Origin of the sequence: Winogradskyella sp. (assembly GCF_028289625.1) — a bacterium.
Taxonomy (GTDB): Bacteria; Bacteroidota; Bacteroidia; order Flavobacteriales; family Flavobacteriaceae; genus Winogradskyella.
In genome coordinates this window covers 57672-115342 of sequence record NZ_JANQOM010000039.1, presented here as the reverse complement: position 1 = coordinate 115342, position 57671 = coordinate 57672, and the positions used below count along the sequence as shown (strand labels likewise).

The 57671-nt window shown below is 36.0% G+C and carries 51 protein-coding genes (2 of these 51 cut by a window edge); 19 read left to right on the top strand and 32 right to left on the bottom strand.

The window, feature by feature from the left end; translation table 11 throughout:
* A protein-coding gene (locus Q0992_RS08585) for a helix-turn-helix domain-containing protein (RefSeq protein ID WP_299522484.1) crosses the window boundary here: on the top strand, nucleotides 1-9 show its 3' portion. It extends 1467 nt beyond the left edge of the window; only the last 9 of its 1476 coding nucleotides appear in the window; its start codon lies off the left edge, out of view; it ends in the stop codon at nucleotides 7-9.
* Nucleotides 10-99: 90 nt separating this feature from the next.
* Here the strand turns inward: Q0992_RS08585 and acs are convergent, their stop codons facing one another.
* The 10 genes from acs to Q0992_RS08535 all read right to left on the bottom strand — a co-directional run bounded on the left by acs (nucleotide 100) and on the right by Q0992_RS08535 (nucleotide 12987).
* Nucleotides 100-2007, bottom strand: a complete 1908-nt coding sequence (acs, locus tag Q0992_RS08580) for an acetate--CoA ligase (protein WP_299522481.1) — start codon at nucleotides 2005-2007, stop codon at nucleotides 100-102.
* On the bottom strand, nucleotides 2000-3913 hold the full coding sequence (locus Q0992_RS08575; protein ID WP_299522478.1) for an acetate--CoA ligase: 1914 nt from the start codon (nucleotides 3911-3913) through the stop codon (nucleotides 2000-2002). Before Q0992_RS08575 ends, acs begins: the two co-directional genes overlap by 8 nt.
* A complete protein-coding gene (locus Q0992_RS08570; protein WP_299522475.1) occupies nucleotides 3910-4137 on the bottom strand; it encodes a hypothetical protein in 228 nt (75 codons plus the stop codon). The genes Q0992_RS08575 and Q0992_RS08570 overlap by 4 nt, the downstream gene beginning before the upstream one ends.
* 64 nt (nucleotides 4138-4201) lie before the next feature.
* Complete coding sequence (locus tag Q0992_RS08565) at nucleotides 4202-4567, bottom strand: response regulator transcription factor (protein WP_299522472.1); 366 nt, start codon at nucleotides 4565-4567, stop codon at nucleotides 4202-4204.
* Between the two features lie 20 nt (nucleotides 4568-4587).
* Complete coding sequence (locus Q0992_RS08560) at nucleotides 4588-7278, bottom strand: sensor histidine kinase (RefSeq protein WP_299522469.1); 2691 nt, start codon at nucleotides 7276-7278, stop codon at nucleotides 4588-4590.
* 258 nt (nucleotides 7279-7536) lie between these two features.
* On the bottom strand, nucleotides 7537-9312 hold the full coding sequence (locus Q0992_RS08555; protein ID WP_299522466.1) for a sodium:solute symporter family protein: 1776 nt from the start codon (nucleotides 9310-9312) through the stop codon (nucleotides 7537-7539).
* A 31-nt stretch (nucleotides 9313-9343) separates the two neighbouring features.
* Nucleotides 9344-9604, bottom strand: a complete 261-nt coding sequence (locus Q0992_RS08550; protein ID WP_299522463.1) for a DUF4212 domain-containing protein — start codon at nucleotides 9602-9604, stop codon at nucleotides 9344-9346.
* A 12-nt stretch (nucleotides 9605-9616) separates the two neighbouring features.
* The gene (locus Q0992_RS08545) at nucleotides 9617-10900 is read right to left on the bottom strand and encodes a hypothetical protein (RefSeq protein WP_299522460.1); all 1284 of its coding nucleotides are present in this window, start codon (nucleotides 10898-10900) and stop codon (nucleotides 9617-9619) included.
* Between the two features lie 185 nt (nucleotides 10901-11085).
* The gene (locus tag Q0992_RS08540; RefSeq protein WP_299522457.1) at nucleotides 11086-11505 is read right to left on the bottom strand and encodes a helix-turn-helix domain-containing protein; all 420 of its coding nucleotides are present in this window, start codon (nucleotides 11503-11505) and stop codon (nucleotides 11086-11088) included.
* 105 nt (nucleotides 11506-11610) lie between these two features.
* Nucleotides 11611-12987, bottom strand: a complete 1377-nt coding sequence (locus tag Q0992_RS08535) for a sodium:alanine symporter family protein (protein ID WP_299522454.1) — start codon at nucleotides 12985-12987, stop codon at nucleotides 11611-11613.
* A gap of 211 nt (nucleotides 12988-13198) precedes the next feature.
* Here Q0992_RS08535 and Q0992_RS08530 point away from each other — a divergent pair, with 211 nt between their 5' ends.
* Together Q0992_RS08530 and Q0992_RS08525 are read left to right on the top strand one after the other, a co-directional pair.
* Complete coding sequence (locus Q0992_RS08530) at nucleotides 13199-13567, top strand: DUF2200 domain-containing protein (RefSeq protein ID WP_299522451.1); 369 nt, start codon at nucleotides 13199-13201, stop codon at nucleotides 13565-13567.
* A 26-nt stretch (nucleotides 13568-13593) separates the two neighbouring features.
* Nucleotides 13594-13944 carry a GIY-YIG nuclease family protein gene (locus tag Q0992_RS08525; RefSeq protein WP_299522448.1) on the top strand — a complete coding sequence of 117 codons (351 nt, stop codon included), beginning with the start codon at nucleotides 13594-13596 and terminating at the stop codon, nucleotides 13942-13944.
* Here Q0992_RS08525 and bshA read toward each other — a convergent pair.
* From bshA to Q0992_RS08470, 11 genes are all read right to left on the bottom strand, one after another.
* Nucleotides 13937-15076 (bottom strand): N-acetyl-alpha-D-glucosaminyl L-malate synthase BshA, encoded by a 1140-nt coding sequence (gene bshA, locus Q0992_RS08520; RefSeq protein ID WP_299522446.1) that lies wholly within the window; start codon nucleotides 15074-15076, stop codon nucleotides 13937-13939. The genes Q0992_RS08525 and bshA overlap by 8 nt on opposite strands.
* 98 nt (nucleotides 15077-15174) lie before the next feature.
* Complete coding sequence (locus Q0992_RS08515) at nucleotides 15175-18132, bottom strand: glycoside hydrolase family 3 N-terminal domain-containing protein (protein ID WP_299522443.1); 2958 nt, start codon at nucleotides 18130-18132, stop codon at nucleotides 15175-15177.
* Nucleotides 18133-18248: 116 nt separating this feature from the next.
* Nucleotides 18249-19472, bottom strand: coding sequence for a phosphoserine phosphatase SerB (gene serB / locus Q0992_RS08510; protein WP_299522440.1), 1224 nt, complete (start codon nucleotides 19470-19472; stop codon nucleotides 18249-18251).
* A gap of 139 nt (nucleotides 19473-19611) precedes the next feature.
* Complete coding sequence (locus tag Q0992_RS08505; protein WP_299522437.1) at nucleotides 19612-20097, bottom strand: ABC transporter ATPase; 486 nt, start codon at nucleotides 20095-20097, stop codon at nucleotides 19612-19614.
* A gap of 36 nt (nucleotides 20098-20133) precedes the next feature.
* On the bottom strand, nucleotides 20134-21633 hold the full coding sequence (locus tag Q0992_RS08500) for a PH domain-containing protein (protein ID WP_299522435.1): 1500 nt from the start codon (nucleotides 21631-21633) through the stop codon (nucleotides 20134-20136).
* The gene (locus Q0992_RS08495) at nucleotides 21620-22141 is read right to left on the bottom strand and encodes a PH domain-containing protein (RefSeq protein WP_299522432.1); all 522 of its coding nucleotides are present in this window, start codon (nucleotides 22139-22141) and stop codon (nucleotides 21620-21622) included. Before Q0992_RS08495 ends, Q0992_RS08500 begins: the two co-directional genes overlap by 14 nt.
* A 13-nt stretch (nucleotides 22142-22154) precedes the next feature.
* Nucleotides 22155-22937, bottom strand: coding sequence for a (Fe-S)-binding protein (locus tag Q0992_RS08490; RefSeq protein ID WP_299522429.1), 783 nt, complete (start codon nucleotides 22935-22937; stop codon nucleotides 22155-22157).
* Between the two features lie 24 nt (nucleotides 22938-22961).
* Nucleotides 22962-23177, bottom strand: a complete 216-nt coding sequence (locus Q0992_RS08485; protein WP_299522426.1) for a hypothetical protein — start codon at nucleotides 23175-23177, stop codon at nucleotides 22962-22964.
* Nucleotides 23178-23183: 6 nt separating this feature from the next.
* Nucleotides 23184-24497: a (Fe-S)-binding protein gene (locus tag Q0992_RS08480; RefSeq protein ID WP_299522423.1), complete on the bottom strand. Its 1314-nt coding sequence runs from the start codon at nucleotides 24495-24497 to the stop codon at nucleotides 23184-23186.
* A gap of 9 nt (nucleotides 24498-24506) precedes the next feature.
* The gene (locus tag Q0992_RS08475; RefSeq protein WP_299522420.1) at nucleotides 24507-25451 is read right to left on the bottom strand and encodes an MlaD family protein; all 945 of its coding nucleotides are present in this window, start codon (nucleotides 25449-25451) and stop codon (nucleotides 24507-24509) included.
* A 71-nt stretch (nucleotides 25452-25522) separates the two neighbouring features.
* Nucleotides 25523-26623, bottom strand: a complete 1101-nt coding sequence (locus Q0992_RS08470; protein WP_299522417.1) for an N-acetylmuramoyl-L-alanine amidase — start codon at nucleotides 26621-26623, stop codon at nucleotides 25523-25525.
* A 110-nt stretch (nucleotides 26624-26733) separates the two neighbouring features.
* Between Q0992_RS08470 and Q0992_RS08465 the strand changes: the two genes are divergently transcribed.
* Together Q0992_RS08465 and Q0992_RS08460 are read left to right on the top strand one after the other, a co-directional pair.
* Complete coding sequence (locus Q0992_RS08465) at nucleotides 26734-29529, top strand: putative LPS assembly protein LptD (RefSeq protein WP_299522414.1); 2796 nt, start codon at nucleotides 26734-26736, stop codon at nucleotides 29527-29529.
* A 227-nt stretch (nucleotides 29530-29756) separates the two neighbouring features.
* Nucleotides 29757-30137 carry a Rid family detoxifying hydrolase gene (locus Q0992_RS08460; protein ID WP_299522411.1) on the top strand — a complete coding sequence of 127 codons (381 nt, stop codon included), beginning with the start codon at nucleotides 29757-29759 and terminating at the stop codon, nucleotides 30135-30137.
* A 12-nt stretch (nucleotides 30138-30149) separates the two neighbouring features.
* Here the strand turns inward: Q0992_RS08460 and Q0992_RS08455 are convergent, their stop codons facing one another.
* The 5 genes from Q0992_RS08455 to Q0992_RS08435 form a co-directional block, all read right to left on the bottom strand.
* Complete coding sequence (locus Q0992_RS08455) at nucleotides 30150-30314, bottom strand: hypothetical protein (protein ID WP_299522407.1); 165 nt, start codon at nucleotides 30312-30314, stop codon at nucleotides 30150-30152.
* Nucleotides 30315-30516: 202 nt separating this feature from the next.
* On the bottom strand, nucleotides 30517-31734 hold the full coding sequence (locus Q0992_RS08450) for a GTP-binding protein (protein WP_299522404.1): 1218 nt from the start codon (nucleotides 31732-31734) through the stop codon (nucleotides 30517-30519).
* A 67-nt stretch (nucleotides 31735-31801) separates the two neighbouring features.
* The gene (locus Q0992_RS08445; protein ID WP_299522402.1) at nucleotides 31802-32479 is read right to left on the bottom strand and encodes a DUF1826 domain-containing protein; all 678 of its coding nucleotides are present in this window, start codon (nucleotides 32477-32479) and stop codon (nucleotides 31802-31804) included.
* A 104-nt stretch (nucleotides 32480-32583) separates the two neighbouring features.
* Nucleotides 32584-35007 (bottom strand): ATP-binding protein, encoded by a 2424-nt coding sequence (locus tag Q0992_RS08440; RefSeq protein WP_299522399.1) that lies wholly within the window; start codon nucleotides 35005-35007, stop codon nucleotides 32584-32586.
* Between the two features lie 187 nt (nucleotides 35008-35194).
* Nucleotides 35195-35548, bottom strand: a complete 354-nt coding sequence (locus tag Q0992_RS08435; RefSeq protein WP_299522396.1) for a 4Fe-4S dicluster domain-containing protein — start codon at nucleotides 35546-35548, stop codon at nucleotides 35195-35197.
* A gap of 75 nt (nucleotides 35549-35623) precedes the next feature.
* On the opposite strand from Q0992_RS08435, the gene Q0992_RS08430 reads away from it, so the two are divergent.
* From Q0992_RS08430 to Q0992_RS08390, 9 genes are all read left to right on the top strand, one after another.
* Nucleotides 35624-36682: an acyl-CoA reductase gene (locus tag Q0992_RS08430; RefSeq protein WP_299522542.1), complete on the top strand. Its 1059-nt coding sequence runs from the start codon at nucleotides 35624-35626 to the stop codon at nucleotides 36680-36682.
* 115 nt (nucleotides 36683-36797) lie between these two features.
* Nucleotides 36798-37859, top strand: coding sequence for a 3-phosphoserine/phosphohydroxythreonine transaminase (gene serC, locus Q0992_RS08425; protein ID WP_299522393.1), 1062 nt, complete (start codon nucleotides 36798-36800; stop codon nucleotides 37857-37859).
* A gap of 94 nt (nucleotides 37860-37953) precedes the next feature.
* A complete protein-coding gene (locus tag Q0992_RS08420; RefSeq protein ID WP_299522390.1) occupies nucleotides 37954-38904 on the top strand; it encodes a D-2-hydroxyacid dehydrogenase in 951 nt (316 codons plus the stop codon).
* A gap of 106 nt (nucleotides 38905-39010) precedes the next feature.
* Nucleotides 39011-39658: a DUF937 domain-containing protein gene (locus Q0992_RS08415; protein ID WP_299522387.1), complete on the top strand. Its 648-nt coding sequence runs from the start codon at nucleotides 39011-39013 to the stop codon at nucleotides 39656-39658.
* Nucleotides 39659-39853: 195 nt separating this feature from the next.
* Complete coding sequence (locus tag Q0992_RS08410) at nucleotides 39854-40294, top strand: DUF6146 family protein (RefSeq protein ID WP_299522385.1); 441 nt, start codon at nucleotides 39854-39856, stop codon at nucleotides 40292-40294.
* Between the two features lie 28 nt (nucleotides 40295-40322).
* Nucleotides 40323-40817 (top strand): DUF6787 family protein, encoded by a 495-nt coding sequence (locus Q0992_RS08405; RefSeq protein ID WP_299522382.1) that lies wholly within the window; start codon nucleotides 40323-40325, stop codon nucleotides 40815-40817.
* 53 nt (nucleotides 40818-40870) lie between these two features.
* Nucleotides 40871-41215 (top strand): hypothetical protein, encoded by a 345-nt coding sequence (locus Q0992_RS08400; protein ID WP_299522379.1) that lies wholly within the window; start codon nucleotides 40871-40873, stop codon nucleotides 41213-41215.
* 53 nt (nucleotides 41216-41268) lie between these two features.
* The gene (locus tag Q0992_RS08395; RefSeq protein WP_299522376.1) at nucleotides 41269-43683 is read left to right on the top strand and encodes a TonB-dependent receptor; all 2415 of its coding nucleotides are present in this window, start codon (nucleotides 41269-41271) and stop codon (nucleotides 43681-43683) included.
* 54 nt (nucleotides 43684-43737) lie between these two features.
* On the top strand, nucleotides 43738-44316 hold the full coding sequence (locus tag Q0992_RS08390) for a hypothetical protein (protein ID WP_299522373.1): 579 nt from the start codon (nucleotides 43738-43740) through the stop codon (nucleotides 44314-44316).
* A 48-nt stretch (nucleotides 44317-44364) separates the two neighbouring features.
* Here the strand turns inward: Q0992_RS08390 and Q0992_RS08385 are convergent, their stop codons facing one another.
* Nucleotides 44365-44631, bottom strand: coding sequence for a hypothetical protein (locus Q0992_RS08385; RefSeq protein ID WP_299522370.1), 267 nt, complete (start codon nucleotides 44629-44631; stop codon nucleotides 44365-44367).
* 220 nt (nucleotides 44632-44851) lie between these two features.
* Here Q0992_RS08385 and Q0992_RS08380 point away from each other — a divergent pair, with 220 nt between their 5' ends.
* Entirely contained in the window at nucleotides 44852-47365 is a 2514-nt protein-coding gene (locus tag Q0992_RS08380) for a DUF5916 domain-containing protein (protein ID WP_299522367.1), read from the top strand.
* 107 nt (nucleotides 47366-47472) lie between these two features.
* Nucleotides 47473-48135: an ABC transporter ATP-binding protein gene (locus Q0992_RS08375; RefSeq protein ID WP_299522364.1), complete on the top strand. Its 663-nt coding sequence runs from the start codon at nucleotides 47473-47475 to the stop codon at nucleotides 48133-48135.
* Between the two features lie 58 nt (nucleotides 48136-48193).
* On the opposite strand, the gene Q0992_RS08370 is transcribed toward Q0992_RS08375, so the two are convergent.
* The 4 genes from Q0992_RS08370 to Q0992_RS08355 all read right to left on the bottom strand — a co-directional run bounded on the left by Q0992_RS08370 (nucleotide 48194) and on the right by Q0992_RS08355 (nucleotide 53438).
* Nucleotides 48194-48877 (bottom strand): HupE/UreJ family protein, encoded by a 684-nt coding sequence (locus tag Q0992_RS08370; RefSeq protein WP_299522361.1) that lies wholly within the window; start codon nucleotides 48875-48877, stop codon nucleotides 48194-48196.
* On the bottom strand, nucleotides 48877-50208 hold the full coding sequence (locus Q0992_RS08365) for a DUF4198 domain-containing protein (protein ID WP_299522358.1): 1332 nt from the start codon (nucleotides 50206-50208) through the stop codon (nucleotides 48877-48879). The genes Q0992_RS08370 and Q0992_RS08365 overlap by 1 nt, the downstream gene beginning before the upstream one ends.
* 216 nt (nucleotides 50209-50424) lie before the next feature.
* Nucleotides 50425-51480 carry a LuxR C-terminal-related transcriptional regulator gene (locus Q0992_RS08360; RefSeq protein WP_299522356.1) on the bottom strand — a complete coding sequence of 352 codons (1056 nt, stop codon included), beginning with the start codon at nucleotides 51478-51480 and terminating at the stop codon, nucleotides 50425-50427.
* Nucleotides 51481-51737: 257 nt separating this feature from the next.
* Nucleotides 51738-53438 (bottom strand): alpha/beta hydrolase-fold protein, encoded by a 1701-nt coding sequence (locus tag Q0992_RS08355; protein ID WP_299522354.1) that lies wholly within the window; start codon nucleotides 53436-53438, stop codon nucleotides 51738-51740.
* 302 nt (nucleotides 53439-53740) lie between these two features.
* Between Q0992_RS08355 and Q0992_RS08350 the strand changes: the two genes are divergently transcribed.
* From Q0992_RS08350 to Q0992_RS08340, 3 genes are all read left to right on the top strand, one after another.
* Complete coding sequence (locus Q0992_RS08350; protein WP_299522352.1) at nucleotides 53741-54532, top strand: alpha/beta hydrolase-fold protein; 792 nt, start codon at nucleotides 53741-53743, stop codon at nucleotides 54530-54532.
* A complete protein-coding gene (locus Q0992_RS08345) occupies nucleotides 54522-55934 on the top strand; it encodes a M17 family metallopeptidase (RefSeq protein WP_299522350.1) in 1413 nt (470 codons plus the stop codon). The genes Q0992_RS08350 and Q0992_RS08345 overlap by 11 nt, the downstream gene beginning before the upstream one ends.
* Nucleotides 55935-56063: 129 nt before the next feature.
* Nucleotides 56064-57263 (top strand): ATP-grasp domain-containing protein, encoded by a 1200-nt coding sequence (locus Q0992_RS08340; protein WP_299522346.1) that lies wholly within the window; start codon nucleotides 56064-56066, stop codon nucleotides 57261-57263.
* Nucleotides 57264-57320: 57 nt separating this feature from the next.
* On the opposite strand, the gene Q0992_RS08335 is transcribed toward Q0992_RS08340, so the two are convergent.
* On the bottom strand, nucleotides 57321-57671 hold the final stretch of the coding sequence (locus Q0992_RS08335; RefSeq protein WP_299522343.1) for a hypothetical protein. 852 nt of this gene lie beyond the right edge of the window; the window shows 351 of its 1203 coding nt (coding positions 853-1203); the start codon falls outside the window, past its right edge; the stop codon is at nucleotides 57321-57323.

Here is a 57671-nt window from a genome sequence, read left to right as displayed (position 1 = left end):
TATAGCTGAAAGTCTATCTCAGTATTACAAAAAATATCCCAAATTCCAAGCACACAATTTATTTTGGAATTTGGGATTCATAGATTAGTATCTATATTTTTAAAGGACGTTATCCATAATCTCCTCAACCACTTCAGGGTTCAACAATGTACTGGTATCACCAAGATTACTGGTATCCTTTGAAGCTATCTTTCTTAAGATACGTCTCATAATCTTACCTGATCGTGTTTTAGGCAAACCGGTAGTAAATTGAATTTTATCCAGTTTTGCAATTGGACCGATACGATCGGTAATTAACTGGTTAATCTCCTTGCGTACATTATCGTGTTGTCTTGTTTCTCCCGTATCCTTTAAGGTGATATAACCATATAATGCATTGCCTTTAACATCATGTGGGAATCCAACGATGGCTGACTCTGCCACAGCATTATGTTCATTAATGGCATCCTCAATGGGAGCAGTTCCCAAATTATGGCCAGAGACAATGATAACATCGTCCACACGACCTGTAATCCTGTAATAGCCTACTTCATCCCTTAAGGCGCCATCACCTGTAAAGTATTTATTTTCGAAAGCTGAAAAATAAGTGTCCTTATAGCGTTGGTGATTGCCCCAAATGGTTCTTGCCATCGATGGCCATGGAAACTTTATACATAATCTACCGTCTACCTGATTACCTTTTATTTCTTTGGCATTTTCATCCATCAAAGCTGGTTGTATACCAATAAATGGCAAGGTGGCATAGGTCGGTTTTGTTGGTGTTGAAAATGGAATTGGTGTAATCATTATACCGCCAGTTTCAGTCTGCCACCAAGTATCCACGATAGGACTTTTCTTCTTACCAATATTATCATTGTACCAATGCCAAGCTTCCTCATTAATGGGTTCTCCAACAGAACCTAACACTTTCAGCGATGATAAATCGTGCTTTTCAACAAGCTCGGTACCATGCTTGGCCAAGGCCCTAATAGCTGTTGGTGCTGTGTAAAATTGATTGATCTTATGTTTTTCTACAATTTCCCAGAATCGTCCAAAATCTGGATAGCTTGGGACTCCCTCGAACATTACTGTAGTGGCTCCATTACACAATGGCCCATAAACGATATAGCTATGACCAGTAATCCAACCTATATCTGCCGTACACCAGTACACATCTTCTTCGCGATACTGAAACACATTTTTAAAGGTGTATGCTGTATATACCATATAACCACCAGTGGTATGTAGCATACCTTTTGGCATGCCCGTAGATCCAGAGGTATATAATATGAATAAGGGATCTTCGGCATCCATAACTTCTGCTGTATATTCGCGATAGGCTTCATCCAATAAAGGCTGTAACCACTCATCGCGCCCTTCTTTTATGGTAATATCGGAATTGATACGCTTAGCTACTAAAACAGATTCTACACCGGGACAATCCTCTAAGGCTTCATCAACAATACCTTTTAAATCAATAGTTTTTGCACCACGATACGACCCATCAGAACAAATCACCATTTTGGCATCGCAATCATTAATACGAGTCGATAATGCCGTGGCTGAGAATCCTGCAAAAACAACAGAATGAATCGCACCAATCCGTGCACATGCTAAAACAGCGACTGCTAATTCTGGTATCATCGGTAAATAAATACAAACACGATCTCCTTTTTTGATGCCTTTATCATGGAGTACATTAGCAAATTTACAAACGCGATCATATAACTGCTTGTAAGTGATATGTTCCGCAGGTTCATTTGGGTCATTTGGCTCGAATAAAATAGCTGTTTTATCACCTCTAGTATGCAAATGTCTATCAAGACAGTTTTCGGTGATATTCAATTTTGCCCCTTCGAACCACTTGATTTCTGGTTTTGAAAAATCCCAACTTAAGACATTGGTCCATTTTTTACGCCATTCAAAATGTTCTTCTGCGATTTCCTCCCAAAAAGATTCAGGGTTCGATGTTGATTTTCTATAAACCTGAAAGTATTCTTCAAAGTTTTTAATATGATAATTACTCATGGTTAATTATGTTTTTATGTATTCCTATTTGATTTTTCTTGTATACGGATTCAATTTCTGAAATTATAGCAACATCATCAATAGTTGATGGCACATTATATTCTAAGTCATCACAAATGTTTCTCAACAATTTACGAAGAATTTTTCCAGAGCGTGTTTTGGGCAAGCGCTTTACAGCAAAAACATCCTTAAATGAAGCCACCGCACCTATTTCGTGGCGTACCTCTTGAATGATTTCTTTGGAAATTTTACTTTCTTCTTGTGCTTCGCCGGATTTTAAGACCACTAAGCCCAATGGCTTCTGCCCTTTTAAATCGCAATGCACACCAAACACAGCGCATTCCGCGACGGCCTTATGCGATGCAACTATTTCTTCCATTTCGGCAGTGGATAAACGGTGCCCTGCAACGTTGATGATATCATCGACGCGGCCTGTTATAAACACGTAGCCATCTTCATCTTTATAACCACCATCACCAGAAAAGTAGTAACCAGGGAATTTTTTGAGATAACCTGATTTGAAACGCTCTGGATTGCCCCAAAGGTTTAACAACGTTCCTGGTGGTAATGGCAGTTTTACCGCTACATAGCCTTCTACACCTGAAGCAGTTTCTTTTCCTTCTTCATTTAAAACTTGTATATCATAACCACAGACCGGAAGCGATGCCGAACCGGGTTTCACCTCCATAAGCTCTACACCTACCATGTTTGCCAACATTGGCCAGCCGCTCTCTGTCTGCCACCAATGATCAATTACTGGAATACCAAGTTGCTGTTCAGTCCAACTTAAGGTGGCGACATCACAACGCTCACCAGCTAAAAACTGATACTTAAGGCCACTGAGATCATATTTTTTTATAAACTCCCCATTAGGATCTTCCTTTTTAATGGCGCGTATTGCCGTTGGTGCAGTGAACATTACCTTTACTTTATGCTCACTGATAACACGCCAAAACGTAGAAGCATCAGGTGTTTTAATAGGTTTACCTTCAAACAAAATGGTGGTATTTCTATTCAACAATGGTCCATAAACGATATAGCTATGACCGACCACCCAACCTACGTCGCTCGCTGCCCAATACACATCGCCTTCTTCTATACCATAAACATATTTCATAGAAAACTTAAGCGCTGTCGCATAACCTCCTGAATCTCTTATGATGCCTTTAGGTTTTCCTGTTGTTCCTGAAGTATACAAAATATACAGTGGATGGTTCGATGCTACAGCAACAGGTTCAATAGGCACGGACTTTGACACTAATTCGTCATAATCTATATCATAAGCTTTGTAGGGAATGTCTACACCCAATTTTCTATCAAAAACAATAACGTGTTCTGGTTTATGTGCAGCGAGTTCAATAGCCTCATCAACAAATGGCTTATAAGGAATAATACGCTGTATTTCTATGCCGTTTGAAGCTGTAATAATGGCTTTTGGTTTGCAATCATCTATTCTAATGGCTAACTCGTGAGGTGCGAATCCACCAAATACTACCGAATGGATAACACCTAATCTTGCACATGCCAGCATCGCATATAAAGCCTGTGGAATCATTGGCATGTATATGACGCAAGTATCGCCTTTCTGCAAACCAAGCGTTTCTATGCCACCCGCTAATTTGGCAACTTCATGATGCAACTGATTAAAAGTTATTGCAGTTTTGGTATTCGTTACTGGTGAATCGTAAATAATGGCATTTTGCTCACCGAAGCCATCTTCAATATGTTTATCGATACAGAGATAACTCACATTTAATTTTCCATCTTTAAACCATTGTGGATAATCGTGCTCGTCGGTTCCTAGAATTTCACTTGGTTTTTGATACCAAGCAATTTGCTCGGCCTGTTCTTTCCAAAATGAACTAGGGTTAGCTATACTCTTCCTGTAAATATCTTGATAGGTCATGATTTAGTCTTTTTAGAATTAAACAGTCCAAACCAATTTGGATTCAATACTTTGAGCTTTATTAAAGCCCAAAGTATAACAACAAAACAAATGCCCATAATCAGGGACTCAAGGGGACCCGTTGCTGTCTCACTTTCTAATTTAAAACGGAAATAAAGGGTTACTATAACGTACATACCAATGATGATATCAGACGCTAAAGCATTAATTCGAAGTCGTTTCATTTTATATTACTTTAATTAAACATGGTTTGTTTGCACACAAAACCAACATTTATTAAAGTTGAAACTAAGAAGCGATAAGTTCGTTAATTTCTGAAACTATTTTTTTTATTGAAAACGGCTTTGTTAAATATTTATCAGCTCCTAGTTTTAAGCCTTTTTCAATATCGGAAGCTTTATTTTTTGCTGTTAAGAATACGACTTTAGTATCCTTTAACTGATTATTGTCTTTAATCGCCTTAAGTGTTTGATAACCATCTACTTTAGGCATCATAATATCCAACATAATTACATCGGGAACTACACGTTCTAAAATTTCTAAGGCTTCACTCCCATCTCTTGCAATATACACTTCAAAATTATGTTTTTTGAACGTGTATTCTAATGTCATTACTATATTGGGTTCATCGTCAACGATGACTATTTTTTTCATTACTTTAATTATCTTACAATTTACTTAAAAGGTAGCTTAAAACCAAAGGTTACTCCACTTTTTTGACTATTTTTTGCCCAAATTTTTCCATTGTGGTTTTCAACGATCTGTTTACATATTGCCAGACCCAATCCACTACCCTCAGGTTTTTGAATATTCTGGTTTTTTGACTGATAGAATTTATCAAAAATATAGGGCATATCTTGGTTGGGTATACCTTTTCCATTGTCTTTTACCGTAACTTCCAAAAAGCCCTTATCATATTTATAATCGACTACAATTTTACCTTTTTTAGCATTACAAAACTTAATGGCGTTCGACATAAGATTGGTTAAAACCTGTACGATACGATCCTCGTCATACTCGGCATAAACATCACTCAAATTAGAGTGAATGAGCTTGACTTGCTTTTTATCGGCTATGTGATACAGACTGTCAACAGTTTTTTGAATGGTATGTCTAATATTATGTCTCTGAATATTGAGTTGTGTTCTGCCTTTAGAGAGTTTTTCGAAATCTAAAATATTATGAATCAACCTTGAAAGCCTATCGCTGTCTTGCAGCATATTCTTTAAAAATTGACCTTTAATCTCGGGCGGCATATCGTCGTCGTCGTCCATAAGCAATTCGGTCGTTGCTCTTATACCAGTTATAGGTGTTTTTAGTTCATGTGCTACAGTATCCAAGAATTCGTCTTTTTGTTTATCCTTTTTAAGCAATTCTTCGTTGGCTTCTTTTAATTGATTGGTAAGCTTTGTTAACTCATTAGACTTGTCCCTAAGTAGTTTATTTCTTGCTATAGTTTCTTTAGATTCTTCGAGAATCTTTAGGACTTCAACTAAACTCACTTCGTCTTCTTTTACCACACTCGAAATCAATATTTTTGCTGAGGCGCTGCCAATACTTCCTGTTAACAATTTTTCAGAAAAATTAATCAATCTGGCGTCGGCCATCTGAGTATCTAAGGGTAAATCATATTTTCTAAAAAATAGATTTAAAGCACGCTCTGTTCTAGCCTCCCCTAAAAACTTAATCAGCACTTTTTTTATTTCAGCAACATAAGCTTCTCCTTTCCAAACCAAAGCTCCATCTTGTAAATCGGAATAGTTTCTGCTATCTACGTACATTTCAGCATAGTTACGCTCTCGGTAATTTCCTTTAATCAAGACAGAAAATGTAACATAACAAAATACATTCACCAATAGACTCCAGAAAAATGCATGTGCTGGTGGACTTAAGAAATCTATTCCGAATAAGGCATGTGGTCTTAAGACCTTAACATGATTCAAACCATTTTGAACAAGTTCTTCAGAACCCGTTAATGCTTGAATGGAAAATGGCAAAATTAAAGTATAAAAAACAACTACTAAACCAGCAATAATACCAATTATGGTGGCTTTAGATGAACCTCTATTCCAAAACAGTCCTATAAAAAATGAAGGGGCTAATTGCGCTATGATTACAAAAGCCATGAGACCTATAGAATACAGGGATAGCTCAAAAGAGAAATTGACATAAAATGCATAAGCAATTATAATGATCGAAAAAATCGAAATACGTCTTATGTTCTTTATGTATTTGGCATTTCGCTCTGGATGGCTCTTTACAAAATAATCCAAAAATCCGTAGGGAATAACCAAGTTGTTACTCACCATAGTCGATAAGGCCAACGTCGCCACAACAACCATTGAGATGACCGCAGAAAATCCACCCAAAAAGACCAAAACCGATAAAAAGGTGTTTCCATTTTGAAGTGGCAATAACAAAGCGTAATATTCTGCTTGATCTGCATTGCCAATAGTTAAATTTCCTGCCCAAGCAATAAAGATTACAAAAACATTAAAGAGCAAGAGGTATAATGGAAACATCCAAATGGCTCCCTTTAAGTGTTTTTCCCGAACATTCTCCACAACTGAAACTTGGAATTGGCGCGGCAATAAAAAAATGGCCATAAAGGATAGCATAATTGTATAAAGCCAATTAAACCCTCCCTCAAAGCCATCTATTGTTATGAGAGATTTAAAATTCTCCGATTGGGACATTTTAGAATAGATATCTTCTGTACCATCAAATAAAATATAGGTTACATAAATGCCAACAAACAAAAAGAATGTAAGCTTTATAATGGATTCAAAAGCTACTGACATTACAATCCCTTTATGCTTTTCGGAAGCATCCGTAGTCTGGGTACCAAAAAATGTTGCAAACACTGCTAATAATAAAGCAATATAAAATGTTGAATCGTCATAAACCGACGTTGACACATAACTCGTGTCATCCGATAAAATCTGAAAAGTTTCAGAAACTGCCTTGAGCTGAAGAGAAATATAGGGTACAATAGCCATAAGGCAGACAATAGTAACAAGTGCCCCTAAAAACCGATGGTTGCCGTAACGTAATGAAATAAAATCCGCTATTGAACTGATCTTATGCTGTTTTGAAATTCTTATGATTTTTCTGAGTACTACTATCCAAAGTGGAGCTGCAATTACAGGCCCAAGATAAATAGGCAAAAAATTAATACCGGAATTGGCCGCAATACCTATACTGCCATAATAGGTCCAAGCCGTACAATACACCGCTAAAGAGAGAGTGTAGACTATCGTATTATTTACCCATTTACTTTTTGAGTTCTTTTCGGCAATAAAGGCAATGAAAAATAATGCCGCCAGATAAATAATTATGATAATAAATAAAACGTAATTACTCATAATGACGTTTTAGAATAAGATAAGAGACCACTATAATGACTAACCAAATGCTAAAAATTGAGAGATAAAAGGTGGGGATACCAAATACTTGACCTTCATGATTAAAAACTAAAAGAAAAGGAACGTTTAAAATAACGAAAGCTGTAATTGATAGTATGATTAATTTTTGCTCGTGTCTTTTTTTCATTGGTAACTAAAATACAAAAAACAGTGTTGCCACAAACAACACTGTTTTTACTAACTAATAAAACTTGTCAACTAGTGACTATGTGCTTCGCCAGCACCAGATGGTATTCTTATATTTTCAACAATTTCCTGAACATGTTGTGGTGGTGCAGGTGTCATACGCGACACTACTACCGACACAACAACATTTACAAGCATTGCGATAGTTCCGAAACCTTCAGGCGAGGTGCCAAACCACCATTCGCTTGCCGGTCTAGGGTCGAAACCACCTATGAGGCCTGTTTTATATCTAATCATATAGAATAACATCAATGTGATTCCCACAATCATACCTGCAATCGCACCTTGCTTATTCATACGTTTATCAAAAATCCCAAGAATAATGGCCGGGAAGAATGAAGCGGCCGCTAGCCCAAAGGCTAATGCCACAACCGCAGCCACAAACCCAGGTGGATTCATACCAAAGTATCCTGCTACGATGATAGCACCAAGAATAGCGATACGTGCTGCCCAAAGCTCGCCTTTCTCGGAGAGGTCTGGCTTAATCTGTTTCTTAATTAAATCATGTGAAATAGAGGTTGAAATCACCAACAACAATCCTGCGGCCGTTGATAGTGCTGCAGCCAATCCACCAGCGGCTACCAATGCTATAACCCAATTTGGCAGTTTAGCAATTTCAGGATTAGCTAATACCATAATATCACGATCTACATAAAGTTCATTTGCCGAATCGGTCGCATTGGAAATGGTACGCTCGCCATAAGTTCCTCTGGCTTCATTGAATATAGGTTTTTTCCCCTCAATAGCACCACCAGCTACATATTGAATCTTACCATCTCCATTCTTATCTGTCCAAGCTATAAGGCCACTATCTTCCCAGTTTTTAAACCAGGCTGGCACTTCTGTATATTCTGTATCTCTGACAGTCTCGATTAAATTGGTTCTAGCAAATACGGCAATGGCAGGAGCCGTCGTATAAAGTATAGCAATAAACAATAAGGCTAAACCAGCCGACTTACGTGCATCCTTTACCTTAGGTACGGTAAAGAAACGTACGATAACGTGTGGTAACCCTGCTGTACCAACCATTAAGGCTAAAGTGATAGCAAAGACATCCCAAGGGGATTTACTACCGTCTGTATATTCCTTAAACCCAAGTTCTGTATGCAGTCGGTCCAATTTGTCCAGAAGCAGTTCACCTCCTTCAACACTTCCTCCCATTCCCAATTGTGGTATGATATTTCCTGTCATTTGCATTGAAATAAAGAATGCAGGCACCATAAATGCGAAAATTAAAACACAATATTGTGCTACCTGTGTGTATGTAATGCCTTTCATTCCTCCTAGGAAAGCAAAGACTAGTACAATAGCCATACCGATAGCTACACCCAAGTTAATATCGACTTCCAAGAATCTAGAAAACACCACTCCTACACCACGCATTTGTCCGGCAACATATGTGAATGACACTAGAAGTGCACAGATTACAGCTACTGTTCTCGCTGTGTTTGAATAATAGCGATCTCCTATAAAATCAGGAACGGTAAACTTTCCAAATTTCCTAAGATAGGGTGCCAATAATAACGCTAATAATACATAGCCACCTGTCCAGCCCATAAGATAAACTGAGCCATCATAACCGGTAAAGGAAATGATTCCTGCCATCGAAATAAACGATGCTGCACTCATCCAGTCTGCCGCTGTAGCCATACCATTTGCCAAAGGAGAAACACCTCCACCAGCAACATAAAAGTCTTTTGTTGAGCCTGCTCTAGCCCAAATTGCAATTCCGAAATATAGTGCGAATGTGATCCCAACTAATATCCATGTCCAAGTTTGTACACTCATAATATTTTATTTTTTTGGTTATTAGTTAAGACTATTCGTCAAAACCGTATTTTTTATCTAGTTTATTCATAATGCGAACGTAGACGAAGATTAAGATGACGAATACGTATATGGATCCTTGCTGAGCAAACCAGAAGCCTAGTTTAAATCCACCAAGTCTAATTTCATTTAAAGCATCTTTAAAGAGGATGCCACAGCCATAGGACACTACGAACCAAATGACTAAGAGTATGGAGAGGTATTTTACATTCTCCTTCCAATATGCTGTTGCATTTTTTTGTTTATCTGACATAATAATGTTAGTTTATAAGAATATATGTGTTTGAATTGTAAAGACATTTCTGTTTTCAGCTCCCATGGCTCCACTTTTACCAGTCAAAAATTCGGCCGTGATCTTGGCGAAATGACCGTTGATGAAATAGTTTAAACCTACACCAAATTCGTTGGCGTCATTGGGTGTGAAATCAAGAGACTGTGAATTGTATTTCAAGTAAGGCATTAGCTTGACATTTCGAAACAGAAGCCCCACTTGACCATGAATGATAGAACCTGAGGAAGGCACCAAGCCGCCACCAGGAGCACCTGCAGTATCACCATAATTATAATTGTAATAAGCACCTAAAGCACTTATAGCGAACTTATCGTTTAATGGCGCGTCATAAAAAACATCAAAAGCAGCATGGAAAACGTCTTCTCTATTATTAAGATCGTTTACTGCTAAGGCATCTGGATGGTAGTGGAAACCTGCTCCTATACTCAGTACTTTCTTTTTCCCTAAGTATGTACCCACTAAATAGGGCAACTTATCGGATTCCTTGTCAAATATGTCATATTTAAAATAACCTGCATAGTTCCATGTTCCCGTCCCTATACTATTATCGACTTGAAAAGTTGGTGTAGGACCTAAGTTATCTGGAATGCCATCGTCATTATCATCAGCGCCAAAATTATTTCTGGCATTATTTACAGAAACTCGATATCCAAACTTCCCTAGTGAACCTTTAGCGTATATACCTAAATGACGCGCAAATTGGTCGCTAGTCGTAATATTGGACCAAGGAAATAACCTAGCGTCAGATACGGAAGCACCTCCTTGACCACCTGGATTATCCAAGGTCATCATATTTAACGTACTTTGGTTAGTAAGTCGAGAAATTCCATTCCAATAATGCAAACCCGACCCGACATGCAGTTTTTCTGGTACCACTGCAAATTCCGCCCAGGCATCGTGTAAAAACAACAAACTACGTTGATTATCTGATTGAGAGTTTGGATTAGCAGTAAGCTGATTAGCTCCTAAGCTATTCAAACCAAAATGAGTTAAAATCAAAAAACGTGGTGATATTTGTGCATAAGCCAACACTCTTGACCTTCTAATAGAGAATTTCGGCCCCTTTTGTTCTGATCCACCTTGAAGCCACATTTGATGCCACAGAATAAATCGGATGTATTTACTACCATCATCATTCAATTTTACTTGTAATGGCTTGTAAGTATGATCCGGTTCGGAATCTTCTTGTTGTCCCCAACCCGCAAATGGTATAAAAAATAGTGCAAGTAGAAACAAAGCTAAACTTGTTTTTTTCATAAATTTTAGTGATTTAGTTAGTTACAATTGGTTTTGTGTGCACCACTAAGCTCCTAAAAACAAGTTCTAAAAAAAAAGTTAATATAGTTTTTTGTTAATTAAGTATATATTTTAACTCAAAAATCGATTCTTAAAGAAGACGTTTGAGCTTAGACAAAATGAAGTACTCCCATTTAAAATCAAAACTAATCCCTAAAACGCTCCCATTTTATGAGCATAAACTTATCCCCAAGCTCTGTGACAAGAGCTCCTGCGCCAGAAAGGTTTTCAGAATTCGAAAAAAACCTAGAGAGTTCCTCAGCATTTAATATTTTGTATGTTGGGTGGTATTTGGAGTTATAAGGTCGCTTAATGTTAAACTTCTTCACCCAGTTCATTACACTGACATGGGAAATTCCCAAGATGCGCTCAATTTCACGATATGTGAGTCCTTCCAAGTAAAGCTGCAAAGCCTTATTAACGTAATAATCATCAATCTTTTTACCTAGCTTATTCACTGTAAAATAGTAATTACAAGACTTACATTTATAACGTTGTCTATTACCGACTATCCCACTTTTCACATTATTATCAGAACCGCAGTTTGGACAAAGATTGATTTTCATTATTATATATATTAATTTAGCATAAATATACTAATTTAGCAAAATATATACAAACAAAACGAATCTGTTATAGCCTAAAGTAAAAGTGATCAAACAAAATATGGCCTAATCTTGTTTTTTTAGTTTTCTAAAATATGTTTTTGCCTCTTGTACAACCTTTGGTGCCAACACTATAGTAGCGACCATTGTTGGGATGGCCATAAAAGCAAATACACCATCAATAAAGTTAATCATGGCCTCAAAAGGAGTCGTTGCTGCCAAAACGATACTTATAATGTACAAGTAGTTGTAATAATGCTTTCTGTCTGCACCAATTAAAAAAGACATGCATTTCTTACCATAGTAGGCATAGCTAAATAATGACGATATACTAAAAAAGAATACACAAACCATCAGAAGGTATTGGCCATAAGGAAGTGCGTCCTTAAAAGCTGATGCTGTAAGACTGACTCCATTATCTGATGTGGTTTGCCAAACACCAGTAACCAATATTGCTAAAGCTGTTAATGTACAAACAATCAAAGTATCGATTACAGGACCCAACATTGCGACTAAACCTTCTCTTACTGGCTCATCGGTTTTAGCCGCACCATGAGCCATTGGTGCAGTTCCTAAACCGGCTTCATTAGAAAATGCACCACGCTTGATACCATGTAAAATTAATGCCCCTAAAACACCTCCTAAAAAAGGTTGATCTGCTGGAAAGTAATTGGCCGCAAAGGCATCAGTAACAATCAATTTTAAATATTTTGGGACTTCAGCATAATGAATCCCTAGGATAATAAGTACTAACACAAAATAGAGTATAACCATCGAGGGTACCATTTTAGATGCCCAATTACTAATACGATGAATCCCACCAAGAATAACAATACTTGTCACAATCACCAAAACAATAGCAATACTGAGATTGGTGTTGAAGGTCACTTCTACTCCATTTGGAATTAAGATGATATCATTAATGGCCTGTTTAAGTTGATTGACATTAACCACAGGAAGGGCCCCCAACATTCCAAAAACACTGAATAGTATGGCTAAAATCTTCCAATTCTGACCCAAGCCTTCCCTAATAAAATACATCGGACCTCCTTGCAACTCTCCCTTGCTGTCTTTGCCTCTATATAATACCGCTAAAGTTGATGTGAAAAACTTGGTACTCATACCAACAATGGCGCTCACCCACATCCAAAACATAGCGCCTGGTCCACCCACCGAAATGGCCAAGGCAACACCAGCAATATTTCCCATGCCAATGGTAGACGATAAAGCCGTACTCAAAGCCTTAAAATGTGAAATCTGTCCTGGATCATTGGGATCATCATACTTCCCTCTAAGGACATTAATGGCATGGCCTATATATCGAAACGGTAAAAACTGAGAACGAATGATGAGATATAAGCCACCACCTATTAACAAAATCAATAAGGGTAAGCCCCAAGCTAAAGATGAAAAGGCTGCTGTAAAATCCTCTAATGTTTTCATGAGGTTAAAAATAGCAAATCCTTTATAGTGTTAATAATATTTGGAAAGCAACCTCTGTAAGGTATTAATTTTTATAAATTAAATACTAACTTCGTTTCTGTGTGCTGAACTGGTTTCAATATTGTCTGATATAAGCTATTTAAACATCTCAAATCGTTAAAGATAAATACAATCCAAAAAAATCACTATCTTTCATAAAAGCTAAATCAACATGAGTACATCCGATACTAGCCATCATGACGATCGCATTGCAAAAATGAGCTTTGCATCCGTATATCCACATTACGTCACTAAAGTGGAAAAGAAAAATAGAACTAAAGCAGAATTACACCAGGTCATCGAATGGTTAACAGGCTATGATGAAAAGAAACTCAATGCTATCATCGAAGCAAAAACTAATTTTGAAACCTTTTTTAAAGAAGCCATGCTAAATCCTAATGCACACCTCATAAAAGGCGTCATTTGTGGCTATCGCGTTGAGGATATCACCAACCCGACAACACAACAAACAAGATATTTGGATAAATTGGTTGATGAATTGGCTAAGGGCAGAAAAATGGAAAAAATACTTAGGTCATAAGCATTTGCCAATTATCATAACTACAAATGCCCAAAACCTTATATCGCATTTATGTCATAGAGTTATCCAAAAGGGTTTATACTGAAAGCACAAAGTTTAGAACAGCTAATCCACAGTTTAATGGTGTGCTGGAGTGCCTTTATGTAGGCATGACCAGTAAAACACCCAAAGAGCGTTTTCAACAGCACAAAACAGGCTATAGGAATAAAAAAGGCCATAAAATTTCTTCGAATATTGTAGAAAACTATGGTCTTTATTTAAGACCAAGCCTGTATATACATATAGATCCCTTTTTGTCTCGAGAAGAAGCACTAATAGCCGAAAAAGAAATCACTCTAGAGCTACGACGCTCTGGCTATGCCGTTTGGTCTAATTAGCCACCAAAAACCTTTTTAGTGTTTCTTCATAAATAGCTTCATACTTTGGAACTATTTTATGAATATCAAAATTTTTGGATTGGACCTTAGCATTAGCTTTAAACTTGTTTAAGGTTTCCGCATACTTCAAAATCTTTATGGCATTTGATGACATATCCTTAACCGCATTGACATCACTTAAGTAACCCGTATAACCATCCACATTAACTTCAGGTAATCCGCCTGTATTTGTTGATATAACCGGAACTCCACTGGCCATGGCTTCTAAGGCTGCTAGTCCAAAACTTTCAGTTCGTGAGGGTAGTAAGAACAAATCACTGAAGCAAAGAATTCTATCTATCTCATAACTGTTTCCTAAGAAAACGACCTTATCTGTAATTCCTAATTCTTCGGTCAATAATTCTGCTCCCTCTTTTTCTGGCCCTTCACCAATAAGCATAAGTCTTGCAGGTAATTCCTTTTGAATATTATAAAAGATTTTAATCACATCAGGAATTTGTTTTACCTCCCTCATATTACTAATATGTGTAATAATACGTTCGTTATCCTCTGCCATCATGCCACGTTGGCAATCCGTAAAATTGTGTTCGTGCTTATCTAGATCGATAAAATTTGGTACGACATGAATATCTTTCTTAATGTCGAAAAGACGTAAGGTGTCTTTTTTTAAGCTTTCAGACACTGAAGTTACCGCGTCAGATTTGTTAATGCTGAATGTTACTGCAGGTTTATAAAATGGATGGCTTCCAACCAAAGTAATATCTGTTCCATGCAAAGTCGTCACAATTGGTACGAGAATGCCCTCATCTAAAAGCATTTGTTGTGCCATATAAGCTGCATAAGCATGAGGAATTGCGTAATGGACATGCAATAATTGAATACCATACAATTTTACCATATCGACCAACTTGCTTGAGAGTGCCAATTCATAAGGTTGGTAGTGAAATAATGGGTATTCAGGTACATGTACTTCGTGAAAATGTACATTATTGCTTAAGAGCTCTAACCTTACGGGTTGGCTATAGGTTATAAAATGAATTTCATGACCTCGTTTAGATAGTTCTAATCCTAATTCCGTGGCTACTACTCCACTTCCACCGAAGGTTGGATAGCAAACAATTCCTATTTTCATTTAAGTATGGTTGTTACTAATTTGAGAGGTTAAAGTTAGACGTTTTATGTCTTCAATACTGAACTTTAAGATTTTTTAACTTACAGTCTAGTCTTAAATTATTCAATAATGGCTTCATAAATTAGGCGTTGGATTTCGGTTCTAATGTTTTCCCTGAGCAGCAAGTTTTTACCGGCTTCAGGATAGGTTCTATTCGCTAAAAACACATAGACTATCTCTTCTTCAGGGTCTGCCCAAGCATAGGTACCTGTAAATCCTGAGTGTCCAAAACTAGTCATCGATATACAGCCGCATGTTGGCCCTTCTTCTCCTAATTGCGGTTTATCAAAGCCAACTCCTCTACGGTTATCTTTTTCACAATAATAACAGGTATTGAACTTATCTAAGGTTTCGGCTTTTATATAGCGTTTACCACCATAAAACCCTTTTTGCAAATACATCTGCATAATTTTAGCAACATCATTAGCATTACTAAAAATACCTGCATGCCCACCTATTCCACCTTGCATGGCAGCTCCCATATCGTGTACATAACCATGTACTTCTTTATAGCGATAATACGCATCTATCTCGGATGGAACAATATCCTTTAAACTAAAACTCTTTCGTGGATTGTAAGTGGTATAATTAGCCCCAAGAGACTTATAATAGCGATCTTGGGTGATGTCGTGCAACGATTTATCATAAAACCCTTCTAAATAGTCTTTAAGAATATAGTACGGCAAATCACTATAACGATAACGCAATCTAGATAATAATTCACTTTCTTTAATAATCTCTCGAATAGAATCCTTGTAATCATTACGCATAAAAAGAGTGTTAGTCACCTCTACATTAAACTCCTTTGAGCGCTTAGATCTGTAATACTCTCGGTCTGGTTTTTTGGTAACCGAATCTAATGTTGCATAATAAAATGGAATCCAAGGCTTTAATTGCGCATAGTGGGACAACATCTTTCTTAGGGTAATGTTCTTTTTATTTGATTTTTTATACCCTTCCATTAAGTCGCCCAATTTGGCGTCTAATGATACCGAACCTTGCCCTTCCAATTCCATTAAAATCGGTAAAGTCGCTAAAATCTTAGTTAACGAAGCCACATCATAGACATCGTCAAAATCTACCCTGTTCTTTTTTGCATAAGTGTGATAGCCAAAGTTTTTATTATAAACTACTTTACCTTTTCTGGCTACCAAAAGTTGGATGCCTGGTGTCATCCTATTGTTTACCGCGTAGTTTGCGACTGAATCGATTCGACTCAATAATTCAGAATCCATTCCTACACGTTCAGGAAGACCATAGCCCAAATTAGATATTGAATTATAGGTTTCGCCCGAACCGACTGGGAAAAATTCGCCAGCACTTACGGGCAATTGACCCAAAGCATTAATAGCCCCAAAAATAAGCTGTGCGGATTTCTCTTGCGCTATTTTACTGTTTTGGTAGCTCATTACTATGCCTTCAATATTCTCTATAGACCGTAGCTCATTTAAAGCGTAGGGTCTTGCAAAGACATCTAAAATTACAATATTGGTCCTCGCAATTTCATACAGCCATGCTAATTCCTTTTGCGTAAATCTGTACCCTTTCCAAGGATTGTCATTAGATTTATGAAAACCAACAACCACGGTATTGTAATTCTGTAATTTTGCAATTAGGCCGTCTAACTTATCAGCCTTTATGTGATGAACTTTGGTGTATTTCTTTAATTCATCATAAAAAACTGAACCTGGAGCATCACCGAGCTCTATATAAGCTATGTTTTTGGTTTCTAAATCGCGTAATGGTAACAATGAATTTTTGTTTTTCAGAACAGTTATAGCGTTCTCCATCAGCTCTTCATATAGTATGTCATCCTTGATTCTATTGAGATCATTGTCAAGATTATAAAGACCCGTAGGAGAATATTTATGCAAACCTACTTTATATTTTGCCATTAAAACCTTTTTTACAGAATGTGACAAGCGTTCCTCCGTAATAATGCCTTCGTCATAAGCTTCAATAAACTTAGCAATACCCAATTTTGGGTTTTCTGACATTAGCATCACATCATTACCAGCCAAGAATGCCATCAAGTCTATTTCACCACCTTTGGTCAAAGTCTTGGGGGTAATACCATCAACGCCTTTCTCAACATAATCTGCTGCACCTTTCATTGTTAATGCATCTGTAAAGATAAGTCCCTTAAATCCGAGTGAATCTTTCAAAATATCCGTAACAATATGCTTGGATAATGAGGACGGAAACCCACGTCGCTTTTCTAAACTTGGTACATTGAGATGCGCCACCATAACGCTCGAAAGCCCATCTTTGATTAACTTTCTATAAGGATATAATTCAACGGAATCAATTCGTTTTTCGCTAAATGATACCGTTGGGAGTGTTTCATGCGAATCATCTTCTGTATCACCATGTCCAGGAAAATGTTTGGCATTTGCCAAAACCCCTGCACTTTGCATGCCCTTCATAAAAGCCAAACCTTTCGCCGTAACATTATCCCTGTCTTCACCAAAAGAGCGATTACCGATTATCGGATTTTTAGGGTTGGTATTAATATCTACTACGGGAGAAAAATTAAAGTGAACACCCAATCGCTTACAATGCTCACCTATCTGACGCCCTGTTTGTTCAATGAGTTTATTATCCGATATTGCTCCAAGAGTCATGTTCCAAGGGAATGCATAGGTAGAATCCAACCGCATACTTAGGCCCCATTCGGCATCCATACCAATCAACAATGGTAGTTTTGAAGCTACTTGCAATTGATTGTTGAGTCTGGCTTGTCGATACGGTCCACCTTTAGAATAAATAATACCACCAATACCTTCTTCCTTTATGAGACCTACGATTTCATTATTGACCTTATCGCTATTCTCAGACATCACCTGAACCATGAATAACTGACCGATGCGCTCTTTAACAGACATTGCGTTGTAAATGCTATCCACCCATTTTTGCTGTTCTATAACATCTTTAGTGTGCAATGGATGATTACCTTCCTCTTGGGCGAAAACAATCTGAGTAATAAAATACAATAGAATAAGGGACAAATAACGCATGAACAATCTTTTTTCGTAATAGATTAATTAACGAATATCATGCCAAAATAGCATAATTAATAAGAAGTAAAAAGACTTTAGGATACTTTTATAAACTGCGTAATTAACAGTTTTAACTACTTCATCAAATCAATATGGCGATCGTGGTAACCTAATAGATATAGAACGCCATCTAATCCAATGCTCGAGATAGAATTTTGCGCATTATCCTTAACTTTTGGCTTTGCATGAAAAGCAATTCCCAATCCAGCTAAATTAAGCATTTGCAGGTCATTGGCACCATCACCAACCGCAATGGTCTGACCAATGTCTATACCCATGTTTTTGGCTAAAAGCTTTAGATAATCGGCTTTTTTGTTGCCATCTACGATATCTCCAATATAACCTCCAGTTAATTTACCATCCTCAATTTCTAACTGATTGGCATAAACAAAATCGATATCTAATTTTTCCTGTAGATAATGTCCAAAATACGTAAAACCACCAGATAAGATTGCGGTTTTGTAACCATAATAATGTAGGGTATCTATTAAACGCTTGGCGCCTTTAGTAATGGGAAGATTCTCGGCAACATCCTTTAAAACATTTTCACTCAAGCCCTTTAAAAGTTTCATACGTTTTCTAAAGCTTTCTTTGAAGTCGATCTCACCTTGCATAGCTGACTCTGTAATCGCTTTGACTTCTTCTCCAACTCCTGCACGTTCTGCAAGTTCATCAATGACTTCGGTCTGAATCAACGTCGAATCCATATCAAAGCACACCAACCTACGGTTTCGTCTAAACATGGTGTCTTCTTGAAACGCAATATCTACATCCAATTCCTTAGAAATATCCACAAACCGTTTTGTAAATTCAGATTTATCGGTCAGTTTTCCTCGTATGGATAATTGGATTGAAGCTCTTGGGTATTCTTCTTCCCTCACTAATGAGGTTCTCCCTGTTAATCGCTTTATAGAATCGATATTCAAACCTTTTTCCGAAATTACCTTTGTAACTTCAGAAATCTGCTCAGCGGCAAGTTTTTCACCTAGAATTGTAATAATATACCTGTCTTTACCTTGGAGACTTACCCAATGTTCGTAATCCTCTAAGGAAATTGGTGTGAATTTTGCCGTAATGCCCAGTTCATAAGCCTTGAACAATAAATCCTTTAATACAGCAGCAGACTTTTTACCCGATTTAATTTCAAACATCATCCCTAGGGATAAGGTATCGTGAATGTTAGCCTGACCGATATCTAAAATCTTAGCATCGTATTCGGCTAGCACACTGGTAAGACCAGAAGTCAATCCTGGTTTGTCTTGTCCCGAAATGTTTAACAAAAATATATCCGTAGCCATCTTAATGGAAGTTGTCTTTATTAATTCTTGATATTCAGGCGGTAAAAATGACTATTCTATTTGAAAAATAAAAATTATTTGGCATGCGAATACTGCAATAATTCACTAAAATTCATACCAATTCTTCAATAACTAATAGCTATTTAATGAAGCGACTGTGCCAACTCTCACTTGCAGGTACTTCCCAATTCTCTTTAAATTCCGCAATATTACTAACCAAATTATTAAAGACTATGGTGTTTTTTGAAACCGAATTGTTTTTCGCCATTTTTTTGAAATCCACCAACGGTTTGTAAGCAATAAATTCTCCTTGTTTAAATGACACATTCATTTTATCCATAAGATCTACATTATAGGCTTTCTCTAAATCTTGAATAAAATGTACAGAGGCATCAATTGAACAACCAGTTGCCATATTCAAGTTTTGATTTAATGCTATAACTATAAACCGTTTATATACAATTTTATAGCCTGCCTGTAAGTCTTTCCCATGGGCTGTCCAAGCTTTAATAAATGCTTCAATTTTAGTATTTATTTTCAGGATTTCTTCGTCAGTAAATGAACGATTGGCTTGGTATATCCAAACTCGTGATTCTTCAGGTAGGTCGTTAAAATCTACTAGCATAATGATTTTAAAAAATTAGAGTTCAAATTTAATGAATTACATCCAATTCTTATTTTCATATTCAACCTTATACAGCAAATAATTTTTAATTTTTAGTGCACGATTTAATTCTATATGCTTTATCTTCAAAGGTCTAGATGCGGAACAAATTTCTAAAGTCGCAACACCATGATTTTTTTGAAAAATAGTTTGTTGTAATATCACAGCCTGCACCTTTTTAACTTCCAAAAAGCTTGTATGCGTCTCAATTAGCATTCCACTTCCAACAACAATATAATCCTCATCTATATGGTAGTATGCTTTTTTATAGGTGTAAACTATATTATATATCATATATATTAGCAATGGCACATTCATTAAAAAAGCCCATTGAGGTAAAACCAAAAAGCAACAATTAAATACAATAAAAATGATGGCATGAACTGCGATAAGACGTTTTAAAAAATACTTATGCGGTTTATGCTTTACAAGATTATCAAACACCCTTGGGTAAAATTGTAAAATAAGTTCATTTAACTGCAATTGACTTAATGCAACAATATTAAACTTTAACTGTTGTCGTTTGTTAGCCATGGCTTGTGTAAATGCTAATTTATATAAGCCGAGTGAGCGCTTTAACTTATTCGTTGAGGCCATTGTATTTTGAATGCGAGAGGCATTTAGATTCAAACTAATCTTATTTAGCAAACCTTTTGATATTTCTAGTCCTTCCTTTTTACGCTTGACGGTTAGATTAAAATTTTGAACAAACATCCTAATCATCGATAGCAGCAATGAAAATACGAGCAGTATAATTAGTATGGATAGATTAAACAACAACATAGCCATTAAGGATTCATTATCTAGTGCAAACCAAGATTTTACACCTGTGGTTACCTCAAGTTCACTCACAAATTCCTTAGCATCGTTATAAATTCCGATAATGAATGCAAATATCAATACGAAGCTCTTAAAATGATTTTCGGAAATACCTTCTAAAAATAATCGCTTTACAGAAGCCTTAAAATAAATAGCAGTCTCAGTTTTTTCATCAAGTTGATTGTTGACATTTTTTGGTTTAACGCCAGCTAATAAAAGCGTTTTTAGGGCTTCTGCCTTTGGCTTAACTAATGCAACTATTTCAATCTCCGTTTTATCATCACCTGCGGTTTCTATGGACAAGGACACTACATTTATAAGCTGTTGCAATACATTTTGCTTTATATAAACATTCTGGATTTTATCTTTGGAAACTGATATTTCCTCTTTATTTAGAATTCCTTTCCTAAGAAAAAAGTAGTCGCCCTTAACATAAAATTTAAAATTAAGATAACGCAATACAGCAATTACAATAAAGACTAAAGGGATACTAAAAATGATTAGCAATACAATGGGATGACCTATATTTAAAGGCTTGTCACTGCTTAAAATTTTAAGAACAAATGCTGCAATAAAGACTATGGTTGCCTTAACGACTTTATAAACACTGATGCCAAAAATTACTATGATACCCTTAGCAGACTGACGCGATGGAATTTCGAAATTAAACGCGCTCATTAATCATTTTTGTCAAAAAACCATATTGTTTATCGGCAATATCCTTAGGTAACCCACTAACGGTCATATCACCACCAGATTCGCCTGCTGTATAAATCTTTAGTGTGGCAAGTCCGAGTTTACGTGCTAAAAATGTCCGTTTAATTTCTATATGCTGGATACGATTGTAGGGTAAGGTTAAAGTTTTGTTGACTAAAAACCCTTTACTAAAGGTAATATCGTAATCTCGCATAGCATATTTACGCTTTTTAAACCCCAAATAATTAATTATTAACGTAAAAATGCACAGTGTAATTAAAACCGCAAGGATATACCAAAATGTATTGCTAAAGCTTTTATCCTCAGCTATTACATTTATAAAAACAATAGCAAGACACAAAATCCCATAAGTAAATAGAATATTGGCAACGATGATGTAAATGTATTTTGGTGAGATTGGAGTTAACTCTAAGTCCTCTACTTTTGGCAAGGTGTTAATATCGATTTCCTTATTAGTAAACAACTCCATCTAGGTTTCATTATTAGGAATTTGCGATAAGCTCAGCAATATCGAGCACTTTAATACGATCTTCTTTTTCATTGAATTTAATGCCATCGCTCATCATAGTGTTACAATAAGGACAGCCAGTAGCGATGATATCTGGTTTGGTCTCTAGGGCATCTTGAGTTCTCAAAATATTAATATCCATATCACCTTTTTCTGGCTCTTTAAACATTTGTGCTCCACCTGCGCCACAACACAATGCTGTACTTTTATGACGTTTCATCTCTACTAGACTGGCATTCGTCTTTTTTAATACATCTCTTGGTGCATCGTATTCACTATTGGCGCGACCTAAATAACATGGATCATGAAAGGTAATGCGCTTGCCTTTATAGGTTTTACCCTCTAGGGTTAAACGTCCTGAACTAATCAACTCTTTGATGTACTGCGTGTGATGCACAACATCATAATTACCTCCAAGACTTGGGTACTCATTTTTAATACAATTATAAGAATGCGGATCACAGGTTACGATACGCTTTACTTCATAAGCATTGAGCACTTCAATATTCATCATGGCTTGCATTTGGAACAAAAACTCATTTCCGGCACGCTTTGCCAAATCGCCCGTATTACTCTCTTCAGTGCCCAAAACAGCAAAATCTACATTAGCTTTGTTCAATATCTTAACAAAGGCTTTGGTGATTTTTTTTGCCCTATCATCGTAACTTCCTGCAGAACCTACCCAAAATAAAATCTCGGGTTGTTTGCCTTCTGCCATATACTCTGCCATAGTTGGCACTTTCAACTGCTCACTCATGTTAACTAAGTTGTTTATTTTTAATTATGAATTATAATAATACTTGTATTTATTACGATTATAATGCTCTATTCTGAACAAATAATAACCCACAGCTAAAACTATAATTATAATTGAGACCAAGATGCTATGTTGTTGTATAAAACCGTTTATTGGTGATACAATGAGCAAATTCATGATATAAGCATAAATCATGGCTACTAAAAACAATACAACTTTAAAAAATAGCAATGCTTTCATAATATGTTATTCATCTTTCCAGTTTAAGCGATCCATTTGGTTGTAAGGCCAAGGTGCTCCATTGTTTTCGATATTGGTCATCATATTATTGAGTTCCATTGGCGCAGCACTCTGCTCCATCACCAAATAACGACGCATATCTACAATAATAGATAACGGATTGATACTTACAGGACATTCCTCGACGCAGGCGTTACATGTGGTACAGGCCCACAACTCTTCATGAGTTATGTAATCGCCTAAAAGTTGCTTACCGTCATCTTTAAACTCTCCATTATTGGCATCTATATTCTTCCCAACTTCCTCTAAACGATCACGCGTGTCCATCATAATTTTACGTGGAGACAATTTTTTTCCTGTTAGATTAGCTGGACAAGCCGATGTACAACGACCGCACTCTGTACAGGTGTAGGCATTGAGCAATTGAATTTGATTTAAATCCATCACATCACTAGCTCCAAACTTTTCTGGTACCTCATCTTCAGCACCTTCTGGCGCAGCAGCAAACGGATCAGCATTAGGATCCATCATCAACTTTACCTCATTGGTAACGGCTTCAAGATTATCGAACTTTCCTTTGGGCTCAACACTACCATAATACGTATTTGGAAATGCCAAAAGGATGTGTAAATGCTTTGAGAAATACAAGTAATTTAAGAAGACTAATATTCCAATGATGTGCAACCACCAAGCTGTACGCTCTATGGTATAAAGTGTGCCTTCTGACATTCCCTGAAACCAAGGTGCTATAAATTGTGAAATAATATTACCGTGTCCCATGTCTTGGAATGGTGTGTCGGTTGCATTCATAATCAAAAACAAGCACATTAAAACAACTTCGAAGTATAGGATAATGTTTCCATCATTTTTCGGCCAGCCTTTCATTTCAGAGCTCAAAAAACGCTTCAGCTTAATGACATTTCTTCGTAACCAAAAAGCGACTACAGAAACTAATACAAGTACAGCCAATATTTCAAAAGACCCAATTAAAAAACCATAAATTGACTCTGAAAGTACTTTTAAGCCTATACGATGCGTACCAAAAAGACCATCGATTATAATCTCCAATACTTCAATATTGATGATGATGAAACCTACATAAACTACTACATGAAGAAGACCAGCAATAGGTCGTTTTACCATTTTGCTTTGACCGAGCGCAATTCGAGCCATATTCATCCAACGCTCTTTCTTATTGTCACTAGCGTCTACTGCTTTACCAAGTTTAATATTACGAATGAGTTTTCTAACATTTCGTGTAAAGTAGCCGATGCCTAAAACAAGGGCAATAGCAAAAAGTATATTTGGTATATATTCCATGAAATAAATCTAGTTCTTCTGGTCTTCAGTTGGGGGTTGATAAGGGATTTCTTTTTTAGATAAAATACGTCGGTATCTCGCAGGATGTAGTTTGATATCTAAGAGTAACTCTTCCATTTCCTTTGAAGCTGCTTCAAGATTATTGTATAAACTATCATCATTTAAAAGTTTCCCAATCGTACCTTCATTATTGTCAATGCTAGCCATTATACCTTGAATACCAGTAAGAGTCTTATTTAAATTATCAACTGTATCTGAAATATTAACTTCTTTTAGGTTGGATGATAATTCACTTAAGTCTTTACTAGTCTTTTCGAAATTAGCCAGAACCGATGCCACCTTGTCGTCATTCTCTTTAATGACGGATTGAATGGAATACGATAAATTCTTGAATGACTTTAGTGTTGCATTTAATTCGGCAATGGTACTTTTTAACCCTTGATCCGATTCATCAATAACCATTTCATTTATACTTGTCATTAAGGTATCGGCTGAGCGAATTGCACTATCTAAATCCGTACTTATTCCTGAAAAATTATTCTTTAGCGTAGTGATAAGCCCAGGTTGTACCTCGGATTTTATAAAATCACCAGGTTTAGCGAGTTCCCCATCTTTGTTGATGTTTACAATAGCAAGCGCATTGCCACCCATCAAACCCGTTTCGTAAAGACGAATAGTACTATTCTTAGAAAACTTAAGTTTAGGACTAACAGAAAAGAACACACGTGTTTTTCCTGTTTCAAAATCGTATTTGATATCTTCTATTTTACCGACTTTATTTCCTCTTACTGTCACGGAAGATGATGTGCTTAGAGCGTTGTAATCAAATTCTGTGTAATAGGTATTAGTGTCGGTAAATAAGTCTTCTCCTTTTAGATAGGAAAATAAATATATAAAAAGGGCAATACCAGATAGTACTAATATTGCTGTTTTAACTTCTCTTGAGATTTTCAATGGGCTAAGCTTTGATTAAAAACAAAATTAGGAATAAATATATTAATAATGTTTCTAATTAGTGGTAGTTTTCAGAGCTCTGATATATCGATTCGCTTTCCGTCTTTATACGCAACTACAAAACTAGTGGCATACCCTTTTTGCTTGGCTTCTGCTTGGAGTTGCCTTGCTTCATTTAGATCTGAAGTGTTTCCATAATAGTATTTGTAAAGCTGACCTACCTTTTCTTTGCTCAACTCGGATAAGCCCTTAAAGTTATATGATTTGGGCTCTAAATTCCTGGAGCTAGCAGCAATTTGTACTTTAAACGTAATATTCTCATAAACCAAAGGTATTGCTTCTGGTGTTTCTTCATCCTCTCCTTCTGAAACTAAAATATTACTTCCGACATTCTGGTCGATTTCCTTTTTATATGAAAGAATGGCTTCCTTGAGTGCAGTAGCCATTTTGTTTTGCCCTGCTTTAGAGTTTAAAAATGCACCTTCTCTTTTATTGCTTATAAAGCCAAGTTCTACAAGTACACTAGGCATATAGGTGTTTCTAATAACTAAAAGACTGTGTTGTTTTAAGCCTCTACTTTTTCGTTTGGCCTTACTGATAAAATTATCTTCAATTTTTCGAGCAAGTCCGACGCTTTGTTCTACATATACTTCCTGTTCAATAGTTAAGGCAATTTCCGATTCGGGTGAAGTAGGATCAAAACCTGCATAATTTTCTTCATAATTATCCTCTAGGAAAATAACTTCATTTTCGCGCTTGGCAAATTCAAAATTCCTACCTGCATTATTCTCTCCGAGCACCCAAGTTTCAGTGCCATAAGGTTTAGAATTAACAACAGAGTTGCAGTGAATAGATATAAATAAATCCGCATCGGCTTTATTCGCTATATCAGCCCTTTTCCAAAGTTCAATAAATTTATCTCTTTTACGCGTATAAATGACTTTTACACCATCTACTGCCTCTAGACTTTTACCTAATTCTAATACCACATCTAAGGCAATTTCTTTTTCCTTATAGCCATTGCTAATGGCACCTGGATCTTTACCACCATGTCCTGCGTCTAAAACCACAATAAATTTATCGTCTTGTGCATGTAAGTTTGCACCACATGTTAAAGAAGTGATAAAAGTAAGAACTATCGATACTATTATATATTTACGCTTCGTTTGCATATTTAATCTAACGGTTTATGAACTCGTATTATTACATGCCATTGGTAGCGGTAGAGTATTTTTTAACTTTAGAACTTTAATGTGATAATCACAAAAAAATATCTGTACTTTTGGCGTTTCAAAAACCGAGCCATACTTTTACAAAAATACATCTAAAAGGATTGCGTACAAATAGCCTGCACATACTTTTTGCTTTGAGTTTTACAGTGTTTATTAACACTTTTAGCTTCGCCCAAGAATTACCAAAAAACAATCCAAGTATCCCGGCAAATCAAAAAGTCGACACTACAGCTATTGCAAAAGACACCACAAAAGTGGTTATTGACACACTACAAAACAAGCCTATAAATACCAAGCAAATTGACTCTACAGAACAAGATTCCGTAAAGGAAGAAGGTTTTTTAAAAGACATCGTTACTTATAAGGCCAAGGATTATGTGGCTATTAATCAAAAAAAGCAACAGATACGACTATATAATGAAGCTCAAGTATTGTATGAAGATATGGAGATTACCTCTGGGGTTATTGTTATCGATTATAGTAAAAATTTGGTGTATGCCGGACGTATCAAAGATTCAACAGGCTATTCGCAAAAACCTGTTTTTAAGCAAGGCACCAATGTTATAGAACCTGACTCTATCATTTTTAATACCGATTCGCGGAAAGCTTTAATCTTTAATTCCGTAACTGAACAAAGTGGTGGAACCGTCTTGGCAGAACGCACAAAACGTGAAAATGATTCGGTCTATTTTATATCGAGAGGAAAGTTTACCACGTCTGAAAATCTCGATGACCCAGAATACTATATCTTAATGAACAGGGCAAAAATAGTTCCTAACAAGAAAATCGTTACTGGTATGAGTCAGATGTACATTTACGATGTCCCTACTCCTATAGCGATACCGTTTGCGTATTTCCCAATGACCAGAAAGCAGACCTCTGGTATTATTTTTCCTTCTTTTGGAGAGGATACAGGTAACGATAGAGGGTACTTTTTGCAAAATGGAGGCTATTACTTTGCGATTAGTGACCATGTTGATTTAGCGGTACTTGGAGATTATTATACTAACGGAAGTTATGGTTTACGTCTAGAGAGCAGATATGCTACACGTTATAAGTATAGTGGGAATGTGAGTTTTAGATACGAAAACCTTTTGAATAGTGAACGCGGTTTTCCAGATTTTAGACAGCAAACGATTTACAACATTTTGTGGTCGCATAGCCAAGACGCCAAGGCCAATCCAAACTCGAGGTTTACTGCATCAGTGAATCTTGGAAGTAGTCAGTTTTTTCAACAGTCTATTAACCAAATCAATCAAGCGAATGTACTTACCAATACGTTGGCATCTTCCGTATCATGGTCTAAAACGTTTCAAGGGGAACCACAAGTTAATTTGAATGTTTCGGCAACTCATAATCAAAACACAAATACTGAGGCGATTAATCTTACCTTACCGACGGTACAAGCGTCTATGACAAGGGTGTTTCCGTTTCAACCAAAGTCTGGTGTTAAAAAAGGGGCTATACAAAACATTAACTTTCAAGTGAACACCAGAGGTGAGTATAGAATCAATACAACGGATTCCTTGTTCGGGAAAAGTGAAATGTTCGACGATGCCATTGCTGGTATGCGTCATTCTATTCCTGTGACCACAAACTTTAAACTCTTCAATCACTTTAGTGTGAGTACTAATGCCAACTTTGAAGAAACTTGGACTTTAAAAACAGTAAGACGGGATGATATTTTTGAAGGTGAAACCTCTGTAGCAAGGGATATTAATGGTTTTGACCGCTTCCTTACCTATAATTTTGGTGCAAGCATTGGTACTACTATTTATGGTATGTACGACTTTCAAAAGAAAGGTAAAGACCCAAAAATACAAGCCATAAGGCATGTGATGCGGCCAACCATAAGTTATTCAATAACTCCTGCTTTTGATCAGTTTTATGAAACTTATGATATTATAGACGCTGATGGTACCACAATAGATCAGGTAGAATATACACGATTTGAGAATTCACTATTTGGACGACCAGGAAATCGTTTCTCTAGCAATATAGGTATAGGGTTAGGTAACAATTTTGAGGCCAAGGTACGCTCTAAAGACTCAACTGAGACTGAACCAAAAAAAATATTCTTACTCAACAACCTCAACTTATCTACCGCCTATGATCTTGCTGCAGATTCCCTTAATTGGAGTGATCTTAGAGTTACAGGTAATACACAGATTTTGAATAAAAAGATGAACATCAACTTTGGGTTGAGCTTAAATCCTTATGCCTTAGATAGTAATAATAACCTTATTAATACATTTAATATAGACAATGGTGGAAGTTTATTCCGTCTTACCTCTGCCAATCTAAACATAAGCTACACACTAAGTAATGATAGTTTTTCAGGGAGAGAAACTGAAGAAGAAAGGGACGAGGACGCTGAAAGACGCGCAGCTACTTCTAATGCAAGAACCGACGACTTGTTTGGTGTCTCCCAAGATTTTGCCGACCAACGATTAACGGATCGCGACCGCGAAAAAACCAAAGAAGACGATAACGAATATTATAATTATAAGATTCCCTGGAACTTGCGACTGGCTTATGCGACTAACTACAGTAATACCAGACGGCAAAATGAAATAACGTCTAACTCTTTGATGTTTTCTGGTGATGTGGAACTCTCGCCTCGTTGGAGTGTTGGGGTATCCTCGGGTTATGATTTCCTAAACCAAGGATTTACCTTTACACAATTACGTTTTGAACGCGATTTGTTAAGCTGGCGTATGAACTTCACTTGGATTCCGTTTGGCAATCAGCAATCCTGGAATTTCTTTATTGGTATTAAGTCTAGCTTGTTGAAAGATCTTAAATACGATCAGCGTCGTCAACCGGACCGTCAATTAGGCAACTAAAATAAAATAACCGTCAGTTCGAGTTAAATTCTTTAAGAATTTAGTATCGAGAACTAGGTTTGATTATTAAATTCTATTGTCGCCCCTATAATTACTTGTCCGCCGTACAAAACTTTGGAAGGCGCGGCGCTCAATACAGATTAAAAATTTTGCCTTTACATTCTGAAAAATCATTCGAATTGACGACTTTTGATTTAACGTTGTAAAATACAAACCAACTCATAATAATGAAACAAATCATCAACACACCAAACGCTCCTGCCCCTATCGGTCCATATAACCAAGCCGTTTTAATCGGAAATACCTTATATACCTCAGGGCAAATTGCCCTGCATCCTGAAACCATGGAGCTGGTTATGGATTCTATTGAGGCTGAAACCAAACAAGTGATGGAAAACCTAAAAGCTGTCTTAGCTGCTACGGATATGACTTTTGAGCATGTTGTTAAAACCTCCATCTTTATTAGTGATATGCACAACTTCGCTAAGATTAATGCGGTTTATGGCGAGTATTTTGATGAAGCAACGGCGCCCGCCCGAGAAACGGTTGAAGTGGCTAATTTGCCCAAGTTTGTGAATGTGGAGATTAGTATGATTGCGGTGAAATAATTAGCTCTAATGCTAATTATTCAACAAGGACTCTTTGTAATTGAACAGCTCCTTTTTATACTTAAAGTAGCCGAAATTCAATAACAGATACGAGATAACGAAAAGAATAATAGCATTAACTGCTTTTTTACTCTTAGACTTAAATTCTTCAGTAACTGTGGCAGAAATGGTTGACATCGATGGTTAGCTTTACAAACTTCTAAGTTAAGATTTTATCAGAAATAGTATTATCTAATTACCGATAGATTTTAACTAGTTCTGTCCTACAGATAGTGTTTTTGTTTTCTGGGTGAATTTGGCTTATATCAAACAATTATTATGACCATACTAAGATGGCCGAGTTAATCAACTTGTATGAAATTAGTAGCACAAACTGCTATTATAAGGCATATGTTCTTTGCATGGCCCATTGATCTTCATAACCCAATTTCCATTTTAGGGTCGCTAACTCTTCATCAGTTGAAAGGCAAGCATTAAGGTCAGACAAAATTTGTTCTTTATCCATGTTCTGACCAATAAATACAATTTCATTTTTCCTGTCCCCAAAGGTTTTATCCCATCGTTCTTCAATAATATCTTGGTTATCAAGATACATGGGATATTGTATTCGCTTTTTGGCAGGCATACTACTCCACCAAACACCTGCACTATTGGCCTTAAGAGAACCTCCTGCTTGACCCCAAATTAAGGCTTGATCTGGTCTAGAAGCCAACCAAAATAAACCTTTACTTCTGATAATAGTATCTGGGAATTCTTCCACAAAATTCAAAAAACGATCTGAGTCAAAAGGCTTTCTCGACTTAAAAACAAAAGAAGATATACCGTATTCCTCAGTTTCTGGAGTATGCTCATCTTTTTGAAGTTCCTCAATCCAACCAGCGCTTTGTTGTGCTTCATCAAAATCGAAAAGTCCCGTATTAAGAATAGCTTCAGGGGCTACTTTACTGTAGGTGGATTCAATGATACGAGCAGATGGATTTAATGTACTTATAGCACCTTTTAAAGTCTTGAGGCGCTCCGCATTGACCAAGTCCGTTTTGTTTAAAATAATCACATTAGCAAACTCAACCTGATCGGTTAGCAAATCGGCAATAGTCCGATAGTCTCCCTCCATATCCGTAAGTTCTCTATCCATTAATCGTTCCGGGCTACCAAAATCCTTAAAGAAATTAAAGGCATCTACTACAGTGACCATTGTATCGATATAACTAAAGCGCGAGAGGTCGATGCCATTGTCTTCATCCACAAAGGTAAAGGTCTGCGCAACAGGTACAGGCTCGCTTATACCCGTACTTTCGATCAATAGATAATCAAAGCGGTCTTCTTTTGCCAAACGCTCTACTTCTACCATAAGGTCTTCTCGTAAGGTACAGCAAATGCAACCATTACTCATTTCCACTAACTTTTCTTCTGTACGCGATAAGGTGTTTTCGTTTTTTACCAATTCGGCATCAACATTTACTTCACTCATGTCGTTGACAATAACGGCCACTTTTAAGCCTTCTTTATTATGTAATACATGATTAAGTAAGGTTGTTTTCCCTGCTCCCAGAAAACCACTTAGTACAGTTACGGGAAGTTTCTTTTCTTTTATCATAGCTATTAATCAGCGAATTTTAATTTTAGTTGTTTTAAGTTTTCTTGAAATGTCTAAAGAGACCGTTTTAAGCATTTAGGGATTGATGGATATCAATACGAAGGAGTAAACGCTTTTGACCACTTTCTTCTATAGTGGGACTGCGATGCACAACTCCCTTTGTGAACCTTTTTGAATATTTAGCGCCTTTTAAAATCAACACAGCTCCTGTTTTGGCTTGTTTAATCTTGTTCTCATCAATGACGATACATTCATTACTGCCATAAGCATCCAATGCATTTCGGTTAACATTGTCCTCGGTGAGCCATAAGGTTCCTGGCCCACTGTAGGTGCAAAGAATGCGCAAACTATTGTAATCCATATGGAACTTTCTGCACATATTGGTGTTTATGGTAGCCAAATACAGTCGAAAATGATTGGCCTTGGTTATCTTTTTAAAGTGCAGCAAAAGGCTTTGGATGTCTTGTAAAATCAAAGATTGTTCCTCTAATTTGATTTGTTGTTTTAATTTGTTTAAAACTGTATCCTCATCACCTCTGGAGTCAAAAGTCATATCGTGTTTTAGAAGATTGATGATTTCCTCGTCCAAGCTACTTATGTCCCTATTGTAGACTGTGATATTCAAATGCTTTTGGTGAATATCTTCTAAGATGTTGGGCGTAGTGCCCACTACACCATTTTCAGCTTTGGTGCTAGAAGCAACTGTTCGTTTTTTTGTTTTGACGAGACCCTGTAGTGAAAGCATTGCAATTTGATTTAGCGTAGTTTAAATGAACTCGCTTTTGCAAAAATAAGTATTTATTTATTAATGCAACTGAGTTGCATTAATAAATTGTATAATGTAAGGAGTTATTTTCTTCTTCCATCAAAAACCATATCATTATCCAAAAAGTATGATATTGTATTTCTGACTATACCAGGTCTAAGACCTAATTCTTTTGCTATACTTTGATGTAAACCAATAGGCCATGTTTCCTGAGGAATTAAGTTTAATATTTTTTTCAAATCTTCTTTCTCTGCTATAACTGTTCCATCATCTTGAAGTAATTTACTACTTCTTAAAAAGTTAAGTGTGGACTCTTCCAGTGAATCAATAATTCCTGTTTCTTCAAGTGCCTTCACTATCGCCTCTCTGACTCTGTTTTTAACGACAGTCACTCCTTTTCCTATTATTCTATCTCTGGCAACATCGTATCTAACTTCTTCATCTCCTATTACATTAATATCATAAGCAAACCTTAATCTTTTACCGAAAATTTTAGAAGTCCTTCTTAAACCTATTTTGAATCCATTTACTGTTACTCTATTGCCTTGGTATTCTTCAAAAACATCATGAGGGTTTATAGATTTTTCCTCATTAAACTGAATTCTTCTGTTTTCCCTTGTAAAGATTAACATATCACCCTCTATATATAAAGGCAAAATTGCACATCCTTCAATTGAATCGCTGAATCTATCTAAATCAAGTACTACATATTTAATTCCTAGATCTTCGGCATTTTTGATAGCATTTTTTTTAAACGAAATATATTTTTTCTTAAGGACAAAATGATTTATTATAGAAACATGAATAGGAACTGTTGGTCTAATTATAACAGAACGTAAATAATTTTCAAAATAGCTCAAATACGATTTATTAGAATACTCTTCTTTTAACCTAAGTTCCATTGTTGTCCCTTGTGATCCTTTTTCTGATTCAGTGATAAAGGCCAAACTTCCTTTATTACTTATGGTAATATTTCTATTTTTATAATCTCCTCGAATAGAATCATTATTCTTCGTTGTTATTTTTAAAAAATCTGAAATCATAAAAACAGAAATCACACCAATGCCGAATCTGCTTATTGGATTGTATTTTGAGTCAATAATTTTAGTAAATTCATTAGATCGATAGTAACTACTTCCTACTTGAAACAAATATTTTGAAATAACATATTCGTCCATACCAATTCCGTTATCTTCTATTATCAGCCATTTACTTTCATCTTCGCTTACTTTAAGTTTAACGGAGATATTAGGGATATAATCTTCCTTTGAAAGCTTTTTTCTAACATTACAAGCATCAATTGAATTTTGAAGTAATTCTCTTAAAGCTGCACCAGGATTATTGTAGAGCTGTTCACCCATTAACATGGTCATTATTGACTCTTGATTTAAATAAAGCTTTAAATCATGATAGACGTATTCAATTGAATTTATCTTAGTTCTGACATTTGTGGGAAGCTTGAAATTATATTTCTCTTTAATTTCTTGATCATTATAATTTATACTTGCTAAGGTGTCTTTTATTTCATCTTCAATTATTTGGGCAAACTCATTTATTGCCTTTTCAATTGATGGGTGTTTTGATTCTGCATTAATAATTATCTCATTTTGAGATAATTCAATTGAATGTACCGAAAGATGCTTGTTCCATTCTTCCAAGGAAATTTTCGAACCAGGTAAATCATTTTCTTCAATTCCAAGACTCTCAAATAGTATTATTGGGGTTCTTTCTCTATCGAAGTCAAGAATATCTGTAATTCTTAGCATGGCAGAGACAAACTGTACGTTAAGATATAATCCACCTATTGGAAGTTTTCTTTCAAATCTAGGGTCTCTCGCAGATATTAATTCTCCAAGAACTATGGAATTCAGATTGTGGCTTTCACAAATTTGTATGAGTATCTCTTCAAAAGACACTCCATTGTATGCAAATAAATCCTTTCTGCCCGTTTTAGTCTTTAGGTAGTTTATAAGCTTTGAATAAGTCTCAGGTTTAGCATGATTTCGTCTTAATATTTCAGAAAGGGCAAATTCTTGAAGTTGGAATAAAGTAACTTCTAATGATGATTTGAATTCATCCTTTGCTTTTGAGTGAAGATGTCTCAATTTATCCACTCTATTTTTGAAGCTCTCATTTTCGTTTTGAAAATCTGAATATTCTTGACTTTGAATTAAACTATTTCTTTCCTTAGTAGTTATCGACATACCCAGGTCATGAAAATAGCATGAGTAAATAAACAGCATTATATCTAGGTCAGTAAGTTTTGATAATGTTGATTCAGATACTATTTGACCTCCTAAATGTACTAGTTTTTTGCTATGACCTGGATTGTGCAATGTGTAATTTCTAAATGGTCCAGCAACTACCAAATTTAATAATGGAGAAACATATTCTATAAAATACTCGATTTTCTCAATTATTTCATGATTAGGCTTCTCTCTATCAATCAAAACTCTATATAATAAACAATCTTTATAACTTTCAGGTGGTTTATTTATTATACTCATTCATTTTCTTTTTAATGACCGAAATATCTGGATAAATCCAACTTCAATTGAATTATCGATTGCTACGCCAAGTTAACTCTTCCTCTTCAACAAATCAATACGTAGAACTACGTAATTTTCAAGCAAAAAAAATCCCAAGCCATATTGCTCGGGATTATTATATATTACTAATTAAATTATTAGTCATTTAATCTTCTGGATGCATAAAGCGTTGTTTCCCTAACAACTCTTCTTCGGTTTCTACAATATCCTTATCTGGGACACAACAGTCTACAGGGCATACGGCTGCACATTGTGGTTCTTCATGGAAGCCCATACATTCCGTACACTTATCTGGTGCAATGTAATACACCTCATCGCTTATTGGTTCTTGTGTTTCGTCTGCATTCACTGCCTTACCACTTGGTAAAATAACATTACCCGTTAGGCTTGTGCCATCTGAATAACGCCAATCGTCAGCACCCTCATAAATAGCAGTATTTGGACACTCTGGTTCACAAGCACCACAATTAATACATTCGTCTGTAATTATGATAGCCATCGTAATTTTTCTTTTTTATTGCGTAATTTTGCACTTGCAAAAATAAAGCCTGGAGCGCTTTTTACCAAATACATGATGGATTTACAACAAAGAATTAACGCATTCGTAAAATTAGGCGCTTTTTTAAGTCAATTTTCTAATCATGGTATTCAAAAAAAAGACCTCATCGAAGCCAACGACCTATTCTTTGAAGGTTTTAGGCATCAAATAAAACTGGCCAAAACACATAATGGTTGGTTTACAGAAGCCAATGTGTTGTTTAGTTTAGAATCTTGGGCGAATATATTAACTGAAGATAATTTACAACGATGGCTTAAAAATTATCAACTCAATCATACCAAGCCAAAAACGGTCGGGATTATCATGGCCGGTAATATTCCGTTGGTGGGATTTCACGATTTTCTATCGGTGCTCATGTCTGGACATCATGTTTTGGTAAAGCAGTCCTCTAACGACAAGCACCTTCTGCCATTTTTAGCCAAGTATTTGGAAGTTATAGAACCAGAGTTCAAAGGGAACATCAATTTTACCGAAGAGAAGCTAGAGCATTTCGATGCGGTGATTGCTACAGGAAGCAATAACACGGCGCGCTATTTTGAATACTACTTTAAGAATAGACCTTCAATTATAAGAAAGAACAGAAATTCGGTTGCCGTTCTCACTGGTAATGAAACAAAAGCCCAACTTGAAGCTTTAGCAGACGATATTTTCAGGTACTATGGATTGGGCTGTAGAAACGTCTCTAAGCTCTTTGTGCCTAAGGATTACAATTTTGATGGTTTTTTTAATGCGGTCTACAAATGGCATCCTGTGATTCACGACACCAAATACGCCAACAACTACGACTATAACAAAGCGGTGTACTTAATGAGTGAGTTCGATATACTGGAAAATGGATTTTTAATGCTTAAGGAAGATCAAAGTTATGCCTCACCGATTGCTACTGTGTTTTATGAGCATTACGACGCCAAAACAGATCTAGAAAAAAAATTAATTGAAGACAAAGACAACATACAATGTGTTGTTGCTGAAGGTTTTTCAGACAATGAAGTGGCTTTTGGTGAAACCCAAAAACCACAGCTTTGGGATTATGCAGATAATGTCGATACTGTTGAATTCCTGTTAAAAATTTGATTCAAAAAATATCAATTTATTAATGTTTTATACCCAATTAATTAGCACCTTTGTAGCTGTTTAAAAAATGACTTTTAGGGTCTTAGCATTGACCCTAAAATAAATTCAGAATAAAATGAAAAAACATAATTTTAGTGCAGGTCCATGTGTATTACCAAAATCGGTAATGGAAAAGGCTGCTGAGGCCGTAATTAACTTTGATGATGGTCTATCACTTATCGAGATTTCGCACCGTAGCAAACCTTTTGTTGACGTCATGGAAAATGCAAGGTCTTTGGCCTTAGAACTTTTAGGATTAGAAGGTAAAGGTTATAAAGCCTTATTCTTGCAAGGTGGTGCAAGTACCCAGTTTTTAATGGTGGCCTTAAACCTATTGGAAAAAAGAGCGGGTTATTTAAATACAGGTACTTGGAGTGACAAAGCCATAAAAGAAGCTAGAATTTACGATGATATTTACGAAGTGGCATCTTCTAAAAGCGCCAACTTCAATTACATCCCAAAGGGTTATGACATTCCTGAGGATTATGATTATTTCCACTGCACGTCTAACAATACCATTTTTGGAACACAAATGAAGCGCTTTCCAAACTCACCAATTCCGATGGTATGCGACATGAGTAGTGATATCTTTTCGCGTCAATTAGACTTTTCACAATTTGATTTGATCTACGCAGGAGCCCAAAAGAATATGGGACCAGCAGGTACCACGCTTGTAGTTGTAAAAGAGGATATTTTAGGAAAAGTATCGCGAAAGATTCCTTCGATGATGGATTACAAAGTGCATATTAGTAAAGGTAGTATGTTTAATACTCCACCAGTGTTTGCAGTTTACGTGTCTATGCTCACCATGCAATGGTTAAAAGATAAAGGCGGTATTAAAGCCATAGAAGAAGAAAACGACAAGAAAGCTCGTTTAATCTATTCCGAGATTGACTTAAACCCATTGTTTAAAGGGTATGCCGTAAAAGAAGATCGTTCGCATATGAATGCAACGTTCACCTTGGAAAATGAAAACTTAAAGGAAACTTTTGATGCCATGTGGAAAGAGGCAGGAATTAATGGCTTAAATGGCCACAGAAGTGTTGGTGGTTATAGAGCATCTATGTACAATGCCTTATCATTAGATAGCGTTAAGGTCCTTGTGGAAGTCATGAGTGAATTAGAAAGTAAAGCTTAAACTGTCATTCCTGCTTTCGCAGGAATCTAAAAATATTATTAGTAAGTAACAAAATAAAAAGATTCCCGCTGTTGCGGGAATGACGAAACAAAAAATGAAAGTATTAGCAAACGACGGAATTTCTCAAAGTGGTATTAACGCTTTAGAAGCTGCAGGATATGAAGTGATTACCACCACTGTGGCACAAGAACAACTTCAAAATTATATTAACGATAATGAGATTTCGGTACTTCTTGTGAGAAGTGCGACCAAAGTGCGACAAGATCTTATAGATAATTGCCCTAGCCTAAAAGTCATTGGTCGTGGTGGTGTTGGTATGGACAATATCGATGTAGAATACGCGAGGGAAAAAGGATTACACGTGATTAATACACCAGCTGCATCCTCGCATTCTGTAGCGGAACTGGTCTTTGGCCATTTTTATGGTCTAGCGCGCTTTTTACATAAATCTAATCGAGACATGCCATTAGAAGGTGATGCCAATTTTAAGGGTTTAAAGAAAGCCTACGCAAAAGGAACCGAATTAAAAGGAAAAACCCTTGGTGTAATTGGCTTTGGCCGTATCGGACAAGCTACTGCAAAAATAGGAATCGGTGCAGGAATGAACGTTGTTGCCTTTGATCCATTTATAGAGAAGGCTAATCTTGAATTAGAGTTCTTTGATGGTCAGAAAGTGAATTTTGAGATAGAAACCATTTCTAAAGAAGCGGTTTTGAAACAAGCGGACTTTTTAACCTTACATGTACCAGCCCAAAAAGATTATGTTATAGATGAGGCTGACTTCAACATTATGAAAGATGGCGTGATTATAGCTAATGCTGCGCGTGGTGGCGTTGTCAATGAAGTCGCATTGGTAAAAGCTATTGAAAGTGGTAAGGTTGCCAGGGCAGCTCTTGATGTGTTTGAAAAAGAGCCTCAGCCAGAAATACAATTGCTAATGAATTCAGCACTATCACTAACACCGCATACTGGTGCCGCTACTAATGAAGCACAGGATAGAATTGGTGTTGAATTAGCAGATCAAATCATTAGTATTTTAGGATAAATTAGTACTAAAATGTGACTAAATTAAAATAAATGAGTCCTACAGATGCTAGGACTTTTTTTGTACCTTTTAAAAACTAAAAATTAATCTTAATACAATAAAAACCATGGAAGGAATCTTAGATTTATTAAATAGTGACTTAGGAAAAACAATTGTCAGTGGAGTTTCGGGATCTACAGGAACAGACCAAAATAAAACAGGCAGTGTATTAACTATGGCTTTACCTGTGCTTATGAAAGCTATGGAACGAAATGCCTCTACTCCTGAGGGTGCTCAAGGGCTAATGGGAGCATTAAATAGCAAACACGATGGAAGCATTTTAGACAACCTTAGCGGTCTATTTGGCGGTGGTGTTGATGAAGCAGTAACAACTGATGGAGATAAGATTCTTGGTCATGTTTTAGGTAACAGTCGCCAAGGGGTTGAACAAGTTATTGGTCAAAAATCTGGTTTAGACAGCGGATCGGTGGCTAATATTCTAAAAATTGCAGCACCCATACTTATGGGAATGTTGGGTAAACAATCGCGCCAAAACAATGTGAGTTCGCAAGGTGACTTAACGGGCCTATTAGGTGGCTTATTAGGTGGTGCAAGCCAGCGTGGCCCAGTAACTAAAGAACAAACGTTTTTAGAGCAAGTTTTAGACTCAGATGGTGATGGTAGTGTTATTGATGATGTTGCTGGTATGGTGTTAGGAGGCAGCAAGAAAAAAGGTGGCCTTGGTGGTCTTATTGGTGGGTTATTTGGAAAATAGATTCCGTTTTATAGAATTGCAAAAGCAGCTCTAACGAGCTGCTTTTTTATTCATTTAACTTTACAAAATGAAGTGTTCACTCATCTATCTGTAATCATTACATATTCATACTAACATCGTATCATTTTTTATACTTGTTTTGTAGTGTCATTAAATAAAATTACGATAACAAAAAATTTAATACCTTTAGTAATTATGAATAAAATTGTTCCCATAATCTTAGTCCTCAGTCTTTTAATCGCAAGTTGTAAATCCTATACTCCGGAACAAACCATTAATCACGGAAACGAGAATGCCTTGGTTGAGAACGATACTGTATCCATAAGTAGTGACGAAACCGATTATGAAATCGTTATTATTGAACCCGGATTTAATGTCTGGTTAATAAGCACTGCTAGACCTAGAGGTTATTATACACAAAATTGGCTCGAAGAAAGAAATAGACTTTATGTCCAAGCTTGGAATCAAAGAAATATGCAACCAGGTGTTTTTGACCAAAACCTTTATATGCTTCGCATAGACTACGACGCGCGTACAGACTATGGCTATGAAGTCAACTATTTATTATATAATTATTTTGTCTACTTTCAGCTAAAATATAATCAACAGTTAACATCGCTTATTCCTAGAATTTGACGTAAATTTGCTGCACTTAAAAAGTGCCATGAACAAGTTTAAGAAAGATTGGGAAATACAACATAATTGGCAACTGCTATTTCCGCTTTTAGGCCTTTTAGGCTTAGGGTATTCAGCATACAAACTGTCTAATGCAGTATTCCAAAAATTCGGTACGCCAATAGTCATCATATTAACTATTGTTCTTTTTTTTGCTTTATTAGCCATTACCTTAAAGCTGTTTAAGTGGCTAGAAAAACGCTGGGTACTTGATTACAGATGGGAAATGATTCGGGTATTTATCGTATTTGCGATAACGGGTTCTTCATCTATGTATGTCAGTAGACCTATCATGAATTTTATTGGAATTACTAAAGACAATCTTGGGCCTTTACTCTATTGGGTATTATTCATTATCATCGGTCTTATATTTTACCAAATACTTTTAGTTACATTTGGATGGCTATTTGGTCAGTATAAGTTCTTTTGGGAATTTGAAAAGAAAATTTTAAGAAGATTTAGTCTAATTAAGGATAAAAATTAAGATTTTTTTAACATTCTTAGTGTAGGATAATATCTAGGTTTGCCCAAGATTGCATGAACAAGGATTATTCAAAAATTATTGCCCTATTTTTTTTAACAATATTACTCACTAGTAGTGTTCTAAATCTTCATATTTTTTTTCATGACCATGACCACGATCATTATTTTGGAAATCTTGGTGACCATCATAAAGAGCAAAAAGACACACCTTGTGAGCTATGCCTATTAGTTCTAAATTTTAGCGATCTAGATTATAATAACAGCCTAGAATTTTCTTATGAAAGCGATATTCAAATTATAAATAATTTCAGAAAAGACCTTTTAATCCATAAAAAATTATACTACAACCAACTCTTTTCTGAACACAACAAAAACAAAGCGCCACCTCACCTTAGCTAATAAGTCAAACAATTAGTAAATAGATCAGTAATCAAGATATTATAAATAAGTAAATGAAGAATATCTTTCTCATCTTATTTATACTAATAACTAGTTTTGGCTCTTCCCAAGAATGTAATAACGTCTTAAGCGGAAAAATTTCCGATTTCCATGATAATAGTACATTAGAAAATGCCACAATTAAACTTATTGGTACAAATAAGTTCACAATTTCAGACAAACAAGGAAATTTTAAATTCGAAAAATTATGCGATAAGACATATAAAATAGAAGTGTCTCATATCGCGTGTGAAACGAAAATAGTATCTATAGACGTCCAAGGAGATACTTATGACGTAGTTATTAAACTTGAACATCATTTAGAGCAACTAAGCGAAGTAACTGTTAATACTACGGTTACCAGAAAAGAAACCAAAACAGCGCAAGAAGCAGTGATTAAAGCAAGTGAAATTGAGGAATTTAGTAGTGGAAGTCTAGCAGATATTACTGAAACTATTGCTGGAGTATCTTCTTTAAATACAGGCAATAACATTGTAAAACCAATTATCCATGGTTTACATAGTAGTAGAGTAATAACGATGCAGAATGGCGTCCGTATGCAAGATCAAGAATGGGGTATGGAACATGCGCCTACGGTTGATGTTAATGCATTACAAGAAATAACTTTGGTAAAAGGTGCATCTGCACTTGCCTATTCTGGGGACGCCATTGGAGGTGCCATTGTATTAAAACCTTCTAGAATCTATAAAAGAGATAGCCTATTTGGTAAAACAATAGCTTCGTACAACTCAAATAATAGAGGTTACACCTTCAGTTCGTCTTTAACTAAGACCTTCGAAAAAGGATGGTATGTTGGTGGGCAAGGAAGTTATCGTCGATTTGGAGATTCACAAGCACCTGATTATGTTTTATCAAATACAGGTTTGGACTTTAAAGCCTTTTCGGTACAAGCCGGTTATAGAAGTTTTGAACAATCGTTTAATGTCTATTATAGCTATGTAGACAATGAGATTGGGATACTTTCTTCGGCGCATATTGGGGGAATCGATCAATTTATTCAATCCATAGAAAGTCAACAGCCGGCAACCATTCGAGATTTTACCTACGATATTAGGGATCCAAGACAAAGAATTAAGCATCATTTGGCAAAAGTTGAATATCAAAAACGATTTTCTAATTTGGGTAAATTTACTTTACAATACGACTATCAAAGTAATCAAAGACAAGAATTTGATAGAAGGCGTGGTGAGTTCCGCGGTGTTCCATCCATTGATTTGTTATTACAAACACACGGTTTACAGTCCAAATTTTTATTTGATAGTAATTCAAACAGAAAGTATAATGTTGGCATACAATTACAATATCAAGATAATTTTGCTGATCCCGCTACTGGGGTTTTTCGTTTAATACCAGATTTTGAGCGATACGATATGGGTGCTTTTGTAACCTCAGAGTGGGAACTCAATAATGATTACCTTGTTGAAGGTGCTATTCGTTACGACTTCAACCATATAGACGCACAAAAGATTTATCGTGATTTTCGATGGGAGGAACGTGGCTACCAAGAAGATTTTGCAGATATCATCGTAGATGAAGATATTGCCCCAGGACAACTATTAACAAATCCTCTATACGATTTTCATAATATATCTGTTGCTCTCGGTGCCAAAAAAAGTTTTGGTAACCATGAAATCGCATTAAACTATTCCTTAAGTAACCGCGCACCAAATCCTTCTGAATTATTCTCAGATGGTTTACACCAGTCTGTAGCACGTATAGAAGTTGGGAATTTGCGCTTAGGAAAGGAAACAGCGAACCAATTATCAGCAACCTATACATACCAAAACTCTAAATTAAATCTTTTGATAGAACCCTATGTTAACAGAATAGATAACTACATTTTTATCGCACCTACAGCTTTAGGAATTAGAGCCCAAGGTCAAGCAGGCTTTTTTTTCGAGTATGAATTTTTATCAACTGATGCCCTTATTTATGGTGTTGATTTAAATGCAGACTATTCGATAACTGAAAATATTTCATTTCAAAACTCAACGGCATTTATTATTGGAGACGATTTAGATAATGATGAACCTTTGATTGATATGCCACCTTTCAATACCAGAAATACTGTTCAATATCAAAATAAAAATTGGAGTAATCTTTCTTTAGGGCTGACATCAGAGTTGTTTGCAATGCAAAATAATTTCCCTGACTATAATTTCTTATATACTGTACCCTCTACCGGAGAAGAAGTTCTGGTAGATGTAAGTACGCCACCCAGTGGATATCACTTGCTTCATTTTAATAGTTCAATAGAAACTAAATTATTTAAGAAGAACACTTTAGAAATTGGGTTTAATATTCAAAATATTTTTAACACCAACTATAGAAATTATTTAAACCGTTTACGTTTCTTTGCCGATGAAGTCGGAAGAAACTTTCAAATACAATTAAAGTTCAATTATTAACAACTATTCAATAAAAATTAAATTATGAAATCTAATCTTTTAAATTTTACAAAAATGAAAACAATTAAATTATTTATTTTGCCTATGCTAGCTTTAGCATTATTTGCATCTTGTTCTGATGATGATGATTCTCCTGCACCAGTAAATCCACCAGAATTGATTACTGATGTTGCAATTATTTTTACTAATGCAGCTGATGATACCGATGTTGTTACTTTGACTGCTGTCAGTGCTGATGGTATTGTAGAACCAACATTAAATGACGAACCACCACTTGTATTTACGGCAAATGCAACTTACAACGTTACCGTTACAATATTTGATAATGTTAATGATGAGAATATTCTTGAAGAAATTGTTGACGAAGTAGATGAACATTTCTTTGTTTATGCAACTACTGCAGGTTTTACAATGGTGAGAGATGCTGATGACCCTGTTGGAACTCTTGAAGGATCCAGTACACCTCACAAATTAGGATTAGAAACAACTTGGACTGCAGGTGCGGCGACAACCGGTACAATAACTGTTCAACTAATTCATGAACCAACCTCTATCGCTAGCGATGTAGGATTTGGTGCCGCTTCAGGAGGTGAATTTGATATTAATCAAACCTGGGATGTAGTATTACAGTAACAGTGAAATTCAGGATTGTAAAAAAGCACTCAAAGTTGAGTGCTTTTTTTATGCTTTAGTAACTGACTTTTCGGGATTTAAAACATAGGTATATAACCACATTAAGGAGAAAGTCGGTATGACGTCCATAAATGGCAAGGCCTCTTCAACAAAGGCAATCACAGCTGCTATTTTCCCTTCCCTTCCTTTATATAATTTTGTCATAAAATAAGCAGACAATGGTGCCCAGATAAAATCAAAGGGCGGAAATATTAAAGAGACATATCCTAGACCATCTAAAAATAATCCAAATACCAATTTATTGTATTTATTCATTTAGTTTTCAAGTATTTATTTAATCTAAGAATAGCAATAAGTATTCCAAATTTATAAAGGCGTCAATTCTTCAAAAATTCCCTTAACATAACTTAAACCTTTTTAACGTTTAATTAAGAGCTGTGCTTCATGTGAGAATGTAGATTTGCACTTTAAAAGTGCAATAATCATTTTGTCAATCCATTCTAACAAAAGTTTAAGTCATCATCAACCAACCTCTATGAACTTACGTTCTTTATTAACTTTACTTTGCTTTTGTTATGCCTTTATTTGTTTAGCCCAAAATGATTCCATACCAATTCCGGATAAAAAAATTCTCAATATTGAGCGTACTGATCAAAAACCAAAAATAGACGGTATTCTCGATGAGGATATATGGCAAAACGCTGATATTGCGACTGATTTCATCCAATTTAGACCTGAAATAGGGAATACACTGCCTAAGGAAAAGCGGACCGAGGTAAAAATGACTTACGACGATAAAGCCATTTATGTTGCTGCTTATCTTTACGATGACCCTGAATTGATTATGAAGCAATTGGTGAATCGTGATAACTTTGGTCAGACCGATTTTTTTTCCGTGATATTTAATCCCAATAATGATGCCCAAAACGATACTAATTTTTTTGTGTTTAGTTCTGGTCAACAAGCAGACGCCATAGCTAATCCAAGTATAGGTGAAGATTTTAGTTGGAATGCTGTTTGGCAAAGTGCCGTAAAAATAAATGATGATGGTTGGAGTCTAGAAATAGAAATACCATATCGTACATTACGTTTTGCGGAAGAAAAAAACCCAATTTGGGGGATTCAATTTAGTCGTCAATTTAGGCGTGATAGAGCGCAATATACTTGGAATCCTGTTGATCCTACAAAAGGGAATTTTGGGCTATATCACGGCGAGCTTCATGGACTCAGTGGACTAAAGCCACCTACCCGATTAATCTTTTACCCTTTCACAACTGGGATTCTCGATAGCTTTGATGGTGAAACAGAAACCACCTTAAGATTAGGTATGGATGTTAAATACGGGATTACGGATAATTTCACACTAGATGCCACTTTGATACCCGATTTTAGCCAAGCGGGTTTTGATAACCTAGTACTCAACCTTGGCCCATTTGAACAAACCTTTGCTGAACAGCGACAGTTTTTTACAGAAGGTGTGGATTTGTTTTCAAAAGGTGGTCTTTTCTTTTCAAGACGAGTAGGAAGTGCACCTACTGGTGAGTTGGATTTGGCAGATAACGAAGAATCTGACGTCCCCAGCGAGGTTAAAGTTTTAAATGCTGTAAAAGTGTCTGGTAGGACAAAAGATGGTTGGGGACTTGGTCTCTTTAATGCCATTACAGAAAAAACCTTTGCTACTATAACCAATACAGATACTGGCGAATCCCGTCAAGAAGTGGTTGAGCCCTTTGCCAACTATAATATCTTAGTCGTTGATAAACAATTTGGTGGTAATTCTGCCATAAGCCTTATCAACACCAATGTAATACGCGAAGGTGAATTTAGGGATGGCAATGCAACGGCTCTAGTAGCAAACTTGGTGAATAAAAAGAATACCTATAGATTCGATACTGAATTAAGAATGAGCAATGTTAACTATCAAAATGAACCTAGCGAAACTGGTTTCAGCAGTTTTATGTTTGTAGGTAAAGTTGCAGGGAATTTCAGATATAGCTTTGATCACCGCTTTGCCGATACCAAATACGAAATCAATGATTTAGGGTTAAACTTCAGAAACAATAGGAATGATTTTGGTATCGATTTTTCGTACCAAACCTTTGAGCCGTCAGGAAAGTTAAACAACTATCGCTTTAACTTTTTTACCAATTACAGACGACTAGTTAGACCAGATACTTTCTCTCGCTTTAACTTTGGTGGAGGTTATCGTGCCTTCACCAAAAAACTCGATGCCTATGGTTTCCGTCTCAATATTGAGCCCGGTAAACAATACGATTTTTTCGAATCCCGTGATGGGCGACCCTTTATTTTTGAAAACTTTGTGAGTACAGGTGGTTGGATCTCTACCAACTACAATCGGGTCTTCGCTATTGATTCGAGAGCTAACATCGGAACCTTGTTTGAAGATGGACGCGATTTGTTTACCTACGATTTTAATATACAACCTAGGGTAAGGGTATCTGATAAATTGTTATTGGCATATGGCTTCTTCTTTAATTATAGAAATGGTGATCGTGGCTATGCTACTGAGGTAGATGACCAACCTATTTTGGGCGAACGTAATCGACAAATCATCACAAACACACTTTCTGGAAACTATACGTTTAATCCTTTTCACTCTTTGGGATTAACCTTTAGACATTATTGGGACACGGTGAATTACGACTATGAATTGTTTACCTTATTGGATAATGGACGATTGACTACGGACTCTGGGTTTAATCTTGATAATCTTGGTGAGGATCCAAATATTAACTTTAGTACCTGGAATGTAGATTTAAGCTATTCTTGGCAATTTGCACAAGGTAGTTTTTTAACAGCCCTTTACAGAAACCAGATTTTTAGTTTTGATGAAAATTCCGAAGACGGCTTTTCCGAGAGCTTGGATTTATTGTTCCGCGAACCCATGCAAAATATTTTCTCCTTGCGTCTTCAGTTCTTCATTGATTACAATAATGTAAAGTCCTTGTTTAAAAAGAAACATAAAGGACAAGGCGAACAGTCCGACATGATGGGTAATACTTCAAGATTATTTAATGCCTTTCCATAGACGCTCTACTTCTCGAAACAAAATGTTGTTCTTCTAAATACTCAGAACAGAATTTCACTCAAAGTAACGCTTTATGATATAAATTAAAATAGTATTTTCGCTCTTATATGATTAAAGCTACCAACATTCATAAATCGTTTAAGGATTTACACGTTTTAAAAGGCGTAGACATTACTATCGCCGAAAGCGAAATCATCTCCATCGTTGGCGCTTCCGGTGCTGGAAAAACCACCTTATTACAAATCTTGGGCACGTTGGATAAACCCGATTACAAATCGGATACCGAGCTGATGATTAATGGGCAATCCATTACAGCACTTAGCAATAAAGCCCTAGCCAAATTTAGAAACCAACATATTGGATTTATCTTTCAGTTTCATCAGTTATTGCCAGAATTTACGGCTTTAGAAAATGTGTGTATTCCAGCCTTCATCAATAACACTCCAAAAGTGGAAGCAGAAAAGAGAGCCATGGAATTGTTGGATTATTTAGGACTCAAAGACCGTATGCATCATAAACCCAATAGTATGTCTGGTGGTGAACAGCAGCGTGTAGCCGTAGCCAGAGCCTTAATCAACCAACCAAAAATCATTTTTGCAGATGAACCTTCGGGCAACTTGGATAGTGAATCTGCGGAGCAGTTGCACCATCTCTTCTTTAAACTTAGGGACGAATTTAAACAGACCTTTGTCATTGTGACCCATAACCAAGAATTGGCCAATATGGCGGACCGTAAATTGACTATGGTTGATGGGAAAATTGTGGTATAATCTTAATAGTTTGCAACTTTTTAGACCACATGATTCGTATTAAAAAAACTTTGTGGCATTAATGATGCCCATTATAGTAGCCGTATAACTGATATATAAATAAGCCTACACCAGCTAGAACCAAATACCAATTCACTGCCTTATAAAACGCTGGAAACTGTTTGTGCTTTCGCGAAAGTGTAATGATGAAAACAATGGGGATTAACGCGAGTACCTGCCCTACTTCCACTCCTAAATTAAAACAGAGAATTTTAGCCAAAAATTGTTCTTGCCCCATATCAAAAGACTGCAATCGGGTTGAAAGACCAAAACCGTGGATCAATCCAAAAAGGCCCACCATGAGTAATAAATTGAGCGATTTTACCTTTAATTTTTCAAAACCACCTAAATTCTCAAACCCCTTATACAAAACACTTAAGGCGATAACCGCATCCACTAGGTGTTCGTTTGCTGTGATTCCTCCATAGGTAGCACCAATTAAAGTGATACAATGTCCTATCGTAAAAACAGTGATGAACTTTAAGATGTCTATAAAGCTGTTTAGGTAGAATATAACACCTGTTAGAAAAAGCAAGTGGTCATAACCAGTTAGCATATGCGTTGCACCTACCCGAATATACGCCCATAAACCTCCATTGCGCAAGAGCTCCTGATCAGCACTAGTCACATCATGTGCAAACCCTAAAAGCGGAACGCATACGAATAATAGTACTAGTGCTTGCTTTAAATTTGAAGATCGCATTAACTTTTCTTTCTAAATACCAAGAATAACACCCCTACTATTAGCACACTTCCCACTATAAAAATCCATGTCGGAATTCCATCCTCATGATCATGTGAATGGGTGCTGTCATCATGTTTATGAGTTACCTCAAAGGTCAATGTGGCCCATTTAGAGCGATGGGTTAATTCATCGTTATCGGTAACGCTAACCATGTGAATAGTCCGTATGTAGTAGATACCATCTTCTGGAAGGTCTACCTCAACAATGCCCTGATCATTGGTTAGTAATTGTTGTGCATTAGAATGATTGTGCGTGTGTTCTTTTTCATCATGGCTATGGTTGACATGATTATGTTCATGGTCTTGAGTGTGAGCGTCATCGTTGCCATGTTTATGGGAATGTGCTTTGCCATCATGGTCATGGCTGTGTTCTCCATCATCATGTTTATGGTCGTGACTACGATTATCATGATTGTGAGCGTCATCGTGCTCATGCGAGTGTTCCTTTTTGTCATGATCATGGTTATGCTCATAATCAGTAGCATCATGCTTATGGGAGTGCGCTTTGTCATCATGGTCATGACTATGTTTACCGTCGTCATGCTCATGGTCGTGGGAATACTTTTTTTCCCCATCATGGTCATGCTCATTTCCGTGATGATCGTGATCATGATTATGTTCAACAGGAATATAGTCTGCATATACCAATTGTTGAGCGAGTGGTTTCCCATCTAGCAATAGCTGTACTTTGAGCCTATCACCTGTATACTTATCATATGGATTTTCTTGAGGCACAAACTCTATGGGATAGCCCAATACGGTGTTCCAATCACTAGTCTTAACTTCGCCTACTTGGTAAATGGCCTTTACATGCTTTTGATAACTTTCTATGGCATCTTTGTCTAATAAGTTATTTTCAACACGTCTGGCTAGCATATCTAAAACCCCATCGTGTTCTAGGTAGCTATTAAATTTTTCAGCAGATAGTTCTATGGTTCTCGCTTTTGTAGAAACACCTGCTACATACGTTCCTGCTTCACCTGTATTGAAGAGTAATTGTGTAATGGTACTGTCTTGGTCTTTCCACTGCTCTGCATTAATGGCCACTCTTTTTCCCTGTGCTATTATAGACGCATCTAAAATACGATCGCGAGAGATAATATTTTCACTATTTTCAAAAGTGCCATTATAGAGGCTTAAGATTGCGTCTTGATTGGGCTCCAAGAAATAGCTTTCCAATTTTATATACAGATTGTGGCTACATAATAGGACTAATACAAGTAGCAAATAAAAGGGCTTAAAAACCCTGTGATTTAATCTTTTTGCAATGGTTGTTCGATTGAAATTCATGTGTTTTCTGTTGATTATTCTCTGGATAAGCGTAGTTAAGATTGGCTTTATCGGTCTAAACACAAAATTAATCCTTTTGCCTTAAGAAATCAATATATGACACCCCAGAATTTACAATAATTTATTTCGATTTGAGTATTTTGGTTGTGATAGATTTAATTTTCAAAAATGTATTCGTCAAATGATGTAAATCCCGTAAAAAGCGAAAAATAGGGACTAGTTCCTAATACGATTTTTGAGCTTATCAGTAAATTCCTGTCTATTGTTTACCTCTAACTTCGCATAAAGATTGCGGATGTGAGTTTTTACAGTACTTAATGAAATAAAGAGTTCGTTTGCGATTTCCTTATTGGTTTTTTCCTGAATAATCAACTCAGCCACACGCTCTTCTTGATTGGTCAAATTAACATTTTCCTGTTGTACCTCACCATTTTTTGATTGCCTAAGTTTTATAAACAATAAGGTTATACCTATCAATAATATAAGACAAATAGTACCCAAGATATAAGCCAATCGTCTATAAAACTCCAAATTTGACTGTGTTTCAACTTTTGACAAATCGGTAATAAGGTCTTCAAATTGTAGCGCATAGCCAGTATTGTCGTAATACACATTAAGGCTATCCTGAAGTTTTTCATAAAACGGATAGTCGTTTTTAAAATCTTCCTTAATGATATCTTCTCTAACTCCAGAGAGTAAAACCAAAGTGACTAAGGGATGGACTGTCTTTGTGTTGGCATATGATTTCAATTCCAAAAGCATCTGGGAGGACGGTTGATTTTTTGATGTAAAGTCCTTTAAAGCATAGAGCTCTGTATGTAGTTGAGTTACATAGTTGCTGAACTCTTGCCATTCTTTATCAATAGGATTTGTATTGGTATTACTAGAAAACCAAAATTTGCTGTTCTTTTGAAAAACGATGGTATCCTGATTAGAAAAAACAAAATTGTGCAAATTCTTTATATCCTTATTATCCGCCATTTGCAAAACACCCTCTTCCTCAACTACTCTAGCATGAATGCGATATAAGGCATGTTTATCTGAAAGTAGTTTACCCGTGAAAGAAAAATATCCTAAGCTGTCTGTTAAAGTAGAAGTTAAAATTTGGTCAGTAGCAATAGTATTTTCCTCGTTATATTTCAGCAAGCTTAGGTATACCTTTTTATTTTTTTCTGGAGTATCTAAATAACCCGAAATGGAATATTGTGCATAACAGAATTGACTTAATACCACAAAAAAGAAAAACCCAAGAAAAAAGACTATTCGTTTCATATTAGGGTTTCAAAATTAAAGAATTTCAATGATTGATAAAATCAAAAAAACTTTAATACCCTAAACAAATAAACTTTTCACGTTTTGAATTATGGATTATTACGAACTGTTAAAATCTGACAACTAGATTTGCCTTATATCATTTTCAAATCGATTGAATGAAAAAGTGTGACTAACCATTGTTTTTGTCAGCCACACTTTTTGTTTTGGAATTATAGAATACTTATTTAAAACATTAGGAAGTATTAATTAGAAAACTATATCAACTCCTCAAGTTCTTCTAAAGTAAAGTAACTGTTTTTAACAAAGTTTTCTTTACAATAGTTCAAGGCTTTTTTACCTGCTTTCCTATTGATGTTTTGCTCATTAAATAGTTTAGCTATTTCAAAATTCAGTGCTAAAAGTATCACTTTTTGACTCTTACTTAAAAATTCTGGGTTGTTGTAAAGCAAGTCCTTACTTTTAATTAAGAGTTCCATTAATGCGTTGTACTGACCTATTTGCTTAAAACTCTCTACAATTTTATCATAGTTGTAATAATACACTGCCGGTTCTACAGTAATTTCAAGTTGTTCCAAAGCCATTGCATATTGTTCTGCACTCTTTTTGTAGGATTCTATCACGAAGTACTGATTTCCTTTGTTCATAGCATCAAGTCCACCTGGTTCTTTCATGTAATAGTTTTGCCATAGTTTATGCTCCTCAACAAAATCAAAGTAATCTGTCAATTCACTTTCTTTTTTGTTATCAAAAATAGCATTTAGAAGATTGCCCATGTCGCTAAGGTTATAGTTGACCTCTAACCCATAAATGGCTTTCATATCTTTTAAATAGTTGTTTTTGTACGCATAAAATGTCGGATAGTTCTTTTGATTTTTAAAATCCTTAAATATGAACCGTAATCCTTCAAAAAGTGATGCTGGCACCATAGAATTATGGCCGCCTTCAAATAGCTTTTTCTGAAAAGAAATTCTATCATTTTTATTGGCCTTGTAGATCTTTTCATAATCATCCCCAGCTTCTATTCTATCAGGTGAATCAAACTCACTATTGGCTACAAAATAGTACATGGGCTTACCACCATAGTTTCTCATAAATTCAGCCATTTCCCTGCGAACATCCCTACTATAGAAGTTAGTGGATATGGAAATAAATCCTCTGAACGGATTATCTTGTTCTAGTAACAAATGATGGCTATACTCAGCACCATTGGAATGACCAATCATAACATTAAAGCCAGAAGTACTATAAGTATCATTAATATGAGGGATTAATTCTTTGAATAAAAAGTTCTTGAATTTTTTACCCGACACATTGTAATACACATCAAGATCTTTGTTTCTGTTACTAACATTGCCAGTCATACCATGAACGATTCCTACAAGTATCGTTTCAGGCACAATGTCATAAGGTTCGCCTGCAAGACTTTCCAAATAGTTCTTAGCTACTTCAAAGTTTCTCCATTCGGCGTCAGTAATGTAGCAAACAGGATATTTTTTCTGAGCATCATAGTTTTTGGGAAGTACAACTTTTATTTGTCTCCCTTCATTCACATATTTTGATGGAAAAAACGCTACGCTGTAATCTAATCCGAAGTCTCCAGCTTTATCATTAGACCAGCCTTTAACCATAAAGATGTTTTTAGAGTCGCGATTCTCTAATCTCAAGTTAGGATTATCGTGGAGTTTTTTAATGATAGCTTCAGAATTCCAGTCGCCCTTTGTGAATTTGAATTCAGCTGGATAGTTGAGATCAACCGTTAAGCTTCTTTCATAGTCCGATACCTTTTCCATTTTAACACGATTTGGATTCCAGTTTCCTAAGGATTCCTGGTTGCCCGTAATAAACACCTCATCGGTCTTATTGGGTACAATGACCTTAATGGTTCTTTTTTCCTGCCCGAATACGTTGGCTACGAAAAGGATTGCCAATCCTAATACAATAATTTTTTGATTCATGATTTTTGATTTTTTCTTTAGGCAAATGTATCTTAAGAATACCGTGATTTTTTTATGACTATGGGCTGAAATTGGGACTAGTCCCTAGGATGATTTTTAGTATACGACTCATTTAAAGACGATTATTCTATTTACTGATAGTTCCTTAAATAAACTTGATGGAAATTGCTGATAAATAAATAATTGAAGTTTCAGCAAACCAAGTTTATCAAATCTTTAAGCCTTTGTTAATATCTGTATTTTATTTTGTGGTTTTTAAAACCATAAATCTGTATTTTCGCTTTCCCTTAAAGAATAAATAAATGACAGTGACGGAGTTTGAACCTATTATTGAAGTTCTAGAAGAAGCCTACGAAATTCCACATCTTAATGCTACAAGAAAGATCTCGGCATTATTACCACATAACTATTATGAAACAGAAAAGCGCTATCCTGTTCTGTATTTGCAAGATGGTCAAAACCTATTTAACCCCTTAGCACCATATGGAGATTGGGCAATAGATAAATCGATGAAAAAGTTAGCTGAGGAAGGCTTCGGAGATTTAATAATCATTGCCGTGGATCATGGTGAAAAGGAACGCATAAGTGAGTACTTGCCTTACTACCACCCTCGTTTTGGTGAAGGCAAAGGCAACTTTTACATTCAGTTTATGATTGAAAAACTGATTCCATACGTCAATAGTCATTATAGAACTTTGACCGACTTTGAAAATACAGGAATTGGTGGTAGTTCCATGGGAGGATTAATTAGTCTACATGCAGGTCTTCAAAATCCTGGTGTATTCGGGAAAATGATGATTTTCTCACCTAGTCTTTGGATTTCCAACATGATTTTCAAAAATACCAAATCCTTTAAGCCATTAGAGGAATCAAAGATTTATCTTTATGCAGGTGGAAAAGAAAGTATTGAACATTTACCAAATGCAAAAAAATTGGGAAGCATTATCAAGGAAAAGATGATAAAAGGCTATCATATTGATTTTTATTTTTCAATAAATGAAGAAGGTAGCCATGCGGAAATCCATTGGCGCGAAGAGTTTCCAAAAGCCGTAAAATGGCTCTTTTTTAATCCATACGATAAACATGACTTATAAGCATTCAAAAAAAATAGATACCACAAAAGATGTTATTCTACCCTGTAGAAAGAATAATCTCGATGCTGTAAAAGATTTACTACCTGTATCACAACCCGATTTTGATGGTAGTTTTGGGACATACCAACTACTTTATGGAACTCATGGTAATAGAATCTACCTATTAGGCTTGGGTGAAGATAAACATGCATCGCAAATTGAAGATACGTTTAGAAAGCTATGTTACGACACCAAACAGTATTGGGGAAAATCCATTCAAGTTTATGCTGAACATCTAAATGATGATGACATCAGAAAAGCAGTGATTGGCTTAGAAATGGCACAATATGTAATCGGTGAATTCAAGTCTAAAAAAGAAAAAACCAATAACGTCACAGTAACATTCCATGCTTCAAAATCTATAAGAAAGATTTTAGATGAAGGAAAGTATACTGGAGAAACCATTAACCGAATAAAAGCTTTAGTTGATGCACCACCTAATGTAAAAACACCTGAATTCTTAGGTGAATGGGCTAATAAATCTTCTGTTATTGCAGATTATAAATGTACAATACTTAAAGAAAAGGAACTTAAGAAACAAGGTTTTGATGCTGTACTATCTGTGGGAAAAGGAAGTGTCAACAAACCCGTTGTCATTATCAATGAATATAAAGGAAAAGCTGCTAAAAAGACGGATATTGTGCTTGTCGGAAAAGGAATCACTTTTGATTCTGGTGGACTTTCCATAAAGCCATCGACCAACTTACATTACATGAAAAGTGATATGGGAGGTGCTGCAGTAGTTTTAGGTGTTGTAGAATTGATTGCTAAATTAAAACTAAAAATCAATGTTACCGGAATTGTTTGTTCAGCAGAGAATGCAGTAGATGCTGAAAGTTACAGGCCAGGTGACGTCATTAACTCCTACTCTGGAAAAACCATTGAAATTATTGATACTGATGCTGAAGGTCGCCTATGCCTAGCTGATGGGATTAGTTATGCGGTTAGAAACATAAAACCTGATTACCTTATTGATTTAGCAACCTTAACAGGGAGTGTTGTGAGAACCTTTGGCTATTCTGCGGCTGGTATGTTTACTAACAATGACGAGATGGCAAAAACCATGTCGGATATAGGCTATAAAGTCCACGAACGTGTTTGGCGCTTACCTATGTTTGAAGATTACGAAAGTGATTTACATAGCGATATTGCCGATGTTCGTAATTTTAGTGGCAAGCCCATTGCTGGTGCTATTAATGCAGCAAAATTTTTGGAAGTATTTACCGAAGCACATCAAAATTGGCTACATCTCGATATTGCAGGAGTTGCTTTTGGGGCTTCGCCCTATGCCAAAATGAAAAGTGCTTCAGGATATGGTATTCAGTTGATTACTGAATTTATTAAAGAAAAGGCTTCTAAATAACTCGTAGTTTTTGTAAATTGAGATTGCAATTTGTCTGTATAAGCACAATCGAAAATCTTAAGTTCTGATACTCAAAAACATTTCGACTGCGCTCAATGTGACATTTCAATACAATTCAAACTACCGACCATGTCTAATCAACCGCTAAACTTTCTCTGTATCTCTACATATTTTAAAGGAGAGGATTTTCTAAAGAGCTGTAAAGCCGAAGGTAACAATGTCTTTTTACTCACAAAGAAAAAACATGAATACGAAGCTTGGCCTTGGGAGGTTATTGATGATGTTTATTATATAGAGGAATGGAATCAGGAAAATGTAACCAAAGGTATTGCTTATAAATTTAGGTCAATAAAGTTCGATCGCTTTGTAGCTCTTGATGATTTTGATGTTGAAAAAGTAGCTTTACTTCGCGAACATTTCAGAATGCCCGGAATGGGTCGTACCACGGCCCATTACTTTAGAGACAAGTTAGCCATGCGTGTTAAAGCAAAGGAAGAAGGTGTTAACGTTCCTGAGTTTACCGATTTGTTTTATGATGAGCATATTAACACCTATGCCAATCGTGTAAATCCACCTTGGTTAATTAAACCTCGAATGGAAGCCTCGGCCACAGGCATTAAAAAAATTCACAGTAAGGATGAATTATGGCAAGTTGTTCATGAGTTGGGAGACGAGCGTGATAACTACTTAGTAGAAAAGTTTGCGCCTGGAGATGTTTATCACGTGGATGGCCTAAATGTTAATGGTAAAGTCGCCTTTTCGAGGGTAAGTAAATATCTGGACACCCCTTTTGAAGTAGCCCATGGTGGTGGTATTTTTAGATCGGCAACTTGCGAAATAGGTTCAAAAATAGAAAAGGAGTTGCAAAAAATGAATGCAGAGGTGATGAAAGCTTTTGGAATGCAATTCGGAGCCTCACATACGGAATTTATACAATCTAAAGCCACAGGTGAATTGTTTTTTTTAGAAACATCTTCTCGTGTTGGTGGTGCCAATTTAGCCGAAATGGTACATTACGCTTCTGGAGTTAATCTGTGGGAGGAATGGGCAAGAATTGAAACAGCGAATCTTAAAAACAAAGCTTACAAGCTCCCAAAAATCAATAATCGATATGCTGGTATTGTTGTATCGTTGAGCCGTTATGAATATCCTGACACCTCAAGTTTTACAGATGAAGAAATTGTTTGGCGAATGAACAAAGCTTGGCATATTGGACTCATCGTAGTTTCAGATTCTAGCGAACGTATTATGGAATTATTGGATGGTTATGCGCAACGTATTGCAACGGATTTTCATGCAAGTTTACCTGCGCCAGATAAGTCCGAGTAATCAAAATGTAATGTATAGCTATTGGTTGACATTCAAATCCTGGAAAAGACTTACCTATTAATTCTCAAAAAAACCAGTACTACCACCAACCCAAGTTTTGTCCTTATTATATTTAACTCCTACCATTTCCCCTTTACTTAAGCGCACCAAATTGCTAACAATTTCTATGCTGTCTGTTTTACTATTATGAACCATCATCATACGGATTTCACATTTTGCAGGCACATCCATGGTTTCTATAATTGGCGTATAAGCAACCTTTTCCTGTAGTAAATAATTGGATTTATTAGCAATACTTTCAATGGTATTTCGGGTTACATTAATATGCACACCTGAGCCCGCAAAAGAAAATAATGGCTTTAACACATAATTTTCAAGATCTTCGGGTATATCCTCTAACTTGTCTAA

Coding starts and splice junctions, on each gene's coding strand:
- acs (WP_299522481.1), bottom strand. CDS start 2,007: ATGAGTAATTATCATATTAAAAACTTTGAAGAATACTTTCAGGTTTAT.
- Q0992_RS08575 (WP_299522478.1), bottom strand. CDS start 3,913: ATGACCTATCAAGATATTTACAGGAAGAGTATAGCTAACCCTAGTTCA.
- Q0992_RS08570 (WP_299522475.1), bottom strand. CDS start 4,137: ATGAAACGACTTCGAATTAATGCTTTAGCGTCTGATATCATCATTGGT.
- Q0992_RS08565 (WP_299522472.1), bottom strand. CDS start 4,567: ATGAAAAAAATAGTCATCGTTGACGATGAACCCAATATAGTAATGACA.
- Q0992_RS08560 (WP_299522469.1), bottom strand. CDS start 7,278: ATGAGTAATTACGTTTTATTTATTATCATAATTATTTATCTGGCGGCA.
- Q0992_RS08555 (WP_299522466.1), bottom strand. CDS start 9,312: ATGAGTGTACAAACTTGGACATGGATATTAGTTGGGATCACATTCGCA.
- Q0992_RS08550 (WP_299522463.1), bottom strand. CDS start 9,604: ATGTCAGATAAACAAAAAAATGCAACAGCATATTGGAAGGAGAATGTA.
- Q0992_RS08545 (WP_299522460.1), bottom strand. CDS start 10,900: ATGAAAAAAACAAGTTTAGCTTTGTTTCTACTTGCACTATTTTTTATA.
- Q0992_RS08540 (WP_299522457.1), bottom strand. CDS start 11,505: ATGAAAATCAATCTTTGTCCAAACTGCGGTTCTGATAATAATGTGAAA.
- Q0992_RS08535 (WP_299522454.1), bottom strand. CDS start 12,987: ATGAAAACATTAGAGGATTTTACAGCAGCCTTTTCATCTTTAGCTTGG.
- Q0992_RS08530 (WP_299522451.1), top strand. CDS start 13,199: ATGAGTACATCCGATACTAGCCATCATGACGATCGCATTGCAAAAATG.
- Q0992_RS08525 (WP_299522448.1), top strand. CDS start 13,594: ATGCCCAAAACCTTATATCGCATTTATGTCATAGAGTTATCCAAAAGG.
- bshA (WP_299522446.1), bottom strand. CDS start 15,076: ATGAAAATAGGAATTGTTTGCTATCCAACCTTCGGTGGAAGTGGAGTA.
- Q0992_RS08515 (WP_299522443.1), bottom strand. CDS start 18,132: ATGCGTTATTTGTCCCTTATTCTATTGTATTTTATTACTCAGATTGTT.
- serB (WP_299522440.1), bottom strand. CDS start 19,472: ATGGCTACGGATATATTTTTGTTAAACATTTCGGGACAAGACAAACCA.
- Q0992_RS08505 (WP_299522437.1), bottom strand. CDS start 20,097: ATGCTAGTAGATTTTAACGACCTACCTGAAGAATCACGAGTTTGGATA.
- Q0992_RS08500 (WP_299522435.1), bottom strand. CDS start 21,633: ATGAGCGCGTTTAATTTCGAAATTCCATCGCGTCAGTCTGCTAAGGGT.
- Q0992_RS08495 (WP_299522432.1), bottom strand. CDS start 22,141: ATGGAGTTGTTTACTAATAAGGAAATCGATATTAACACCTTGCCAAAA.
- Q0992_RS08490 (WP_299522429.1), bottom strand. CDS start 22,937: ATGAGTGAGCAGTTGAAAGTGCCAACTATGGCAGAGTATATGGCAGAA.
- Q0992_RS08485 (WP_299522426.1), bottom strand. CDS start 23,177: ATGAAAGCATTGCTATTTTTTAAAGTTGTATTGTTTTTAGTAGCCATG.
- Q0992_RS08480 (WP_299522423.1), bottom strand. CDS start 24,497: ATGGAATATATACCAAATATACTTTTTGCTATTGCCCTTGTTTTAGGC.
- Q0992_RS08470 (WP_299522417.1), bottom strand. CDS start 26,623: ATGCAAACGAAGCGTAAATATATAATAGTATCGATAGTTCTTACTTTT.
- Q0992_RS08460 (WP_299522411.1), top strand. CDS start 29,757: ATGAAACAAATCATCAACACACCAAACGCTCCTGCCCCTATCGGTCCA.
- Q0992_RS08455 (WP_299522407.1), bottom strand. CDS start 30,314: ATGTCAACCATTTCTGCCACAGTTACTGAAGAATTTAAGTCTAAGAGT.
- Q0992_RS08450 (WP_299522404.1), bottom strand. CDS start 31,734: ATGATAAAAGAAAAGAAACTTCCCGTAACTGTACTAAGTGGTTTTCTG.
- Q0992_RS08445 (WP_299522402.1), bottom strand. CDS start 32,479: ATGCTTTCACTACAGGGTCTCGTCAAAACAAAAAAACGAACAGTTGCT.
- Q0992_RS08440 (WP_299522399.1), bottom strand. CDS start 35,007: ATGAGTATAATAAATAAACCACCTGAAAGTTATAAAGATTGTTTATTA.
- Q0992_RS08435 (WP_299522396.1), bottom strand. CDS start 35,548: ATGGCTATCATAATTACAGACGAATGTATTAATTGTGGTGCTTGTGAA.
- Q0992_RS08430 (WP_299522542.1), top strand. CDS start 35,624: ATGGATTTACAACAAAGAATTAACGCATTCGTAAAATTAGGCGCTTTT.
- serC (WP_299522393.1), top strand. CDS start 36,798: ATGAAAAAACATAATTTTAGTGCAGGTCCATGTGTATTACCAAAATCG.
- Q0992_RS08420 (WP_299522390.1), top strand. CDS start 37,954: ATGAAAGTATTAGCAAACGACGGAATTTCTCAAAGTGGTATTAACGCT.
- Q0992_RS08415 (WP_299522387.1), top strand. CDS start 39,011: ATGGAAGGAATCTTAGATTTATTAAATAGTGACTTAGGAAAAACAATT.
- Q0992_RS08410 (WP_299522385.1), top strand. CDS start 39,854: ATGAATAAAATTGTTCCCATAATCTTAGTCCTCAGTCTTTTAATCGCA.
- Q0992_RS08405 (WP_299522382.1), top strand. CDS start 40,323: ATGAACAAGTTTAAGAAAGATTGGGAAATACAACATAATTGGCAACTG.
- Q0992_RS08400 (WP_299522379.1), top strand. CDS start 40,871: ATGAACAAGGATTATTCAAAAATTATTGCCCTATTTTTTTTAACAATA.
- Q0992_RS08395 (WP_299522376.1), top strand. CDS start 41,269: ATGAAGAATATCTTTCTCATCTTATTTATACTAATAACTAGTTTTGGC.
- Q0992_RS08390 (WP_299522373.1), top strand. CDS start 43,738: ATGAAAACAATTAAATTATTTATTTTGCCTATGCTAGCTTTAGCATTA.
- Q0992_RS08385 (WP_299522370.1), bottom strand. CDS start 44,631: ATGAATAAATACAATAAATTGGTATTTGGATTATTTTTAGATGGTCTA.
- Q0992_RS08380 (WP_299522367.1), top strand. CDS start 44,852: ATGAACTTACGTTCTTTATTAACTTTACTTTGCTTTTGTTATGCCTTT.
- Q0992_RS08375 (WP_299522364.1), top strand. CDS start 47,473: ATGATTAAAGCTACCAACATTCATAAATCGTTTAAGGATTTACACGTT.
- Q0992_RS08370 (WP_299522361.1), bottom strand. CDS start 48,877: ATGCGATCTTCAAATTTAAAGCAAGCACTAGTACTATTATTCGTATGC.
- Q0992_RS08365 (WP_299522358.1), bottom strand. CDS start 50,208: ATGAATTTCAATCGAACAACCATTGCAAAAAGATTAAATCACAGGGTT.
- Q0992_RS08360 (WP_299522356.1), bottom strand. CDS start 51,480: ATGAAACGAATAGTCTTTTTTCTTGGGTTTTTCTTTTTTGTGGTATTA.
- Q0992_RS08355 (WP_299522354.1), bottom strand. CDS start 53,438: ATGAATCAAAAAATTATTGTATTAGGATTGGCAATCCTTTTCGTAGCC.
- Q0992_RS08350 (WP_299522352.1), top strand. CDS start 53,741: ATGACAGTGACGGAGTTTGAACCTATTATTGAAGTTCTAGAAGAAGCC.
- Q0992_RS08345 (WP_299522350.1), top strand. CDS start 54,522: ATGACTTATAAGCATTCAAAAAAAATAGATACCACAAAAGATGTTATT.
- Q0992_RS08340 (WP_299522346.1), top strand. CDS start 56,064: ATGTCTAATCAACCGCTAAACTTTCTCTGTATCTCTACATATTTTAAA.